Genomic DNA, 57671 nt, shown 5'->3' on the forward strand with positions numbered 1-57671 from the left:
GATCTCTCCAGCCGTTCTCCCAAAATAGAACGAGCAATCTCGCAACTTTGATTGCCGCATCCCAATCATGATTGAACCAGTCGTCTATTTTTGGATTCATTTCTTGATCTATGCCCATAAAGTAATTGATGATTTTATCAATGGTCTGTTTGACTTTATGATCCTGCACAGAGTATCCACCTTTTAAATACTGGATAAGCCATTTTTTATATGACTGGACAAATTCCTCGAGCTCCGGATATACATTCTCCGGATTCTCAATATAAAGGTCATCCCCGTCCAGGACTAAAGGTGAACCCAAAAAGGCAAGGTCATCACAAATTTGTTTTGGGTGCAATTGAATCACCTTTTTTTCGAATTCCAAAAACGAATTTATTGCTGGAACGACTAACTTTTCGTATGTCAAAGCCTAAATCATGAAGATAATATTCAAAGCTGATAACACTGAATCTGTACATATCCTCATTTTCCTTACACCATTCTTTATATTCGTTATATAAATCAACAAATTTTTCAGTGTCATTATAGAATGATTTTTCATAATTAGAGTTAATGAAAACTTGAACACTTCTTATATCTTGTGTATTGCGTTTTCTACTCTTATTCTCATATTCTGCTATGATCTTCTTTAGTTTTTTTATTTCTGTTAACTTTGATCTCACGACTTCATTATTCAAATTTCTCACCTCTTTTTATTACGGGTTAATAAAAGGGTTAATAACGAAAATCACCTTCATCCTTACAGCCCCAAGGGATAGAGCAAAATGGGTTAATGAGGTTAACGGTCTGGACAATAAAGCTCTATAAGTAATATATATATATTTATTTTTATTTATTTTTTCAGTAGATGGAACAGACAGAATAATTAACCCTCATTAACCCTTAAAAAAGTTTGACAAAGTATTAACTTTAGAAAACCTTGATATAAAAGGGTTTATAGTCTTTTTCTATTAATCTGTGTTCCCTTTTTTTCATCATTTTTTGACTTTGCTTCATTAACCCTTTTTTGATTTTCGTTAACCCCTGAATCGAAATTTAAATAACCTTGAAATTTATTTAATCCAATACCATAGAAAAAAACTTTATTTTTTGCCCCATTTTCTTTTTTGAATCCTCTAATTTCAATTTGCCGATAGAATGCACGGTTTTTTAATTCTATTTCATCGTTTTCAAAGCACCAGTTTTTATAATCCTTATACAGTTCCTTTGCCTCGATTTTTGCAGATGGATGTTGAACACATCTTTCCTGCATGAACGGACCGAGAATGTCCATATCCTCCCGATAGCCTTCTGTTGCCTTCTTGATTGCTTCCGGTTCTCCCAGGCCTTCCTTCTGCCACTTCAAACAGCCCTCAACAGCCCAGCGAAGGATCCCAGGCATTTCCGCAGCCAGTTTCTGCGGCAGTTTCTTGTCTACTTTTTCTTTTGGGATCGTGACAGTAAACGGAATCAACCGGATCCGGCGCCAAATACCCTCATCGCTGCCTTTAACGATCGGTTTATGGTTTGTGGTAAAGAAGACTTTAAATTCCGGTGTAAACTCAAAATATTCCTGTCGCAGGAAACGAGCAGACATCTTTTCGCCGCCGGTGATCTGCTTCACCAACGATTCAGACAGCTGCTGCCCCTCTTCACTCTCGACGGCCGACACAAACCGGGCGCCGTCCAGCCGGGCAATATCATTGTTTATGGCGCTGTCATTTTTCTTCTTTATGAAGGTGTCGCTGTTGGTCTGACGGCCATAGTCCCCAAACAAGTGCTGAACGGTATTGATAAAAGTTGATTTACCATTACGACCGTTCCCAAATAGAAAGAACATGACTTGTTCCGTGGTATCCCCGGTCAGTGAATAGCCAATTGCCTTTTGCATGAAATCAATAATTTCATAGTTTGGCGTGCCCTGGTCATCTATAAAAATACTTTCCAAGAAAGTTTTCCAGTTCGGGCAGTCGGCATCAGTTTGATAAGCGATAGGAGATATTTTCGTGAAAAGCAGATCCCGATCATGCGGCAGAAGTTCTCCTGTTTTTAGATCGATCACACCGTTATCGCAATTAAAAAGATATTTGTGGGAATCCAGTTCCTGCTTCCTCACTGAAACCATTGGCCGGACATCTAAAATTGTGTTCATCCGTATGTTGCGGCGCTCGCATTTTTTCGCCCAATCGTTCAGCTGCTTTTTTCGGAATTTGTCTTCTGTGGCCTTGGCCTCGCCGTATAATGCCCGTAATGTTTTCGCGGTGATGGCTTCAATTTTTCGTTTGCTGTCTTCTTCCCATCGCTTGCCGTTCCAGATCAGCCAGTCGAGCTCGTTACAGTATCGAATATTTTTCCCGTGGTAGTAGACAATTCGTTCCGCGTTGCCGAGCTCCGTCAAATGAAACACCGGCGGGGTGTCAATGATCTCTTCGGTATCCTCAACCTTTGAATTTTCCGGATGGGAAATGTACACTTCATACGGCTGTTCTTGCTGCTCTTCCATCAAATCAGAAATTGTTGTATGGGTAGAATAAACGGCCGCAGCAATGGTCATTTCTCCATATGTAGCGCCGTCGGATGAATGCTGCCGATCCCATTTCTCCCGGTACAAACCCGATTCACGAAACATTGAATCCATTTTTGCGGGATCCTTATCCGTCCAGAATGCCAGGTGATTACATAAAGCCATATCTGTGGCCGAGTGATCATCATTTATCAGATGACCGTTAAACAAATCCTGAATGCTCTTCCCGTTCTTGCTGTTGAACATCCTTTCCCATATCTCCTTATTGGAGAGATTGCTCATATCACGGGATGCAGCAGCGGGCGGGCTGGATGGTTGCTGTTCTTCTTTTTTGTCCTTCAAGTATTTTTCGAACAGCTCTTTGAGCTCGTCCGTTCGTTCTTCGACGGGCCCGATCCCGAGACTATTGCCGGTAAAGGTGAAATAACGGCCGTGGCGGTATACTTCCAGCCCAAGTTCAGGATTTTTCCTACCTGTGCCCGGCCCCCGCAATGGGATCTTACCTTTTGTGATAATGTGGACGCCCTTGCCGCTGGGTGAATATTCGGTGTAGCTGCCAATCGCCTGAACAATTTTCTCAGCGAACGGGGACAAGACACCATCCTCCACACAATGATCTATGTCTATGCCGATGAACGGATCATCTTTTGAAAACATGAAGCCGATCCCGTCATAATCTCGATCGTTATAAAATTTCAAAACGGTCGGGAACGTCGACCAGGTTCTTTTATTACTGGATTGAGCCATGCTGCCATCAATCTGGTAGGGCACTTTTGTTTTCTTACCGTCACGTTCTTCGGAACGCCATAAAATCCACTGAGGGGCGTTTTTTAGCTCTTGCGGTATATTCTTAAATTCGTACATGTGATAACTCCCCTTTAAAAACGAGGGAGCTATACACTCCCTCAAATGTGTTTTTTATGATCAAAACGGTACATCATCGTCACTGATATTAATTGGTTCGGTTTCCGGTGCTGGCGCTTCTGACGGCTTAAACGCTTTTACTTCCGGATATTTCTTGCCGTTATGCTCTCTTTCCCCGACAAGCAGGCGAACCGGTTTATTCAGAAACGCCTTGGCCCATTCGATATGATCCTTAAATTGCATTCCGTTTGGAAAACCCGCGGCCTTTGATGCTTGGTGAAATCTCCACATTGCATTTTCCGTAACGGTGAAATTGTCGTATAGAATTTTCTGGCCCTGGCATGGCTGTTCAACATCAGAACGAATTTCATAATCTACGACAAGGCGCTCATTTCCGGATGCAGCCGTTTTGGCTTCAAAGTTGATAACTGTCGCTTCGTATTCTCCTGGTTTAATCGGTTCAAAAGCTTCACCTTTGCTGTGGTCTACTGTAAACATTATTTTTCCTCCTTAGTCTTTAAAGCTTGTAATCTATCAAGTGCGGCAGATGCCAACTTAATAGTCCATTGATCAAGTTTTTTATTTGCTTTGATCTGAAATTCTTCAATCATCTGGGCGGCTGTTTCGTTGCCGGCGACGATTGTTTTAATTTCATCAATCAATCGAATCCGTTCGGCTTCTTCCTCTGCTTTCACGTCAATACCGAGCTCAAGCCATTGGTAAAGCTTGCGGCCGACTTCTGGATTGAGTTTAAAAGAAGAGCCTTCAAACATGCGGGTATTATCTTTGGAAGTTTCCGCCAAATGATCAATACCAATATTGAAATTGAGCATGAATTCATACTCCATTTCGTCTTTTTGCACAGGCTTGGTCCCGACCTTACGCGGCGCCATTTTCCCCTCACTGTTCGGCTCAACAACGTACTCAGTTTTGGTCCGAAGCGTCGCCAGAATGTGGACGTCATTTTGCGTTAACGTTTTTATTAATTTCGTAGTTTCGGGCGCAAGTTTACCCCAGTTTTGAAATGAGTTACCCTGCATTTCCCCATGTTTTTCAACGATGCCGCCTTCCCCCGCCCAATTGTGGGAAAGCGAGTCAATAATGACAACTTCGGCACCAGCAGCCTTAATTGCTTCAAGAGCCATTTGATACCGTTCTGTTGTGTAAGGCGGGATAAAATCGATGTGCTTAAAGCTTCCGATCCTTACATCATCAAATTGCAAGTTTGCATATAGTTTGGCTCGGCGGTGTTCAGTATCAACGACGCCTATCTTTGACCAAATTTCCTCGTCGCTTGCCTCCGGGTATGCTTCCCGCATCATTCCGTAAGCAACTAGCAGGGCGCCGGCAGTCTTTCCGGATCCACTCGGCCCGATAAAGCCGACAATTGCCTTTTCTTTTTCACGCTGTGCGTTTGTAACTTGAAACATCTATCACACCTCCACTTTGAAGCTTGTGGAGGCAGGTTCTATTTCTACCCCCGGAACAGCTTGTCCATTTTCATCAACGACAACCTTTTTGCCGTCCACCTCTTTGATGGACAGAGATTTTTTAAAGTCGCCCCATTTGACATCTTCTTTGATAAATTCAGTGAGTTCAGCTTCTTTGACATGCTTGAGAAGCTGGTCCTTATCGGCTGGTTTAGGTTGCTCTTTAATTGCGCGGCTTTTTGACTTGCCGTAAGGTGTGGAAAGTGTTTTTGCTTTCGGATCCTGCTCGAGCTGCTTTGAGTGATAAACGCTGACTAGGTTTTCAAAGAACTCCAGATTGTCCGCGACAGGTTTTAGCTCCTGGGTTTCCCATTCATCGATGCGCTGCCTTTCCGTTGCCGCCAGGGCCTTGATTTCTTTTTCCTGTGTCTTTAAAGCAGCTATTTTCCGAAACGCCCAATTTAGACTATTCATGTCCGTGATCTCAAACTGTGGACGGCTCTCCTGCTGCAGGCTATTATTTGAAATTTCGTTTAATTCGAATGCCTGTAAAGGATTCATATATATGGCCCTCCTGTTATTGATTTTGTAATAGACTCCATTTAAAATGATGTTGTGAGTTTTGTTTTTAGTCGCCTTTGCCGAGGCGGCTTTTTTGTTCATAAGCTGACGGATAAAATGCAACAACTTGAAGTTTACTGCTAATTTCAGTTACGTACCAAAAGCAATTATCATAGAAACGCTGATCAATTCTTGTGTTCAATTTTTCAGTTGCATCCTGCACTTTTTGAAGAGCTGCCTCTTCATTTTTACAGTGATAGTCAATGCCAATTCGCCCACCATTTTTTAATGCACTTTCAACAAGTTGCAATACTGAGTCAATCTGTTTTTGATCCATTTTCACCCTCTCTTTCTGCATCATTTTCGTCCTTCAAATATTCCAAAGGATAACCGTAACGGTTAATCTCAGTGATCATTGGGTGCTCGATATTCATTGATACACTCTCCTCACAGTTGAAACATTAATCCCTCTGCTTGCGAGATTGGACACTATTTCACGGAGCTGGACGACTTGTTCTGGATGTTCCATCCGTTGAAGGTCCTTGCAATTTGAAATGATTGTCGCCGAAATTTCTACACATCCTTCAAAATCATGTTCCTCGATCGCGGCAGGCAATTCCGAAATAAGATCTCGCGTTGAAATGAACAGCCTTTCCGCTTTTTCGCGATCAGCTTTTAGAAAATGATTTAGGTTCATGCTTGAATATCCTCCATTTCTTTAATTGTTTGGCTATCTCCCTGACTAAGTAGAGTTACATACTGAAAGCAATACTGTTTGATTTTTTTATCAGCAAACATAGCCGCCTTAACTTTTCCTTTAGCAAGTAGCTTGCTTTTGAATTGAGCGAAAAAACAGGCAAGCTCAAGAGCTTTCAAAGCTGTCATGCTTATCACCTCCTTTCAAGCACCTTTTGTTTTTAAGGTTTCTTTTTCCATTGCCTTTTCTTGTTGCTCCTTGGCTAGGATTCTTGGAATGCTTGTACGCATAAAAAATTCAGCCATTCTTCTTTTTGTTGATTCTGATAAAGGTTTCATCTAACCGACCCCTGCTGTTCTTTTGTCTTGTATTTCCGTCATTTTCAACAAATTTAAATCAAGATCAATACAAATAGCTAATGATGTAAGAGTTGAAGCGCCGGGAATATATCTCCCATTTTCAATGTCCGAAATATAACTTCTTGATAAGCCCGTTTGTTCAGCCAATTCAAGCTGTGTTAATTTCTTCTTGCATCTTTGGTTTTTAATCAAAGCCCCTAAAAGTTTTCGATCAAACATTTACTCACCTCCTTTGTTGATAATTAGATTGTATTGTATTCACGTCATTTTGTAAAAATCCAAATTCCTTTAAAACTAAGCATTTTGAAGGAATTTCAAGAAAGATACTTGTATTAACGTCATTTCACTCAATTTTACTCCATATTACTTGTATTTCCGTCATTAAACAACTTGTATCCCCGTCATTTCCAGTCTATAATTTATATATAAACGTCGGTATAACCGACACAGGAAGGAGGCTTTTACTTTGTCAGTAGGCCAAAGATTAAAGTATTGGAGAAAACAAAAAGGATATACACAAGCCCAATTAGCTGAAAAAGCAAACATGTCAAGGTCATATGTTGCAGACGTTGAACGTGATAGATATAACCCAAGTGTTGAAACCCTAAGCTCAATTGCTAAGGCTTTAAACATCCCTGTATCAAATCTTTTAGAAGATAATCAACGCCTTGTTTCTGAATCTCCAGAAGAATATCGAACATCGGAGAAAGATGAGAAAGACATTGCAAAACGGATGGAGCAAATAAAGAAAGATTTAAAAAATGCAGAGGGACTAAGTTTTTCAGGCGAGCCGATGTCCGATGAAGCTATTGAATCCCTTTTAGAGGCTATGGAATATGCCGTCCGACAAACCCAACGAATTAACAAAAAATACATCCCTAAAAAACATAGAAATAGTGACGATGACTAAACATAGAAACCTTTTTAGGGGGGCAATCACTGTGTGGATTAAAAGAAAAGTAAATGAACTTGTATGTAAGTATGGCTCAAATAACCCTTACGAACTTGCAGAGATGCTAAAAATACAGGTTATTCATCGAAATTTACATAAAGAGATAATGGGTTTTTATTTTTATGATCGTAGAAACAAATACATTTTTCTTAACTCAAATATGAACGAAATTCAAATGAATTTTGTTTGCGCGCACGAGGTAGGCCATGGGGTATTACATCCTAAAGCAAATACACCCTTTATGCGTGAAAAAACGCTTTTTTCGACTAATAAAATTGAAGCAGAGGCAAATATCTTCGCAGTCGAATTACTTATACCAGACAATTCACTCCATGAATATCGGAACATGAATTACTCTATATACGATATAGCTCGTATTCATGGAGTGCCTCCCGAGCTATGCAGTTTGAAAAAACTGTCCAATAAAGGGGGTGTTGAAAATGTGATCATGAAAAGAAAAATTTTTTAAGCTCGAAACCGAACGTATGTTTCTGGAGAGGTGGTTTTTATGACTGTAGGAATCTATATTAGGGTAAGCACAGAAGAACAAGCAAGAGAAGGATTTTCTATTTCAGCTCAACGAGAAAAACTGAAGGCATACTGCATATCACAAGATTGGCAAGACTATAAGTTTTATGTAGACGAGGGGAAATCAGCCAAAGACACGAATCGGCCTTACTTGAAATTAATGTTAGATCATATCCAACAAGGTTTAATTAATGTTGTTCTTGTTTATCGCCTTGATAGATTGACTCGCTCTGTAAAAGACCTTTATAAACTCCTTGATCTTTTTGATAAGAATAATTGTATCTTTAGATCAGCTACAGAAGTTTATGACACTGGCTCGGCGACCGGTCGTTTGTTTATAACACTTGTTGCTGCAATGGCCCAATGGGAACGTGAAAACCTGGGCGAGAGGGTTACGATGGGTCAAGTGGAAAAAGCTAGACAAGGACAGTATAGCGCCCCAGCTCCTTTTGGATTTAAAAAACAGGATGAAACATTAGTAAAGGACAAAAAACAAGGCTATATCCTAATGGATATGATTGACAAAGTTAAAAAAGGATGGTCCATAAGACAAATAGCTAAATATCTTGATCAATCATATTTGCCTATAAGAGGTTACAAGTGGCACATCGCAACAATATTATCTATTTTACACAACCCCGCTTTATATGGTGCTTTACGTTGGAAAGATGAGCTTAATGAAACAAGCCATGAAGGGTATTTGACAAAAGAAGAATTTGAGGAACTTCAAAATATATTATATTCTCGGCAAAATTTTAGAAAAAGACAGATAGAGTCTGCTCATATTTTTCAAATGAAATTAGTATGCCCTCAATGCGGAAACCGGCTTGGATGTGAGCGAAGTGTCTATTTCCGTAAAAAAGATCAGAAAAATGTAGAGTCGCTCCATTATCGCTGTCAATCATGCGCTTTAAATGAAAGACCAAGCATTTCAGTAAGTGAGAAAAAACTTGAGAAAGCACTACTTCTTTTTATGAAAAATGTGAAGTTTGATCTGGAGCCAGTAGTTAAAGAAGAAAAAAATGAAACAACAGAAATTCAAAACGCTATAGTTAAAATTGAAAGGCAGAGAGAAAAATTCCAAAAGGCTTGGGCGTCAGACTTGATGACGGATGAAGAATTTACTGCAAGGATGTCCGAAACTAGAAAGGCCCATGAAAATTTCACAAAAAGACTCTCTGAAATTCAACGAGCAACCCCTTTACCTATCGATATCAAAAAGGCTAAAAAATTGGTAAATGAATTTAAAATTAACTGGGCTTATCTGAATACTGAAGAAAAAAGGGAATTTGTTCAATCCTTTATTGAAAAGATTGAATTCACGAAAAAAGATCAAAATCCCCACATTCTTAATGTCTCTTTTTATTAGGGTTTATATCAACTATACACAGACGAAGTGTTCCTGCTGAAGGAAGCGCATGTCTTCCATTAAAAAATTGGCGGCGTCTTCCGGAAAGCGGATCACATGCCGCTCTTCATAAACCAATTTGTGTATGCGCCGGCCAAGCTCAAGCGCCGCCAAAATGTGAACGGCTTTTGCACGACCGATCCCGGAAATGCTGGAAAGCTCTTCAACGGACGCTTCTTTTAATAAACGCAGACCGTCAAACGTCTGAAGCAGCCGGTTTGAAAGCTGCAGGACCGATTCTTTTTTTGTCCCCGTCCTGAGCAGGATCGCCAGCAGTTCGTTGTTTGCCAAGCTTTCGGCCCCTATTGAAAGGAGCCGTTCCCGCGGCCTTTCATCCTCCGGAAAATCCCTTAGTTTCAATGACAGTTCGTTTATGATAAACCCTCCCTGTGACTCCCCTTCTCGTTCGGTTCATCAAAAGGAATGAAACCCGAATGTTTTCAGCATTCGCATCGTTTTTAAAATCGGCAGGCCCACAACTGAATAATAGTCACCCTTGATCTCCTTGACAAAGAGCGCGCCTTTTCCCTGAATCCCGTAAGAACCCGCTTTGTCAAACGGTTCCCTTGTTGCGATATAAGCGCTGATCTCCTTTTCTTCAAGGGGCCAAAAAACAACCTCTGTTTCTTCAAAAAATGTTTCACATCTGCTGTTTGACTTGATGCAGACACCTGTCAGCACTGAATGGGTTTGTCCGGAAAGCATGTTAAGCATCCTTTCCGCGTCGTCTGAGTCCTTGGGCTTGCCCAAACAAACACCGTCAAAACACACAATCGTGTCTGCGCCAAGCACAACAGCATCGGGATGCTGTTCGGATACTGTACGCACTTTTTGTTCCGCCAACCATTTGACGTTTTCTGCAGGCGAAAAGTTTCGACTTAATTTTTCTTCTGCATTGCTTACAACAATGTCGTACGGAATTTGAAGAAGATCGAGGAGTTCCTTTCTGCGGGGTGATTGTGAAGCTAAAATCAGCTGTCGTGTCATAGAAGCCATCCTTTCATGGGTTTTTGCATCAGAAAAAAAGATACCTGCCTGTTTTATCCTACCAAAAGAACGCGAGAGCCACAATTTCAGAAAAATAACTTTTTGATGACAAAAAGCGGCAAAAATAAAAAAACCAGCCGCACAGGCTGGTTTTTCACATTGTTTACTTGATTTGGCCCAAGAGCAGCTGCTGGCTTTTCCAGCCGTTCGCTGCCGTCGGATTCTCCAGCAGGTCTGCGGCTTGAAGGATGGCCTCTTTTGTCTTTTCCGCGTCTTCTTTGGGTTGTATACCGTCTATTTTCGCTTTTAGGTCAGCGACATTTTTGGATGTAACCTCAGCACCGAGAATCGCTTTGGCGGACAGCTCAGCCGCTTCTTCAAAAACCGGGGCTAGCCCTGAAGCCAATGAAACCGGAAGCTCCTTGCCGCCCCATGCTTCAAAGTCATGATCGATTAATATTTGGCCCAGTTCAGTTGTCATCTGCTTTTCCCCGGTTATGCCGGCGATGACGTAAAACCCGTCTTCTTTCGACAGGGAAACGGCGGCATAGCCTTTGTCTGTTAATTGGGAAGTCAGCGTTTCCGCCCCTTCTTTAGAAGAAAACTTGCCCGCCTGGACAGCAAAGCTGTTAAACTCTTCTCCCGCAGCTTTTTCTCCTCCGTTCTGCTGACTGTCATCGCCCGCTTTAACCGTCTGGCTGTCTTCCGCATCTGACCCAAGGCTGCCTGATGCCGGCACATCTTCTTTGTTGGCCGCAAGATTCAAGGCGAACACCCCGAGGCCTGTCCCGAGCAAAACGGCAAATATAATCGTGACTGCGAAGCGCTTGACGGGATATGCAAGTGACTTTTTTGTTTTTGGATGGCTTTTTTTGTTTTCGTTTTTCTTTTTATAAGGTGTAACCACTTTCGGATCGTCTTTCAACACGTTTTCTTCTTCATCGGGAGGAACCCATGTAAATTCGTCTTGCCCGGTCTTCCCGTCTTCTTTTGAAGCCGATATTTCCTGTTCCGCCTTGCGTTTTTCCTCCCAATTCGAAAAGGTTAGTTTTTTTTGCTCAAGATTTTTTGAACATTCTTTTTCATTTCCGTAGATTGTCTCTTCTTTGCCGTTGATCATCACTTTAAGGGGATCTGCTTTATGCGGTTGTCCGGTCGAATGTTTTTTGCTTTTCCGTTTTTTCATATCCTTCCCTCGCTTTCTTTCTATGTTTATCATGATCTTTAAGGCGGAACCCCCGCCATTTTCTAGGACGTGTCAGAGAGGGAAGCCAAAAGGAAGGAGGAGGTCTCCTGAAGGCTGTCCCTCTTATTGTCCACACTTTACCACAGCCCGAAAAAAAAAGAACAAGACTTTTGTCGTCTCGTTCAAAAAGGTTTCGTCAATTTTCTCATATGTGCAACAGTTCAATATATGAATCAATCAACGGTTCTCCATAGAAGCAGACAATCACTGTTCCGATTAAAATGGCAGGTGCAAAAGGTATCGGCTCGCTTCCTTTGACCTTTCCGGCGATCATTCCGGCGAAGCCCAGCAATGTTCCTGCCGCTGCGGAGATAAAAAAAACGGGAAAAATCAGCCTTGCGCCAAGGACAAAGCCAATAACGGCGAACAATTTCACATCTCCCCCGCCGATCCCATCCTTCGCGAACAGCTTGACAATAAGCGGCAACAGGAGACCGGCGGCCGCTCCTGGCAAGCCGGAATACCAGGGCTCAAGCGGAACCAGCATTCTGCCAATGACGAAAAAAGGCAGAAAAAAACAAAGGATGGCATCTGGAATCACCATATACGCGATATCTGAAACCAACACGATCAAAAGCAAGGAAAAAAGGGCGAGCATGAGCAGCAGCTCTCCCGGGCTTTTAAAACGGAGCCCCGCCAAGACAAACAGCAATGCAGTCAACAGTTCAACAGCGGGATAAAGGATGGAAACAGGGCTTTTACAGCCCTTGCATTTTCCGCGCAGAAACAGGTATGACAAAACCGGAATAAGCTCAAGGGAGGTCAGTTTGCGGCGGCAGACAGGACATGAGGAGCGGGGGAAGATCAGCGATATTTTGCCGGGGATGCGGCGGCCGGCTACATTAAAAAAAGAGCCGAGCACTAAGCCTGATAAAAAAAGATAAGCCAAAAACATCAGCATCAGCCTCACAAGTTATTTACCCGGCAAAAAGACCGGGAGCTGTTATTTTAGCAGACAAGGTGAGGTATCGCTTTTCCTAAAACAATAAAATGCGTCCTCAGCCATAGGCTAAAAACGCATTTTATGTTCATTTAATAAAGACCTGACCTCGGAAATAAAATAAAGCGAACCTGTGATGACAACGACCGCTTTTTCATCGGCCGTTTTTTCATGTATAAAATCCAAAACAGAGCCGATTGATTCATCATATGTTTTATGCCCGGCACGGCTTTGTTCAAACAGCTTTTGAGCAGATTCCGCTCTCGGGAAGTCGAAGGACGCAAAATGAATGGATGAAGCAAACGCCTCTATGATGCGGATCATGTCTTGATAAGGCTTGTCCTTTAAGGCGCTGAAGCAAACGTGTATGTTCCGCTCTCCAAAGCGGCCAAGAACCGTTTCACTCAGCCGGCTTACCCCTTCTTTGTTATGTGCCCCGTCTATAAATGTAAGCGGCTTGTCCAGCACTTTTTCAAACCGGCCGGCCCATGCGGCTTTTTTGATTCCGCTATAGAGCGCCTGCCGGCTGATGTTCGCCTGTTGTACAGCTGTCAGCCATTCAGCTGCAAGAATCGCCAAGGCTGCGTTTTGCCGCTGATGGGTGCCGATCAGGCCTGTTTCCACTTGTTCGTAGCGCTTTTGAGGTGTGATCAGCGAAAACAGTTCGCCATCCGGCAATGAACGTTCATCATATCGTTCACAATGCTCATGAAGGGATAGATAAAGAGCTTCCTTTACCATTGCTCTCCGCTTTATGACCTCGGCCGCTTCAGGCTGGTGAACGGCCGTCAAAACAGGAACACCGTGTTTAATGATGCCCGCTTTTTCTCGGGCGATTTCTTCAAGCGTTTCTCCTAAAATCGCCGTATGGTCATGACCGATTGAGGTAATGACTGTCACTAACGGCTCAACGACATTCGTCGAATCCAGGCGGCCCCCTAGACCGGCTTCAAAAATGACAAAATCGGTCTTCCTGTACTTTGCAAAATATAAAAATGCACAGGCAGTAATGATTTCAAATTCGGTCGCCGCCCCCAAATCGGTTTTTTCAAGCTCAAGAACGAGGGGATATACTTCATTAAACAGCGCTGTCCATTCTTCGTCTGAGATCGGGATGCCGTCCACACTGATCCGTTCATTAAAGGTGATGATGTACGGAGAAGTGAATGTGCCCGCCGAATATCCGGCTTCATTTAACACCGAGCGGATGTAAGCGACGGTCGAGCCTTTTCCGTTTGTGCCGGCGACATGAATGGCCTTGAGCTTTTTCTCGGGATGATCGAGCTCATTGAGAAGCCATTCCATCCGTTGCAATCCCGGTTTCACGCCAAATTTGAGCCGTCCGTTAATCCAGCTGAGTGCTTCAGAAAATGTTTTGAACATGCGTATTCCCTCCCTTCAATGATGAAGGTGTTTTCCAGCCGCCCTTGGGGCCCGGAAAACACCTTCTCTTTTTCCTTTTTAGTTTTTCAATTCAGCGATCCGCTTTTCGACAGCTTCCCGTTTCGCCGTATAATCGGCTTCTTTTGCCCGTTCTTCTTCAATGACGTGTTCAGGCGCTTTTTTCATAAAGCCGTCATTGTTTAATTTTTTCTGAACCCGTTCCACTTCTTTGGTCAGTTTATCAAACTCTTTTTGAAGGCGGCTGATTTCTTCGTCAATGTTGATCAGACCCTCGAGCGGCAAAATCAGCTCGGCACCTGAAACGACGGCGGTCATCGCTTTATCAATCGTTTTGATATCCGTTCCGATTTGAAGCAGGCTCGGGTTTGTGAAACGTTCCACGTACGAGCGGTTTTCATCGAGACGGGCGGCGATTTCCGGTGTGCTCGTTTTAATATACAGCTCGATTTGCTTGCTGAGCGGTGTATTCACTTCACTGCGGATGTTCCGAACGGCGCGGATCACTTCGACAAGAAGCTTCATATCCGCTTCAGCTTCAGTGTCGGTATATTCTTTGACGACTTCAGGCCACTTGGCGACTGTGATCGATTCCCCTTCATGAGGAAGATGCTGCCAAATCTCTTCCGTCAGAAACGGCATAAACGGATGCAGGAGGCGCATCGTTTGATCGAGTACATACGCCAATACGGAGCGCGTCGTCTTTTTCGCCGCTTCATCATCGCCATAAAGCGGAAGTTTGGCCATTTCAATGTACCAATCACAGAAATCGTCCCAAATAAAGTTGTACAGGTGGCGGCCGACTTCACCGAACTCATATTTATCGGCGAGATGCGTCACCGTTTCAATCGTTTCATTTAGTCTTGTTAAAATCCACTTGTCGGCAACCGATTTGTCCCCGGTCAAGTCGAGTTCTTCATATGTCATGCCGTCCATGTTCATCAGCGCAAACCTTGACGCATTCCAAATTTTATTCGCAAAGTTCCATGTTGATTCAACTTTTTCAAAGCTGAAGCGCAAATCCTGCCCCGGTGAGCTTCCTGTCGCAAGGAAGTAACGCAGGGAATCCGCTCCGTACTTATCGATCACATCCATCGGATCAACGCCGTTTCCGAGCGATTTGCTCATTTTCCGGCCCTGGTCATCGCGGATAAGCCCGTGGATCAAGACGTCTTTAAACGGCCGTTCCCCGGTGAACTCGACCCCTTGAAAAATCATTCTGGATACCCAGAAGAAAATAATGTCATAGCCGGTTACAAGGACGTTTGTCGGATAGTAGCGTTTGAAATCTTCAGCGTCGATATCAGGCCAGCCCATTGTTGAAAACGGCCACAGCGCCGAACTGAACCAGGTGTCAAGAACATCGTTGTCCTGCTCCCAGTTTTCGGCATCCTCCGGCGCTTTAACACCGACATAGATTTCGCCCGTTTCTTTATGGTACCAGGCCGGAATCCGATGTCCCCACCACAGCTGGCGGGAGATGCACCAGTCACGGATATTTTCCATCCAGTGAAGATACGTTTTTTCAAAACGGTCAGGGACGAAGTTGACTTTTCCTTCGCTTTTTTGCAATTCGATGGCTGCATCGGCAAGCGGCTGCATTTGCACGAACCACTGCGTTGACAAGTACGGCTCAACGACTGCTCCGCTTCGTTCGCTGTGGCCGACCGAATGTGTATGCTCTTCAATTTTGAACAGCACACCCTCTTTCTGAAGATCTTTGACGATCTGTTTGCGGCATTCAAAACGGTCCATACCTTTATACTGAAGGGCGTTGTCATTCATCGTTCCGTCTTCATTCATGACGAGAATCCGCTCGAGGTTGTGGCGGTTTCCAATTTCAAAATCGTTCGGATCATGGGCGGGTGTGATTTTAACAGCCCCTGAACCAAATTCCATATCGACGTAGTCATCTCCGACAATCGGAATTTCTCTTCCGGTGATCGGCAGGATGACCGTTTTGCCGATTAAATGTTTGTACCGTTCATCTTCCGGGTGAACGGCGACCGCCGTGTCTCCGAGCATTGTTTCCGGACGGGTTGTGGCGATCTCGATGGCGCCTGAACCGTCTTTCAGCGGGTAGCGCATATGGTAAAACGCACCCTGAACATCTTTATAAATGACTTCGATATCAGACAGAGCCGTTTTTGTTGCAGGGTCCCAGTTGATGATATATTCTCCGCGGTAAATCAGGCCTTTTTCATAGAGCTTGACAAAGACTTCGCGAACCGCTTTTGACAGCCCTTCATCAAGGGTAAACCGCTCTCTTGAATAGTCGAGGCCAAGGCCGAGTTTTGCCCATTGGCTGCGAATGAAATCGGCGTATTCCTCTTTCCAATTCCATGTTTCTTCAAGAAATTTTTCGCGGCCCAGATCATAGCGCGATATGCCTTCTTCACGGAGCTTCGCTTCAACCTTTGCCTGTGTCGCGATTCCGGCATGATCCATACCCGGCAGCCAGAGCACGTCATATCCTTGCATCCGTTTCATTCTTGTTACAATATCCTGAAGCGTCGAATCCCAGGCATGGCCCAAGTGCAGCTTTCCCGTGACATTCGGCGGCGGGATGACGACGGTGTACGGCTCTTTTTCCGGATCATTTTCGGCTTCAAAAAACTTGCCGTTCACCCAATATTCATATCTGTCTTTTTCAATTGAGGCCGGATCATATTTTGTCGGCATCGTCAGTTCTTGTTTATCCATATTCAAACCTCCAGCAGTATAAACGGCTGATCAATAAAAAAGAGTCCTCTTTATCCTATCAAAAGGACGAAGAGAACTCTCTCGCGGTACCACCTTTTTTCATGAATGCAAATACGCATTCATGCACTTAAATGGGATAACGGGACTTTCCCGAATTTCTCTACTTTTTATGTTCGAGAAATTGCGCTCCTGGGCGACCTTCCAAAAAAGACTGGCTGGGAGCCTTTCAGCGAACCGACATCCCTCTCTGTAAGCGTCTGTTTTTGTACTCTTCCCATTCAAAGCGGGTGGATCATTGATTTTTCAGCACGTACTTTTTCTTGTTCTTATATTACTAAATCTTTTTTCATTTCGTCAATCATCTTTTCCGCTTTTATCTTGTTCTATACCAGATTGGGCCATGCACACAGGCTTTTTTTTCTCATATGATGCTGTAACGACAAGGAGAGGAGGCAAAATATGCGAAAAAAATTCAACACATATTCACTCCAGCCCTGGCTGAAACAAATCAAGCTTGTCGCAGTCCAGGTCGCCCTCCCGATTACGATCTTTCACGGCATTCGAACCATCATCTTCCCAACAACGTTTGATGTTCTCCTTTTAGGCATTCTGATACTCCTTGCCTGCGCCTTTCACCTTGACTGGATTTAAGTAAAAAAAGTCCGCATCATGATGATGGGGACTCTGTTTCTTCCTGCAGTTTTCGGTTTTCTTCTGTTTTATGAATGTTCATCACAAGCGGTTCTGCATTTTTCATCTGCCAATACGCCTTCAAGAGTTTCGTGCAAGCTTCTTTTTCCTCCAGCTTCTTCTCTGTCTGATAGCGGCTGAGTGTCTTAAACATCGCCCCCGGATATGCCATATAACTTAAGAATAAACTCACTTCCTCCTCGCGCAGAGGATAAACACCGTGGTACGTATAATACCAGTTCACACATTCCGTACATGATGCAGGATTGGACTTGAACATTCTTGTGAAAAATAAGATCAGATCATTCGCAGGCGGGGCATATCCCGCTTTCTCAAAGTTTGTAAAATAGCCCGTTCCCATATCGTTGTACAGAAAATGATGGACCGACAATTGCCCGTGGTTCAAGACGATTCTGGAAGACTCTTTTTCTTTGATCGCTTCATGCCATTCATCAAGGCGGTCTAGCGCAAAATCAACGGCGGAAATCGTCTCTCTGTAATACATGGCCGCCTGAAGCTGAAAAGGGGACATATACCATTCTTTCTCAGCCCGGCTGACAATCTCTTCGTATTTTTGTTTCTCTATCTCCCATTTTCGTTTTGTCCGATCATAGTGGCCGACGATATCTTCCCGCCTCATCCTGAGTTCTTTTTCCGTTTTCTGATGGATGAGGGCAATTTCCTGAAACAGATGTTCATGCTTTTGATCCCGCTCTTCCCCTCTTTCCAGCGTGAGCCAGGGCATTAAATAGCAAACTTCTTGACCCGCTCCGGTTAAAAATTCCCCTCCGCGGTTTCGGTAGACAGGAACAAACTGTCTGTAGCCTTTTTCCTCCAGCAGTATCATCTGTTCAGTGAAGCGGTTATTCCTTGTAGGCTCCAGCTTCTTTAACGCGAATACACCGTGGGCGGTGTAAACCTTCCATACTTTCGGGCTGACAGGTTCGATATATTCGGCGGCTAGACCGTATTCATTTAAGAGAGCCTGGATGTCTTCCATTTTCGCTCACCACATTTTTGCTCATACGTTAGGCATGGCTGTTATGATAATCAGGAATATAAAGGATCTGTCCTTCTTTTAACTCTTCGTCAAGGGAAAGGGAATTCATCCGTATGAGCTGCTGAACATTAATGTCGTAACGTTCGCACAGAAGATCGATGGTATCATTTTGCTGAACGATGCACATCCTCATTCGCGAAAACTCCTCCTCTCCCTCTTTTGTAAACAGCTTTGTCAAATAAAGCGCATTGTCATTTTCTTTGGCGGATGCTTCGTGTATATCGGCTTCATCTCTCGCTTCCTCTTCAGGTTCTGTCTGCTCGTGAAACGAGTATTCCGGAATCTCAATCGAGTGGGCGGCTTCCTCCTCTTCAGAGGATTCCTGCGTCACTTCAATGTCAAAAGAATCCGGCTCTCTTTCTTCATCTTCGTCCTCCAAAAGAGGCGGGTCGCCGAAAAACGGAGTTTCATTTGATTCTTCATGGTTTTGATAAGTTCTGTAAACCGGTTCCTCTTCTTTTTGTTCTTCACTTTCTTCTCTTTCAAGTTCAGGTTCAGCCTCTTCAGCGCTTTTGGCAGATTCCTTTTGGGCCTCTGCATCTTCTAGGCTGTCAGCCGGCTCTTTTTGTCCTTCCCATTCACGCTTCGCCCTTTCCGCCGCCGACAGTGACGCAGTGAAAAACGGTTTTGCTTCATGTTCGTCATCGCTAAGAAACGACTGATAAATCGGCACGTTTTCATCATCCGTCTCTTCGTTCCGCTGATTCACGGCCTGCTCATCGTACGGGGTGTCAAGATGAAGCGGGATTTCATTCAGTTCCTCTTCCTCCCCTTGGTCCCTGTAAACGGGCTCAAACGACTCTTCAGCTTGTTGTGCATCTTCAAAAACCGGCACATCCGCTTCCTCAGTCTCGTCGGCGTCCCCCGCCACGTCCAGCAGTCCTTCAATCGCCAAGTCCGCCTGTATCGTCAGCATACGGGCATCTGTCAATTGATAATCGAAAGCGTCGATAAAAACAAACACGTCATTTAAGTGGCTGACTTTGTTTTTGGGGATGGTGATATCCACAGGGAAACAATGCGTCAGCTCCGCGCTGCTATCCCCTTTTAGCTTCACATCTTCCACAAATCGGCTTGTCGCAGGCAGCTCAGCATACTCCCGGGTTTGATCTATGTTGTATTCGCCTGTCAGCTCTAATGACCCGCGTATGGATACATAATCATTCACTTCCTGAACGGAAATATCCGGATCCAATGAAATTGATAATAATTCCGATACTTCCTGTCCCTTTTGAAAACAGATCGACTCTTCTACAGAAAATTGCAAACGATTGTTTTGCGGCAAACTGATATCCTCCCTTCACCTAATTTTTAAAATTAGATGTCAGTAAAGATGTATGAAAAGAACCGGGAGAATATGAACAGAAAACATGGGGGCGCACAAAAAAAGCCGCCGGACATGCCGGCAGCCTCTCTGCTTTTATTTGGATCGGCCGATTCTCGCGAATACCCTTTCAGCGGCCGAAATCGTCTGTTCAATATCTTCATCAGAATGCGCGGTTGACAGAAACAATCCTTCAAACTGTGACGGCGGCAGGAACACGCCCTCATCAGCCATGCCTTTATAATACTCGGCAAACAGATCAAGATCAGACTGTTTGGCCGTCTCATAATTGATGACAGGTTCGTTCGTAAAGAAGAAGCCGATCATCGATCCCGCACGGTTGAATGTATGAGGAATGCCGTGTTTTTCAGCGGCTTCAGAGATGCCTTTTTCCAATCGGTCGGCTTTGCGGGAGAACTCCTTGTAGGAATCAGGCGTCAGCTGCTTCAATGTTTCGAGCCCCGCCGTCATCGCCAGCGGATTGCCTGACAAGGTACCGGCTTGATAAATCGGTCCGCTCGGAGCGATTTTCTCCATGATCTCGGCTTTTCCTCCGTAAGCGCCGACAGGAAGACCGCCGCCGATCACTTTTCCGAGGCATGTCAAATCAGGCGTCACACCGAAGTATCCTTGTGCGCAGTTGTAATCCACTCTAAAGCCTGTCATGACTTCATCGAAGATCAACAGTGCGCCATGCGTTTCCGTCAGCTCGCGAAGCCCTTCAAGGAATCCTGTCAGCGGCGGAACAACTCCCATATTTCCGGCTACAGGCTCTACGATGACGCCGGCTATGTCATCTCCGTATTCCTGAAAGACAAGCTTCATGCTGTCGAGATCATTGTAGGGAACAGTAATCGTATTTTTGGCGATGCTCTCGGGAACCCCGGGGCTGTCCGGGAGACCCAGTGTGGCGACCCCTGAGCCTGCTTTAATCAGCAGCGAATCGCCGTGTCCATGGTAGCAGCCTTCAAATTTCACAATTTTATTCCGGCCTGTATATCCTCTCGCAAGCCTTAAGGCGCTCATCGTCGCTTCGGTACCCGAGCTCACCATGCGCACGACCTCTATGGAAGGAACGCGCTCGATGACAAGCTCGGCAAGCTCTGTTTCAACCTTTGTCGGCGCGCCGAAGCTCGTCCCATTCAGAGCGGTCTTTTGTATGCCGCTGACGACTTTCTCATTGCTGTGCCCTAAAATAAGCGGACCCCATGATAAGACGTAATCGATATATTCGTTTCCGTCAATATCATATATTTTTGAGCCTTTTCCCCGCTCCATAAAAATCGGGTCCATATTTACTGATTTAAAGGCGCGAACCGGACTGTTCACTCCGCCCGGCATGACTCGTTTCGCCTCTTTGAAAGCCGCATTAGACTTTTCATAGCTGCGCATCCTCTAAAACCCCCAGTTCATAATCTTATTCTGCCAGCCATTTGGCCGCATCTTTTGCGAAGTACGTAATGATGAGATCCGCGCCGGCCCGTTTCATGCTTGTCAGCATTTCCAGAACAAGCGCTTTTTCGTCAATCCAGCCGTTTTGGGCAGCCGCTTTAACCATGGCGTATTCCCCGCTGACATTGTATCCGACGACAGGCAGATTGAATTCATTTTTCACCTCGCGGACAATATCGAGATAGGAAAGCGTCGGTTTGACGATCAGGAAGTCGGCGCCTTCTTCCACGTCAGACTGCGCCTCCCTAAGGGCTTCACGGCGGTTGGCATAATCCATCTGATATGTCTTCCGGTCTCCAAACTGCGGACTGCTGCCGGCCGCATCGCGAAACGGTCCGTAAAAAGCGCTCGCATATTTAACAGCGTACGACATAATCGGCACATTTGTAAATCCTTCCTGATCAAGCGCTTCCCTGATCGCGGCAACAAATCCGTCCATCATATTTGACGGAGCGATAATGTCCGCGCCAGCGCGAGCTTGGCTGACCGCTGTTTTCGCCAGAAGGACGAGCGATTCGTCATTTAAAATTTCCCCGTTTTCAACAAGGCCGCAGTGGCCGTGGTCCGTATATTCGCAAAGACATGTGTCAGCGATGACGACCAGCTCAGGAAAGTCTTCTTTAATTTTTGAAATCGCTTTTTGGACAATGCCGTGGTCATGATATGCTCCACTTCCGACATCATCTTTGTGCACAGGCACACCGAAAACAATCACCGATTGAATGCCGAGACGAACGACTTCCTCCATCTCTTCTTTGAGGTTGTCTAAAGACAGCTGATATACTCCCGGCATGGACGGCACTTCGTGTTTCGCGTTCTGTTCCTCCGTCACAAAAATCGGGTAGATGAAGTCTGCGGCCCCCAATTCGGTTTCTCTTACTAATTTTCGCATGCCTGCCGTCGTCCGCAGACGGCGGTGTCTGTGAAATGATGCTTCCATTTGTCATTCTCCTTTTCTTGAAATGCTGCACATCGCTTCCAGCATTCCGTCAATTGTGTATACTTCAGACATCAAGGAAGGGATTCCGTATTCCGCAAGCGCCTTCTTCGTCAAAGGGCCGATGCTGATAAACACGGTATGGCCCCGTTCGGCCCAATCCTTGCTTTCCTCTTTCAGAATGCTCATAAATGTATGTACCGTCGAGGAACTCGTAAACGTCACAAAATCAAATGCTTCGCGTTTTGCCACGCCTTTCAGATCACGAATTCCCCGCCGGTCAGGGACGGTTTCGTACAGCGTCCATTCCGAAACGTCAATCCCGAGGGGAGAAAGGGTTTTTTTGATCACATCGCGGGAGAGATTGCCTTTTATCACCGCGACTTTTTCACCCCGGTTCAGCTGTTGTTTTAAAGCTTCCGCCAGCTGTTCAGCCACATAAAGATCCGGTATGAGGTCGATGTCAAGGCGCCTGTCCCGCAAATACCGGGCGGTCTTTTCGCCGACGGCGGCCACTTTTACCCGCGGTGCCTCCGGCAGGTTGATTCCGTGATCTTCCAAGTATGAAAAAAAGAATTTGGCCCCGTTTACGCTTGTAAAGACCAGCCAGTCAGCGGCTTCAAGGCCCGCTTGAAAGAGAGACGCCTGCTCTCTTGGCAGGGCGGGGCGGAATGAAATCAATGAAGTTAAAACCGCTTCTCCCCCCAATTCCTCCACTTTTTTTGCAAAAGAGCGGGCCTGCGTTTTATTGCGGGTGATGAGCACCTTTTTCCCTTTTAAAGGAAGATGATCATCCTTCATGTTCATCAAGCTCCTGTTTGACGCGGTCAATTAACGCCTTTGCGCCTTTTTTAGACATGGCCAGCGCACATTCCCGGCCGACAGCCTCAGGATCCGTTCCCCTCGCTTTTTCTCTGTAGACCGTTTTGCCGTCGGGAGAGGCGACAAGTCCGGTCAGTTCGATGACATCTTCTTCATCCATCATCGCAAAGCCTGCAATCGGAACCTGACATCCGCCTTCCATCGCATGAAGGAAGCTGCGCTCAGCCATAACGGTCCGTTCGGTATAGCGGTCATTCAGCTTGGAAAACAGAGACAGCAGCTCCTTGTCGGACGCTCTGCATTCAATCGCCAAAGCGCCTTGTCCAACGGCGGGGAGACAGCTTTCCGGATCAAGAAATTCGCTAACGACATCGTCCTGCCACCCCATCCTTGACAGGCCTGCCGCCGCCAAAACAATCGCGTCGTAATCTTCCGTTTCCAGCTTTTTCAGCCTTGTATCGATATTACCCCTGATCCACTTGATCTCAAGGTCCGGGCGGATTTGCAAGAGCTGCGCGCTTCTCCGCAGGCTGCTCGTTCCTACCGCCGCTCCTTGTTTTAGATCCGCGAGCTTTTGATGTCCTTTGGAAATCAGCGCATCCCGGACATCTTCCCGCTTCGGAACACAGCCGATCATGAGCCCTTCAGGAAGTGCGGACGGCATGTCCTTCATGCTGTGAACCGCCATGTCGATTTCCCCAGCGAGCATCGCCTGCTCGATTTCTTTGACGAAAAGCCCTTTCCCGCCAACCTTTGACAAGGTGACATCCAATATACGATCGCCTTTGGTCACCATTTCCTTTATGTCAAACGTCATTTCGGGATTGAATTCCTTCAGTTTGCTGATCACCCATTTTGTCTGGGTCATCGCCAATTTGCTTCTTCTTGAGCCTACGATGATGTTTCTCATGTTTTTTCCTCCCACTTCACTACGGCCAGCCCGTTTTCAACTAAACCAATGAAATTGCGAAAAACTGCCGAGCAAAAAGAAATTGATCAAGAGAACAAGAAAAGACGCGGTATTCCACATCGCCGCAATCCGTCCCTGCAGCTCTTTGACAATCCTGATAAATAAATAGTATCCATATAAAAAAAGCAGCACGATTGAACCGAGCACCTTCGGATCCGTCCAGTAGAGCGTTTCAAGTGACACATAGGACCATATTATCCCCAGTATCAGGCTCAAAAGCAGCATCGGAACCCCGATAATGTTGAGAATGTATGCCATATGATCAAGCTTTGACAAGTCTTCAATTCTGAGGAGCCATTTCCCCCATTTTTTCCGTTTCAACAAACGGTACTGGAACAGGTAAAGCACCGAAAAGACGAAAGACAGAGAAAACGCTCCGTACGAGAGTATCGCCATTGTAATATGGATGATCAAAAGCTCTGATACAAGCCTCCCTGAAAGCTCCGCCGATTGCTGAGCAGTCGGTGTAAACGTATGAATCGCCACCATTGAAAATCCGATCACATTTGTAAAAAAGACAAGAAAATCCACCTTCAAAAGCTTTGTCAGCACAAGCGACAACGTGACAAGCACCCACGCGTAGAAATACAGACCCTGGACATTGTTCAAAACAGGAAATGCATCCGTATACCGCATGAAATAAAAAAGGTAGAACGTCTGAAGAATCCAGACAATAGAAAGCAACCAGAAGGCCATTTTCCCTGCCTTCCGGTTGTGTTGTAGAAAATCTATAAAATAAAAGAGAACACTGAGCGTATAAAACACGATTGTCACTTCATTAAGCCTTGCCAGCAATGTGTCCGTCATAACCGTCACTCACTCGCGATGGAAGTGATCCCCTGCAGCCTTTTAAAAACAGCAGCAGGCTGACGCTCATCTTGTTCCTGTGCAGCCGGAAAAGCCGCTTCTTCGATATCAAAGATTTGCATAAACAAAGCGAGCTTTTCTTCGGCAGCCGGTTCTGACGCCAATTCCTTCACCTTTAAAATCGGATCGCGCAAAAGCTGATTGATAATGCTTTTCGTATGCTTGTTTAAAAGCTTTTTCTCCCTCGTGCTCAAATGAGGAAGTTTTCGTTCGATGCTCTGCATCGTTTCCGACTGGATCGTCAAAGCTTTTTCCCTCAGAGCCGAGATAACCGGAACGACGCCGAGCGTATTCAGCCACTCCTTGAAGGCGACGATTTCAGACTCGATGATCAGCTCCACTTCCTCAGCAACAGCCTGACGCTCCTTCAAGTTTTCCTCTACGATGCCTTCGAGATCGTCGATGTCATACAAAAAGACGCCTTCCGCTTCGCTCAGTGCCGGGTCAAGATCACGCGGAACGGCAATATCCACCATAAAAAGCGGACAACCTTTGCGAAGCTTGTTGACTTGTTCGATCATGTCCTTTGTCACGACATACCCGTTTGCCCCAGTTGAGCTGATGAGTATATCGGCTTCCATTAAAGCGCACTGCAGCTCATTCAAGCTTTTCGCTTCACCTGAAAAACGGCCGGCAAGCTCTTTTGCCTTTGAAAAGGTTCGATTGATGACCGTAACCTGTCCGATTCCTTGGCCGTGAAGGTTTTGCACCGCAAGCTCCCCCATTTTGCCGGCGCCGAGAATAAGCACATGCTTATCGGAAAGATCACCGAAGATTTTTTTGGCGAGCTCAACAGCGGCATAGCTGACAGATACGGCATTGGAAGCGATATCTGTTTCAGAATGGCAGCGTTTGGCGACGGTGACGGCCTGCTTAAACAAATAATTGAAAACGGTGCCAATCGTTTTCTCTTCCTGAGCCAGCTTGAAACTTGAACGAACTTGGCCCAAAATCTGCGTTTCGCCGATAACCATCGAATCCAAACCGCAGGCTACCCTGAACAGGTGTTCAACGGCCCCGTCGTTTTCATAAAACTTTAAGTAAGGGGAAACTTCTTCTTTCGCCAGTCCAAACCAGTTCGCCAAAAACATTTTCATATAGTAACGTCCGGTGTGCAGCTGATCTACGACTGCATACAGCTCTGTCCGGTTGCATGTCGACACGATAATGTTTTCCAGTATGCTTTTTTCTTCTTTTAACTGCGACATGGCCTGCCCCAGCTCACTCGGCTGAAAGGTCAGCTTTTCGCGTATATCAACAGGGGCTGATTTGTAATCCAATCCCACGACAAGTATATGCATATTCCTGCTTGCACCCCCAACATCTATCTAAATTAGAATCATTATAATATAGAATTTATTATTCAAAACGATTATAACATATATTCACTATTTTCTCTTCACAAAATGTGAACAGATTTTAAAAAATTGATGTGATATAGTAGAAATTGCTTTCCTAGTTCTATTTACAACATCAAGAAGGTGATAACGTTGAAAAAGAAATCTGTTTTGCTTCCATTGCTGCTGCTCGCCGTATCCATTTACGCCTTTTTGCGAACGGGACAGATCAACCTGTTTGAAGGACAAGCTGAATGGTCTGTCCTGTCGGGATTGATCGGTCTGGCCTTTTTATATCAGGGCCAAAAAGAAGCCGATTCCGCCCACTTCTTTGCCGGCCTGCTGGTGACCGCCATCAGCGTTTATTTTACCTTTAAACAGGAGCTGTTTGGACATGCGGATGATTTTGCGGTGATCGTGCTGATTGTCGGAGCGGCCCTTCTCGTTAAATCAATGCGGACGAAGGAATACCAATATGAGAGTCTCTTGATGATCGCCGTCGCTTTATACCTCTATTTCTTTCAGCAGATTATCAGCTGGCTCCGTTCGCTGAAAATCGAGACGGCGTATGTGGAAACGTATTGGCCGGCCGCTTTCATACTCATCGGCCTCTTCTTATTATTCTTGAAAAGAAAGTAATTTATTCCAAAAAAGCACTTGCTCTGACGGCAAGTGCTTTTTTTCAGCTGTTGATCATGTGTTCAATGGCAGACCACGCTTCCTGTTTGCCCTTTTTCGTTTCCGAAGAAAACAAAATCAGCTGGTCTCCCTGTTCAATATTCAAGGTCTGTCTGACGACTTTGGCATGCTTTTCCCATTTTCCTTTCGGGATTTTATCCGCTTTTGTCGCGATCACGATCACAGGGATTCCGTAATGCTTTAAAAAGTCGTACATCATGACATCATCTTGAGAAGGAGCGTGCCTGAGGTCGACGATTTGGACGACCGCTTTCAGCTCTTCGCGTGATGTCAAATACGTCTCGATCATCCGGCCCCATGCTTCACGCTCTGTTTTTGACACTTTTGCAAATCCATAGCCCGGGACATCGACAAAATGGAGGACGTCATTAATAATATAAAAGTTCAATGTCTGTGTTTTTCCGGGCTTAGAAGACGTCCTCGCTAAGTTTTTCCGGTTGATCATCGTATTGATGAATGACGATTTTCCGACATTCGACCTTCCGGCAAGGGCGATTTCCGGCAGCCCCCCTTCAGGGTACTGCTCGGGTTTCACCGCACTGATGACGATTTCTGATTTTGTTACTTTCATTTCTCTTCTCCTACTAATGCATGCTTGAGGACTTCATCCAGATGGGCGACGGGTATGAATGTCAAGCCTTCCCGCACGCTTTTTGGAATATCCTCTATGTCTTTTTCGTTATCTTTCGGCATAATAATCGTTGTCAGGCCGGCACGATGCGCCGCCAGCGTCTTTTCCTTGAGACCTCCGATCGGCAGCACCCGGCCTCTCAGCGTGATTTCCCCTGTCATACCGACGCTGCGGGAAACCGGACGATCCGTCAGCGCGGATACGAGAGCGGTCGCCATCGTGATGCCTGCGGATGGGCCGTCTTTTGGAACTGCGCCCTCCGGCACGTGAATGTGGATGTCTTGTTTTTCATGAAAATCCGGGCTGATGTTTAATTCTTCCGCTTTTGAACGTACATAGCTGAAGGCAGCCTGTGCGGATTCTCTCATGACATCGCCGAGCTTTCCGGTTAAGATCAGCTTGCCTTTCCCAGGGGACAGCGACACTTCGATTGACAGCGTATCTCCGCCGACCGCCGTGTACGCAAGGCCCGTGACAACGCCGATTTGATCATCGAGCTCAGCCTGTCCGTATCTGAACATCCGTTTTCCAAGGTAGTCTTCAAGGTTGTTTTCCGTGACCGTGATCCTTTTTCTTTCGCCTGAGACGATCAGCTTTGCCGCTTTTCTGCATATCGATGCGATCTGGCGTTCAAGACTCCGCACACCGGCTTCCCTCGTATAATAGCGAATAACATCACGGACAGCGTTGTCGCGGATTTGCAGATTGGTTTTCTTCAATCCGTGCTCCTTCAGCTGTTTTGGAAGCAGATGGTCCTTTACAATTTCAACCTTCTCGACCTCCGTATAGCCCGCAATCGTGATAATCTCCATCCTGTCCCTCAGCGGGCCGGGGATCGTCGCTAAATTGTTCGCCGTTGCGATAAACAATACTTTTGATAAGTCAAATGTTTCTTCAATATAATGATCGCTGAATGTATGGTTTTGCTCAGGATCGAGCACTTCCAGCATCGCTGACGCCGGATCTCCCCTGAAGTCAGAAGCCATTTTGTCGATCTCGTCCAAAAGAAATACAGGGTTGTTCTTGCCGGCTTTTTTCATTCCTTGAATGATCCGGCCCGGCATCGCACCCACATATGTGCGGCGGTGACCGCGGATCTCCGATTCATCTCTGACGCCGCCCAGCGAAATGCGGACGAATTTTCGGCCGAGCGATTTGGCGATCGATTTGGCCAGCGACGTTTTCCCGACTCCCGGCGGTCCGGCCAAGCACAAAATCGGCCCTTTCAAAGAACGGGTCAACTTTTGCACGGCTAAATATTCGAGAACCCGTTCCTTCACTTTTTCAAGGCCGTGATGCTCTTCATCGAGTATTTTGCCGGCCAGTTTAATATCGAGCCTGTCTTCTGTCGCCTCATTCCACGGGAGGGAAACGAGCCATTCGATATAATTGCGGATCACCGAGCTTTCAGCGGAGCTTGACGGGATTTTTTCGTACCGGTTCAGCTCTTTAAATGCCGTCTCCTTTACATTGTCGGGCATCCCGGCCTGCTCGATTTTTTCAGTCAGCTTTTGGACTTCGCCGGTTTTTCCTTCCTTGTCGCCGAGCTCTTTTTGTATGGCTTTCATCTGCTCGCGCAGGTAGTACTCCTTTTGCGTTCTTTCCATTGAACGCTTCACACGCTGCCCGATTTTCTTCTCAATCTCAAGGACTTCTTTTTCATTGTGAATCAGGTCGATCACTTTATTTAATCTGGCTTTCACATCGATGGTTTCCAGCACTTCCTGCTTGTCTTTTAACTTAAGCGGAAGATGGGAGGCGACGATATCCGCCATTCGTCCGGGCTCTTCGATATCTGTCACTGCCGCAAATGTTTCAGCCGATATTTTTTTAGAAATCTTTATGTATTGATCGAAGTGGTCAAGCAGCGTACGCATAAGCGCTTCGTCTTCCACGTCTTTTTCGGTTTCTTCTTCGATTCGCTCGATTTTTACAGATGTATAGTCATCCATTTCATGATACTCGAGGATGCGGGCGCGCTGAATGCCTTCAACGAGCACGCGGATCGTTCCGTTCGGCAGCTTGAGCATCTGCTTGATTTTCGTATAGGTTCCGAACGTAAAGATCTCTTCTTCACTCGGTTCGTCTATGGATATGTCCCGTTGTGTGGCCAAAAAGATCATATGATCATTCATCATAGACTGTTCAAGCGCCTCAACCGACTTTTCACGCCCTACATCAAGGTGCAGAACCATCGTCGGATAGACAAGTAAACCTCTTAAAGGGAGGAGCGGGATGTTTCGTTTCGTTTCATCTGCCATTTTGACTGACACCTCCGTAGCTTTAGTATGAACCATTATAATATACTTTTTTTATCCCTGTACAATTGTAAGCCCGAAATAAAAGGGTCTACTGTAGTATACCCTTTCTTTCACTTCTGAAAAAGGAAAAGATGACCTTTGGAAAGAAAACTTGCCGCTTCCGAAAGGCTTTTGAAAACGCCTCTGACGCCGTTAAAAAAATCCCCATCTGATGATGAGGATTATACGGATTCTTTTTTGATTTGAGCTCCTTCCGGCATTTCCGTCGGCGGGTCCACTAAAGCGAGATCAAGGACTTCCTGCAAGGTTTTGACCGGTATGATATGAACGCCTTCAATCCGATTTAAGATCGACTGCACATTCTCATGCGGAATGATGACGGTTTTAGCGCCCGCATGTTTGGCGGCTTTTATTTTCGGAATCACACCGCCGATCGGCTTTACCCGGCCGTGCAGGCTGATTTCGCCCGTCATGGCAATCGTATGGTCAATCGGGATTTTATGGATGGCTGAAAAAATGCCGACCGCCATCGCAATCCCAGCCGACGGCCCGTCCACCGGAATTCCGCCCGGAAAATTGATGTGAATGTCATAGTCGGAAGCTTTCACTCCCATTGTTTTAAGGACGGTCATGACATTTTCAACAGACCCTTTCGCCATGCTTTTGCGGCGGATCGATTTTGACTGATTGCCGATATTCTCTTCCTCGGCTATGCCCGTAATATTAATCGTCCCTTTATCAGCCGCCGGATTGACGGTCACTTCAATTTCCAGAAGCGAGCCGCTGTTTGGACCGTGGACGGCAAGACCGTTGACAATACCGACTTGTGGTTTTTGAGCGATTTTTTGTTCGTATTTTGGTGTCAGCTGGCTTGAATGGATCACCCATTCGATATCCTCAAGGGTCACATCGCTGCGTTCTTCCGTTAAAGCCATTCCGGCGGCGATCTGCATCATATTGACGACTTCACGGCCATTACGTGCATAGCGCGTCAACAGGTCCAGCCCCTCATTTGCGACTTGTTTTTGGATTTTTTCAGCTGCTTTTTTTGCGACTGTTTTCAATTCGTGTTTTTCCAGGTCCCGGAAAAACACTTCCAAGCAACGCGAACGAATCGCGGGCGGGATTTCCTCAGGCATTCTCGTTGTTGCACCGATCAGCCTGAAATCAGCGGGCAGTCCGTTTTGAAAGATGTCGTGAATATGTTTTGGAATTTGCGTGTTTTCTTCACTGTAATAAGCACTTTCCAAAAATACTTTTCGATCCTCAAGGACCTTCAGCATTTTATTCATTTGAATCGGGTGAAGCTCGCCGATTTCATCGATAAATAAAACACCGCCATGGGCGTGTGTGACGGCGCCCTGCTTCGGCTGCGGAATACCCGCCTGTCCCATCGCCCCGGCTCCCTGGTAAATCGGATCATGGACCGAGCCGATTAACGGATCGGCAATCCCCCGTTCGTCAAAACGGGCCGTTGTCGCATCAAGCTCGACAAAGACGGAATGTTCCTGAAAAGGGGAGCGCTTATTTTTTTTCGCTTCCTCCAACACAAGCCGAGCGGCAGCCGTCTTTCCCACTCCGGGAGGGCCGTAGATGATCACATGCTGCGGATTCGGCCCGCAAAGCGCGGCTTTCAGCGCTTTAATCCCGTCCTCCTGGCCGACAATATCTTTAAAGGTTGCAGGCCTTACCTTTTCTGACAAAGGTTCTGACAAATGGATCGATCTCATTTTCCGGAGCTGTTCCATCTCTTTTTTGGACTCTCTGTCTATTGTAACCTTTTGCGTTCTTTGGTTTTTAAGCAAATTCCAAAAATATAAACCGATGATGATTCCGAAAAATAGTTGTACAAAAAGTGCAATGCTCGTCCAGCTCAACTGATGGTCCCTCCTGAAATGGTTTCGTATCTTAAGTATGTCAGTTAGTATTTCCTGAACAGGGAGGGAATAAACGTAAGGACGGGATAATTTTGCAAAAGAAAAAACCCCCTGAAATCAAGGGGTTTCATCTTAAGCAGATGTCTTTTTATCTTTGTTGACGACAGTGCCGTCTTTCATAATCAGACGCGGCGGTTCGCCGTCAGTGACGGTTTTGCCTGTAATCACGCATTTTTCGATGTCTTCGCGTGACGGCAGGTCAAACATCACATCGAGCATGATTCCTTCGATAATGGAACGAAGTCCGCGCGCACCTGTTTTGCGTTCGATTGCTTTTTTGGCGATCTCCGTGAGAGCTTCATCTTCAAACACAAGCTCCACATTATCCAATTCAAGCATTTTCGAATATTGCTTCACGAGTGCGTTTTTCGGTTTTGTCAAAATATCGACCAACGCTTTTTCATCCAGCGGCTCAAGGCTGGCGATGATCGGCAGACGTCCGATGAATTCCGGAATCAGACCGAAGCGAAGCAGGTCTTCAGGAAGCACTTTTGAGAGCAGCGCTTCTCTTTCAAGATTGTCATGCTTGTTATCAGAACCGAAACCGATCACCTTTTGTCCGAGGCGGCGCTTGATGATTTGCTCAATACCGTCAAAGGCCCCTCCGCAAATGAACAGGATGTTGGTTGTGTCAATTTGAATAAACTCTTGATGAGGGTGCTTTCTTCCACCTTGAGGCGGAACGCTTGCAACCGTACCTTCAAGAATTTTAAGCAGCGCCTGCTGAACACCTTCACCCGACACATCGCGTGTGATGGAAGGGTTCTCGGATTTTCTCGCTACTTTATCAATTTCATCGATGTAAATAATGCCTTTTTCGGCTTTTTCAACATCGTAGTCAGCAGCCTGGATGAGCTTCAGCAAAATGTTTTCCACGTCTTCACCGACATAGCCTGCTTCTGTAAGAGATGTGGCATCCGCAATGGCAAACGGCACATTTAAGATGCGGGCCAGCGTTTGCGCAAGAAGCGTTTTCCCGCTTCCGGTCGGACCGATCATGGAAATATTGCTCTTGGACAGCTCGACATCGTCGACTTTGCTGTTGGAGTTGATCCTTTTGTAGTGATTGTAGACGGCCACGGCAAGGGATTTTTTCGCCTGATCCTGGCCGATGACATATTCATCAAGAATTTCGCGGATTTCCTTCGGCTTCGGAACGTCTTTAAACTCCACTTCTTCTTCTGAACCGAGTTCCTCTTCTACAATTTCAGTGCAAAGTTCGATGCACTCATCACATATATACACGCCTGGTCCGGCGACAAGCTTGCGTACCTGATCTTGAGTTTTACCGCAAAACGAGCATTTCAATTGTCCTTTTTCCTCGTTGAATTTAAACATTCTTTCACCCCTTATATCCTTGTCATTCCGTTTCTTCGCCTGAAAGAAACATACGCTGTAACATTCGTTCCATTATGTATTGCATTTTACCACACTTTCCGAAAAGGCGATAACGTTGTGTTTGCCTATCCGGCATATTCAATATGTATGTTCATCCGCTTGACATTATCCTTTCCCAAAGAAAAGCTGATAAGTCAAAATTGTATAAAACAAGGCACGAAACATTCGCGCCCTGTTTTATTATTATGATTATGAAACATATTAACGGTTTTCTACAAGAAAATCAATCGCTTTGCGAACTTTCAAATCCTCTTTCATTCCATCTGTAGAACCGATTGCTTGTTTGATATTTTCAACAGGCATATTGTAAGCTTCAGCCATTTTTGAAAGCTCTTCTTCGACTTCTTCATCCGTCACTTCAAGATTTTCAGCTTTGGCGATGGCTTCCAGCGTCAAGTTTGATTTTACGCGCTTTTCGGCATCTTCTTTCATTTGCTCTTTCAGCGCGTTTTCATCTTGGCCTGAGAATTGGAAGTAAAGCTCAAGATTCATGCCCTGCATTTGCAGACGCTGTTCGAATTCTTTCATCATGCGGTCAAGCTCTGTGTCGATCATCGCTTGAGGAATATCGGCTTCGGCATTTTCAGCAGCTTTTGTTACAAGCTCTTCGCGAAGTTTAGCTTCCGCTTCGTTTTCCTTTGCTTCTTCAAGACGTTTTTTCGTCTTTTCAGTCAGCTCGGCAAGCGTTTCGACTTCTTCGTCGACATCTTTCGCGAAATCGTCATCAAGCTCTGGAAGCTCTTTCGTTTTGATTTCATGGATTTTCACTTTGAATACAGCAGGTTTGCCCGCTAATTCTTCAGCGTGGTATTCCTCAGGGAATGTCACTTCAACGTCTTTTTCAGCACCTGCTTCAAGGCCTACAAGCTGGTCTTCAAAGCCCGGAATGAATGAGCCTGAGCCGACTTCAAGGGAATAGTTCTCCGCTTTTCCGCCTTCGAATGCTTCACCGTCAACGAATCCTTCGAAATCAAGAACAACGGTGTCTCCCTCTTCCACTTTTCCGTCTTCTTTCACGACCAGTTCAGCCTGGCGCTCTTGAAGGGATTTGAGTTCGTTTTGAACGTCTTCATCCGTTACGGCCGTATCGTCTTTTTCAACGCCAAGCCCTTTGTATTCGCCGAGCTTCACTTCAGGCTTAACCGTTACCTTCGCAGTGAAGATCAGGCTTTCGCCTTTTTCGATTTTTTCGACATCGATTTCCGGACGATCTACAGGCTCAATGCCCGCTTCTTCGATCGCTTTTGGATATTCGACAGGAAGCAGGATGTCCAATGCGTCCTGATAAAGAGCTTCAACACCGAAGCGCTGTTCGAACAAACCGCGCGGCACTTTCCCTTTACGGAATCCAGGAATGGATACTTGCTTCACAACTTTTTTAAATGCATCATCAAGGGCTTTATTAAAGGTATCGGCATCTACCTCAACCGTTAAAACGCCTTCGTTTCCTTCTTGTTTTTCCCATTTTACTGACATTTGTTTCCCTCCAAAATCTATTCAGGTTGTGTCGGTTTTCCATTTTAAAACAAGCAAACGGCTACGTCCATCAAAAGCTTCGCTCTAATGTCAGCCATCATTATGTATACAAAGATAAATAATGAATCTTTAGCGGCAAACGGATCAGCTCCGTTTTTCACAAATGCAACCACTATATTATAACACAATGCCTGCTGCTTTCAACAATTACAAATAAGAAATTTCTTCTATATCTTTGATCATCGCGCAGGCTTCTTCCAGCTGACTGTCATTGAATTCATAAAGCATATGAAGCTCCGCTTTATCGATGTCGATGCCATGCATTTCATATCCGACTTTATGAAGCGCGGCAGCCCAAAGTTCGCGGTTTGCGTATTTCGGCTGAAACGGATACAGCACATAAATATGCCTGCGCCACAGCTCTTCCACCGCCTGGTAAAGCGAGGGATTTTCATTCCCGAGCGTGTCGTCCAGCACATTCAGTACAGCTTTGAGAATCGTCATGTCTTCCGGTTTTACCGTTTCCTTCGGGTTGATTGTCATCGATTCGCCAAACTTTGCGACAAGCGTCGGTTTTTCATGGTCTGATTCTGCGAGCAGCTGCAAAATCATCGTTTTCACGACGGGATGCCCGTTCGGGTTTTGCAGAATCGTTTTCAATAAGCCGATGTAGTTCGTCAGATTGCGGTCTTTGAGCCCGTGAATCAGCTTTAACTGCTCGCCGGTGTCGGACAAAATCGTCTCCTGGTCGAGTTCTTTTGTCTCCGGCAGGTCTTCCATGACATCCTCCTGGCCGGGATCTTCCGTCATCTTGCGGCTGAAATCGAGCAATTTATAAAACTGTTCGGCGCTTTCCGGCGGCAGCTTGTTTTCTTCGAGAACAGCTTCGATCGTCTCTTTTACTTTTTCATACTGCCTGAGCTGGATTAAAATCGTCAGGTAGACCTGTAAAACCGTAAAATAGTGTCCGTGGCCTTCCTTCAGCATTTTTTCACAGATGTTCTTCGCTTCCTCAAGTTCGCCTATCTCCAAAAGGCAGATGGCCATTCCGAGATAAATGTCCGACTCCTCATCATCGTAGTGCTTCGCTTCTGAAAACAGCCGCAGCGCCTCGTGATAATCTTTTTCTTTAAGCGCGGACATCCCTTTATGCACCAAACGCTCCTTTACGTTGGGGAACGGGATGACTTTTGAGTTTTTCTTGTCATGCTTCATGCTTAAGTTCCTTTCAGGCACTTATTTTTTACAAGTGTATCAACCCGGCCCGCTAAAAACAAGAAAGAACCGATGACAATGTGTTTTGCCCCTTTAGCAAAAAAAGCCTCCGAAAAGGATCGGACAGCTTTTTTATGCTTGAAGCCAGGAGCTTCTTTGCTTCTCAAATTGTTCGATTTCTTCTTCGAGGAGCAATGTTAATGAAATTTCATCATGCCCGTTCAGCAGCATCTCCCGCCAATGCGGATCGACTTCAAAGGTGATCTGCTTTCCTCTGTGATCTGTAATCGTCTGTTTTTCAAGATCGACGGTCATGTTCAAAGACTGGTTTTCGTACTGTTCGGCAAGCCCTTTCCACGTCTCATAAGGAAGGCGGATCGGCAGCATTCCGTTTTTAAAACAGTTTTGATGAAAAATATCGGCGAATGACGGCGCGATGATGATTTTAAATCCATAGTCACCAAGCGCCCATGGCGCATGCTCCCGTGATGAACCGCAGCCGAAGTTTTCACCGGCGATGAGAATCGATGCTCCCTTATATTCGGGCTGATTGAGTTCAAATTCAGGGTTTGGCTCACCGCTTTCCAGGTATCTCCAATCAAAGAATGCAAAGCGGCCGTACCCGGTTCTTTCAATCCGTTTTAAAAATTGCTTCGGAATGATCTGGTCTGTATCTACATTAATTCTGTTTAATACCGCCGCTATTCCGATATGCGTCTTTAAAGGCTCCACTTTCGTTTCACTCCTTTACACAGCTGTTGTCTCTTGATAATGTTTTCTGACATCTACAAAGCGGCCGTGGATTGCGGCCATCGCCGCCATTGCCGGACTGACGAGATGGGTTCTCGCTCCTTTGCCCTGTCTTCCTTCAAAATTGCGGTTGGAAGTGGAAGCGCAGCGCTCACCCTCAGGTACAACATCGTTGTTCATGCTCAAGCACATGCTGCATCCGGATTCTCTCCATTCAAAGCCCGCTTCGATAAAAATCTCGTGAAGGCCTTCTTGTTCCGCCTCGATTTTGACGCTTTGCGAACCCGGAACGACGATCGCTCTCACGCCTTCTGCGACTTTCTGTCCTTTGATCATTTCGGCCGCCTGGCGGAGATCTGTCATGCGCGAGTTCGTGCATGAGCCGATAAAGACGTGTTCAATTGTAATGTCTTCAATTTTTTTATGAGGTTCAAGACCCATATATTCATAGGCGCGCAGCGCTTCTTTTTGATCGTCTTCCTGTGCGAATGCCTCAGGTCCCGGAATCGCTGCATCAACCGGGAGGACCATCCCCGGATTGATTCCCCATGTCACCATCGGTGAAATGTCATTTCCGTCCATTACAATTGAGCGGTCGTATTGAGCGCCGGGATCGGTTCTCAAACTTTTCCATTCTGCGACAGCCTTTTCAAATTCCTCGCCTTTTGGTGCGTATTTTTTCGATTTTACATATTCAAAAGTCGTTTCATCAGGTGCGATCAGCCCTGCCCTTGCCCCCGCTTCGATCGACATGTTGCAGACGGTCATCCGTTCGTCCATCGACATGTTTCGGAATACTTCGCCGGTATATTCAATCACATAGCCCGCGCCGAATTTGACTCCGTATTTTCCGATGATGGCAAGAATGACGTCCTTGGCGGTCACACCTTTTTGCAGCTTGCCGTCCACGCGGATTTCCAGCGTTTTAGGTTTTTTCTGCCAGAGTGTCTGTGTTGACAGAACATGTTCAACCTCGCTCGTTCCGATCCCGAATGCGAGTGCACCGAATGCCCCGTGTGTCGATGTATGACTGTCTCCGCAGACGATCGTTTTGCCAGGCAGTGTTAATCCAAGCTCCGGACCGATGACATGAACGATCCCCTGATCAACGCTTGACAGGTCGGCTAAGCGGATCCCGAACTCTTCGCAGTTCCGTTCAAGTGCGCTGACCTGCCGCTTTGCGACTTCATCTTTAATCTCAAACCGGTTCACAGTCGGAATGTTGTGGTCCATCGTAGCGAACGTATTTTCGGGCCTTCTGACTTTTCTATTTTTCTGTCGTAAGCCTTCAAAGGCCTGAGGCGAAGTGACCTCGTGTATCAAATGCAGGTCGATATATAAAAGGTCAGGCTTTCCTTCTCCTTTTTTAATGACGTGCTGATCCCAAATTTTTTCGATGATCGTTCGAGGCATCATCTTGTTTCCTCCCTCTACCAATATCCATTTTCCTTAAACGTAAGCGGTCATGATGTTTGAAATGGCATTGTCATCCGCCAATGCGGCTTTTACTTCCTCCGTGATCGACGTTGTCGTGCAATGCTCAGACCCTCTTGCGAGATCCTTCGTTCTTTTTCCTGAGCGGAGCACCTGATCGACCGCGTGTTCAACGGCTGTTGCTTCCGCTTCAAGACCGAATGACGTCCGGAGCATCATCGCAGCAGACAAAATCGCAGCAAGCGGATTGGCGATGTTTTGCCCCGCGATGTCAGGAGCTGAACCGTGCACAGGCTCATATAAATGAAGACCAGAACTTGACAGACTCGCTGACGGAAGCATGCCGAGCGATCCGGTCAGCATGGAAGCTTCATCACTTAAAATATCGCCGAACATGTTCTCTGTGACAACGATGTCAAATTGTCCGGGATTGTAGATGAGCTGCATTGCGGCATTGTCGACAAGCATATGCTCAAGCTTGACATCCGGAAAGCCTTGGGCGACTTCTTCCGCTGTTTTCCGCCAAAGTTTGCTGGATTCAAGGACGTTTGCTTTATCGACAGATGTGACTTTCCCTTTGCGCCCTTTGGCCATTCGAAAAGCTTCCCTGACAACCCTTTCGATTTCTGATTTTTGATACAGCAGCGTGTCGACGGCTTCCCGTTCACCGTCCTGATTCTCATACTGCATGCTCGGCTTTCCGAAATATAAGCCGCCCGTCAGTTCGCGAACGATGACAAAATCAACGCCTTCAATATGTTCGCTTTTTAAAGGGGATGCTTCAGCCAAGCTCTCGAACACCTTAACAGGCCGCAGATTGGCGAATAGGTCGAGCTGTTTGCGAATCCCAAGCAGCCCTTTTTCAGGTCTCAGTTCAGAAGGATTTTGATCCCATTTCGGCCCGCCAACCGCGCCGAGCAAAATGGCGTCCGCAGCTTTGCAGACAGCGACAGTTTCTTCAGGTAGCGGCACACCCGCCTCATCAATTGCCGCGCCGCCGATCAGACCGTATTCAAATTCGAACTCATGCTGATAATGTTCAGCAACGCTTTTCAGCACATCAACAGCCGCTTCCAATACTTCGGGACCAATTCCGTCACCTGGCAAAAGTGCGATTCGTTTTTTCAAATTAAACAAACTCCTTCCTTCTTAACTGTCATGATCCTACAGCTGCTTGTTTTGCCAAACCTATCGCATTCGATTGGAATACAAGATAACGGTTGACCGCGTTCAAATACGCTTTTGCAGAAGCTTCAAGGACATCCTGGGCGACTCCGCGTCCGCCTGATTCTTTTCCGTCAATGATCACCCTGACATAAACCTGTGCGAAGGCATCCTGCCCTTTGCGGTTGGATTGAATCCGGTAGTCGAGAAGCTGGACTTCTTTGTTCATGCAGCGTTTCAGCGTGTTGTAAACCGCTTCAACGCTTCCCGCTCCCGTCGCTGCTTCCTGAATGATCCGGTCGGTTTCCTGTTCCTTCAGAGAAACAGTAGCCGTCGGAACTTGCGAGGTCCCGTAGTGCACCTGAAGAGAAATAAAATCATAGCCGATTTTGCGGTCTGTCGCTTTTTCTTCGAGAATAAGGGAAATCAGATCTTCATCTGTAAATTCTTTTTTCTTCCCGGTCAGCTCTTTAAAGATTTTGAAGAACTTATTCACTTCCTCTTCCCCAAACTGGAAGCCCAAGGTTTGCAGCTTATCTTTAAAGGCGTGGCGCCCTGAATGTTTTCCGAGCACCAGCGCATCCGTTTTGACGCCGACAAGCTCTGGAGAAATGATTTCATATGTGGTTTTTTCTTTTAAGAAGCCGTCCTGGTGAATACCTGATTCATGGGCGAAAGCATTGTCGCCGACGACCGCTTTATTGCGGGGTACGGCCATTCCGGTCAGCTTGCTCACTAAATCACTTGTCCGTTTAATTTCATTCAATTGAATCGTTGATTCCGCCTGATAGAAATCTTTGCGGATATGCAATGCGACAGCGATTTCTTCAAGAGCCGCGTTCCCGGCCCTTTCGCCGATGCCGTTAATGACCGATTCCACCTGGTCCGCGCCGTTTTCAATCGCAGCCAAAGAGTTGGCGACAGCCATGCCCAAATCATCGTGGCAATGGGCTGAAAGCTGAACTTTGTCGGCGTTTGCGGCATTTTCTTTAATATAGCGGAAGATGTTTCCGTATTCGGCAGGAGTTAAATATCCCACTGTATCCGGAAGATTGATGACATCTGCACCGGCGGCGATCACTTCACTGACGATCTCGGCTAAAAACGGCAGGTCGGTCCGACATGCATCTTCGGCAGACCACTGGACGACCGGGAATCGCTCCTTCGCGTATTTCACCATTGCGACCGCCTGCTCAAGAACCTGTTCACGCGTTTTTTTCAGCTTGTATTTTAAATGGATGTCGGAAGTGGCGATAAACAAATGCAGCCTTGGCTCGGCTCCGTCTTTCAGCGCTTCCCACGCCGAATCGATATCGCCTTTCACAGAGCGTGCAAGCCCTGTGACAGAGCAGTTTTTAATCGTCCCGGCGATTTCTTTGACAGCGTTGAAATCCCCGGGGGATGAAGCGGGAAAGCCCGCTTCCATAATGTTAACCCCGAGTTTTTCGAGCTGCTGGGCAATCGCCAGCTTCTCCTGCGTATTTAAATTAACGCCCGGCGACTGTTCACCGTCACGGAGTGTTGTGTCAAAAAAATTAATTTTTCGCACCGGCTACCACCGCTTCCTTCTTCTTGCCCTGTTTGACAAACGGCATCATTTCGCGAAGCTTTCTGCCGACCACTTCAATTTCATGCTCGTTTTCGCTTGCATTAATCGCGTTGAAGCGAGGACGGTTGACTTGGTTTTCCACGATCCATTCTTTCGCGAACGTTCCGTTTTGGATGTCTTTCAATACTTCTTTCATCGACGCTTTGACGTTTTCATCAACAACGCGCGGTCCTGATACGAAGTCTCCCCATTGAGCCGTGTCGGAAATGGAGTATCTCATGCCGGCCAAGCCTTCTTCATACATCAGGTCGACGATCAGCTTCAGCTCATGCAGACACTCGAAGTATGCGAGCTCAGGCTGGTATCCCGCTTCTGTCAGCGTTTCAAAGCCGGCTTTGACAAGGGAAGTCAGTCCGCCGCACAGAACCGCCTGTTCTCCGAAAAGATCTGTTTCTGTTTCTTCTTTAAATGTCGTTTCCAGAACGCCGGCTCTCGCACCGCCGATCGCTTTTGCATAGGCCAGTGCTTTATCTTTCGCTTCACCTGTGACATCCTGATAGATCGCAAACAGTGCAGGAACGCCGGCACCCTGTTCAAATGTTCTTCTGACAAGATGTCCCGGTCCTTTAGGAGCGACAAGGAATACGTCTACATCCGCCGGTGGAACGATCTGATGGAAATGAACGTTGAAGCCGTGTGCGAAAACAAGTGAATTGCCAGCTTGGAGTTCGTCTTTAATTTCAGCTTCATATACCTTTTGCTGCTGTTCATCAGGAAGCAGCACCATGATGATGTCCGCCTGTGCCGCAGCTTCTCTGACCGTGTATACTTGATGGCCGTCTTCTTCTGCTTTTGTAAAGGATTTTCCTTTTCTGACGCCGACAATAACTTCCACTCCGCTTTCTTTCAAATTCAATGCGTGAGCATGGCCTTGTGAACCGTATCCGATAACCGCCACTTTTTTGCCTGCCAATACGTTTTCTTTGATATCACCGTTATAATAAACTTTTACCATTTCAATCTCTCCCTTTTATGTTTTATACAATAGATATTGTTTTAATAGAGGCCGGCTTTTGCTGTGTTCCCCTTGCAAATGCCGTGGTGCCTGTTCTGGCGACCTCTTTAATCCCGTATGGTTTCAACAATTCGATTAAGGCTTCAATTTTGCTTGATTCGCCTGTCACCTGAACGACGACGCTGTCTTTTGCGACATCGACGACAGAGGCTCGAAACGGCTCGATCACACCGTTTATTTCCGCCCTGCTGGAAGGAGGCGAAACGACTCTGATTAACGCCAGTTCCCTTTGGACGATTGATTGATTCGTAATATCTGTGACTTTCAACACATCAATTTGCTTATTTAATTGTTTTGTCAGCTGCTCCGTTTCTTTTTCATCTGCCACATGGACGACAAATGTGATCCTGGAGATGCCCTGTGTTTCAGTGTGGCCCACCGTAATGCTTTCAATGTTGTAATGCCGTTTTGTAAACAAACCCGTGATTCTGTTTAAGACGCCGGTCTGATTCAAAACCGTCAGCGTGATGATTCTTTTCAAGGTTTCACCCCCACCATTTCATGCAGCCCTTTTCCTGGCGCAACCATTGGAAAAACTTTTTCCGCCTGTGCTACCTGAACATCGATGACCATCGGCTCTTTCGATGTCAAAGCGGCTTCGAGCTTTTCTTCCGCTTCTTCATCAGATGTAATCCGCACACCTTTGATGCCGTAAGCTTCAGACAGTTTGATGAAGTCCGGCTGTGACGTGAATTTTGAGTGCGAATAGCGTTCATCATAAAAGATTTCCTGCCATTGCCGGACCATTCCGAGACAGCGGTTGTTCAGGACAACGACTTTAATCGGAAGATTCAGATCATGGATGACGGCGAGCTCCTGAAGCGTCATTTGAAATCCTCCGTCACCGAGAATGGAGACAACCGTTGCATCTTGATCAGCGAGCTGAGCGCCGATGGCCGCTGGAAGTCCAAATCCCATGGTTCCGAGCCCTCCTGAAGTGACCCATCTGTCAGCTTTTTGGAACGGATAAAATTGTGCGGCCCACATTTGATGCTGCCCTACATCCGTTGTCACAATCGCTTCACCTTTTGTAAAGCGGTGAATGTATTCGATCAGCTTCTGAGGTTTAAAGCCTTCTTCCTCATTCTCTTCATACCAGAGCGGATATTCGTTTTTCCAGTCCGCAAGCTGCTGTTTCCATTCATCAGAAGCGCTCGGCTTGCCGTTTTGCTTGATCAGCTCTCTGAGCACAAGCTTGCTGTCTCCGACGACAGGGATATGTGTCTCAACGTTTTTACCGATTTCAGCCGGATCAATGTCAATGTGGGCGACTTTTGCAAACTTGGCGAAATGCTTCAAATTCCCTGTCACCCTGTCGTCAAACCGGGCGCCGATGCTGATCAGCAGGTCGCATTCGTACAGCGCCATGTTGGCGGCATATGTGCCGTGCATCCCCGCCATTCCGAGAAAGAGCGGGTGATCGGCCGGGAAGCCTCCCAGACCCAAAAGCGTATGGGCGACCGGAATCTGCTGCTGTTCGACATAATTTTTTAATTCTTCTGACGCTTTTCCGTGCAAAACACCCGCACCCGCCAGAATGACCGGTTTTTTCGCTCCGCTGACCGCTTCAACAAGCTTTCTGATCTGCAAGTAATTCGGTTCTTTCGTCGGCTGATAGCCCGGAAGATGAATGTCATGGTCATAGCTGAATTCACCTTCGACGACAGCGATATCTTTCGGAATGTCGATTAAAACGGGACCCGGTCTCCCGGTTGTCGCAATGTGAAACGCTTCTTTGATGATCCTCGGCAGGTCTTCGGCATTCCGCACCTGATAGCTGTGCTTTGTAATCGGCATCGTAATTCCGATCACATCCGCTTCCTGAAAGGCATCAGAGCCGATGACCGATGTCGCCACCTGCCCCGTAAACACAACCAATGGCAATGAATCGATCATCGCGTCGGCAAGACCTGTCACAAGGTTGGTCGCGCCTGGGCCTGACGTGGCGACGACGACGCCGGGTTTTCCGGAAATTCTCGCATATCCTTCAGCTGCGTGAATGGCGCCCTGTTCATGGCGCGTCAGCACATGAAACATGCCTGACCCGTACAGCTTGTCGTAAATCGGCAGAACCGCCCCGCCCGGATAACCGTAGATTACTTCAACATTTTCCTGTTTTAAAGCCTCAATCAGCATTGACGCCCCTGCCATTGTTTGTGTACATTGGGCATTTTCTGCATCCAACTGTACATTCGTCCCCATTTTTCTTCCTCCTTATCAAGTGATGATCATCACTGTTCGTTCACAATTGTTTTGTCATTTTGCAATGTATGCTGTAAAGCATTCGTTTCCAAACTGCTTTTACAGCTAAAAAAGCCTTCCCGCCCACAATTGACGCTGCTCACCTCGCAGGCCAAAGGGGCGAAAAGGCTTTTCTTTCCGCGGTACCACCCTTGTTCACGGCTTTTTACAGCCGCCTTATGGATAATCGCTTATCCGGTTTAATAACGAGTGAACCTTCATGTGTTCACCCGGCCGGCCCTACTAAATCGAGAAAATCGTTCAGGCTGACGCTCAGAGGGGAGTTCACGGCGGATGCCATCACCGGTTCCCAGCACTCCCGGCTCTCTGCAGATGGCGTTTCCACTGCTACTTATCCTCTTCTACGCTTATCCTATTCAGCTGACACTTAAACTTTGATCTTTGATGTTTACTTTTTCCCCTTCGCGCACGACGCGCTCGCGGAACTTTTCAAGCATCCGGTTTGTATGCACTCCCGGCTTGCCGTCTCCAATCTGTCTGCCGTCCACCTTGACAACCGCGATCACTTCGGCGGCGGTTCCGGTTAAGAACACTTCGTCCGCCGTATAAACATCATGGCGGGTAAACGGCTCTTCTTTCACTTCATAGCCAAGCTCTTCGGCAATTTCTATGATGGCATTGCGCGTAATCCCTTCCAGCGCTCCGATATAGCCCGGCGGTGTTAACAGTTTTCCGTTTTTATAAATGAATACATTATCCGCGGAACCTTCGGCCACATAGCCTTGGTCATTGAGCATGAGCGCTTCGCTGACACCCGCCATCTGCGCCTCGATTCGGACAAGAATATTATTTAAATAGTTTAGGGATTTCACTTTCGGGCTTAAGACATCGGGCCGGTTTCTTCTCGTCGGAACCGTGATGATATCAATCCCAGTTTCATATAAATGTTTCGGGAATATTGCCAATGGTTCGACAATAATAATGACACTCGGTTTTGAGCAATTGTTCGGATCGAGTCCGAGATCGCCCGCCCCTCTTGATACAACCAGGCGAATGTAAGCATCTTTAAGCCCGTTTTTTTCAACCGTTTTGAGAACGTGCTGTGTTAGTTCTTCCTGCTGAAAAGGGATTTCCAGCAAAATCGATTTTGCCGAATCATAGAGCCGGTCCATATGTTCCTTCATTCTGAAGATGTTTCCGTCGTATACCCTGATCCCTTCAAACACACCGTCCCCGTATAAAAATCCGTGATCATAGACCGATATTTTAGCGTCTTCTTTTTTAACGAGTTTGTCGTTTAGGAAGATCCACTGGTCTTTCTGGTCCCCCATGCCCTCTTGCACACCTTTCTGTTGTAAATGAACGCTTTAAACGAGTAAAAAATGATGATGCGGGAACCCGATTTCCCGCCGTCTTCCTCGGGAAAGATGAAATGTTTTCAATTGATTTGTTCTTTTGTTTGAACTCATATTACGCCCCTTTACAGGCAGTGTCAACCGTATTTTTTAAAATTATTAGACAATTTAGATTAATCAATCTGCTTGTATACGCTTACATTATTGATATAAAAGGAAACGTAAAAATAAAAAACAATTTTAACTTTTTTCTTTAATCTATACACAATACACAATTCGAACAACGTTTCCTACGATTTTGTTATATTTTATGACACAAAAAATAAACACCGACCTGTTTAATCGGTGAGATTTTTTATCAATCAAGAAGTACAAACTCCATTTTTGTAAATTGTCATAAAATGTTAGAGAAATCAATATAAACGGGGGAATATGATGACAACCTTCATTTCATACAATCCGTATATTCGGATTCCAAGCTGGGATACCCGCCAGTATCCATATCCCGGGTATTTTGGATTTTCCCAGACATACGTGTATAACCCTTCCATGCATGCGGGCCAAACTGTGTTCTATCCGTTCGGCAACGTGTTGACCGGACCCATCCTCGGGGATTTCGGAATTGGTCATACCGGCGTTCCATTCATGGGAGCACACGGATTCACCGGATCGTTCGGCGGTTACAGAATGTAAGGAGGGGAGCAGCAGGCTTCCCCTCTTTAAACAACACCTTGAGCGATCATCGCATCTGCTACTTTGATAAACCCCGCGATATTGCAGCCGTCGATCAGATTCCCGGCTCTGCCATATGCAGAAGCGCACTTTTTACTGCTTCGGTAAATGTCCGTCATGATGGCGTGCAGTCTGGCATCCGTTTCTTCTGCCGTCCAGCGCAATCGCGCGCTGTTTTGCGCCATCTCCAGCGCAGAAACGGCAACACCGCCGGCATTTGCCGCTTTGGCGGGAGCGAATAAAATGCCCGCATCTAAAAACCGCCGGACAGCATCTTGATCACAAGGCATGTTCGCCCCTTCACCGATGGCTTTAACACCATTCATGATCAATGTTTCAGCTGCTTGTTCATCAATCTCATTTTGCGTTGCACAAGGAAGCGCGATATCGCACGGAACGGACCAGACACCTGAGCACCCCGGAACATAGCGTGCTTCAGGATGAGCTTTTACATATTCGCTGAGTCTTTTGTTCTCGCTTTCTTTAAGCCGTTTGACCGTATCGAGATGGATGCCGTTTTGATCATATACATACCCGTCAGAATCGCTGCAGGCTACAACTTTGGCGCCGAATGCAGCCGCTTTTTCCATGGCATAGATCGCCACATTCCCAGATCCCGAGACGACGGCGGTGCTGCCTTTAAAGCTCATCCCTTGGTCTTTCAGCATGTCTTCTACGAAATAGACAAGCCCGTAGCCTGTCGCTTCTTTACGTATCAAACTTCCCCCGTACTCAAGGCTTTTTCCTGTCAATACACCGGCATCATAACGGCTGCGGATTTTTTTATACTGTCCGAACATCCAGCCCACTTCTCTCGCCCCGACGCCAATATCCCCAGCCGGGATGTCCGTGTCAGGGCCGATATATTTGTACAGTTCATTCATGAAGCTTTGTGTAAAGCTCATGATCTCTCGGTCTGACTTGCCCTTCGGATCAAAATCTGCCCCGCCTTTACCACCGCCGATCGGAAGTCCTGTCAGCGAATTTTTAAAAATCTGCTCAAAGCCTAAAAATTTGATGATGCTGGCGTTTACCGACGGGTGAAATCGGATCCCTCCTTTGTACGGACCGATGGCACTATTGAATTGAACACGGAATCCGCGGTTCACCCGGACAATACCCTGGTCATCCACCCACGGAACCCTGAATACAATCATTCGCTCCGGCTCTGCGATCCGTTCCAAAATACGCTGCTCTATATACTTCGGATGCCTCGCGAGCACAGGGACGAGCGAATCAAATATTTCTTTTACCGCTTGAAGAAATTCGCTTTCATGACCATTTCGCTGTCGGACGGTTTCATAGGCTCTTGTCACATAATCTTTTGCCGCTTGCACATTGGTTTGTTCAGCTTTTTCAAGTACATGCACCTTTCTTCAGCCCCTTTTCTCAATCAATGTCTATCGTACATTGGAAGATTTTCTATCATGGTAAATTTTACATCTGAGAAAGGCGTTTCTTCAATCTGGAAAACAGATGAAACCGTTGCTTTTATGAGATGTTTACCAGAAAGCGAAAATAAGCGGGTACTAAGCCTTGGCGGCACTCACCTTCAATCAGGGGCGGAACGGACTATAACCGTGAAAATGCCGGCCGCATGTTTCATTTTTTCTGCAGTCTGTATGGTTGTTTTCTCCGGTCTGACGCCATTTTTCGTTGATTGACAGATGAATATGCATCCCGGTTTTACCCCGCAAAAAAATGATGATTTCAGCATATAAAATAAAACACATAGCTCCCCGTATTTCAGGGCAACACTATGATTAAAAACGGGGTGTTGTGATGGATAAGAAATACGAAGATTTGTCAAATGTTGAGACGCAGCGAGAATTCCTTGCAGCCGAGGAATTTCCCGAAGGGGCCTATGGAGCCGCGGCGGGCAAAAACGAGCCTGTTGAAAACAAAGAAACGCCATGGCGGGAAGGTCAGCAATATTACAGCAATTTCACATATGAATTCAGAAATCTGCACCAAGGGCTGCCAAGGCAGTATCCGGGTGCACACCCAACTCATGACGAAGATGATCAAAACGAGGAATAATAATCAAAAAGAGCCGTTCTGCACGGCTCTTTTTCAATATTATTGAAGCGGTTGTTGGAAATTTTGATTTTGGTTTTGCTGCTGCTGGTTTTGCTGACCTTGTTGGCCTTGCTGTCCCTGCTGTCCTTGTTGCCCTTGCTGGTTAAAGGACTGCTGCGCCTGTTGCAGCGCTTGGCTCATTTGGTTCATCGCCTGATTTGTCTGGATGCCTTGGAGGGCTTGATTTAGCTGTTGGACAGCCTGCTGAATGCTTTGTTGAATCTGCTGATCTGTTTGCTGCATTTGCTGCTGAGATTGAGAGCTGAATTGCTGGATTTGCTGCTTTAATTGATTGATTCCCTGACTTAATTGAGAGCTCTGCTGGCCGCTTTGACCTTGCTGCTGTGAACCCATTTGAGAAACGGTTTGTTCCAGCTGGGCAAGCTGCTGCTGAATGTTCCCGAATTCTTGGGCGAATTCGGCATCCGTGATATTGGCCCCAAGCAGCTGTTCATGCTTTTGTTTTTGTTGTTGTTGTTTTTGCTTTTGCTGCTGCTGATTTTGCTGTTGTTTAGTCATACAACATCCTCCTTAAAGTTGATCACATCCTTTATCTTTGTCAATCTTGCCGAAAAAATGAAAGGGAATTTTTAGGATGTTGTTTTTTTGCAAAACAAAAGCCTCAAACTCTTGTATATCAAGGTTTGAGGCTTTCTTATGATGACGTCCCAGGAGAGATTCGAACTCCCGACCGACGGCTTAGAAGGCCGTTGCTCTATCCAGCTGAGCTACTGGGACATATTGAACTATCAGCGACAAGATTTATTATATTCGCATTGTACCAGAAAGTCAACAACTTTTTAGAATTTTTTTCATCACGAGGAAGAAAAAAATTCTTCCTCATGATGGCGTCTGAAGTTGGACATGGTTTGCCAAGCTTTCAATTTCCCGTCCGTTTGTATCGTAAAAACGGACGGACACATCGTCTTTGTCAATGCTTAGTATAGCATAAGTTTTGTCTTTCCGCACCCGCGGAAGGCGGATGCTGCCGGGGTTGATCAAGAGTTTGCCGTCCATCAGCTCACTTCCCGCGATATGGGAATGACCGAAGCAGATGATATCGGCGCCGAGCTCGGCGGCTCTATAGTAAACGTTTAACAGCGACTCTTTAATGCCATACAAGTGTCCGTGTGTGAAAAAGAGCTTGTGTGAGCCGATCGGGACGACGATTTCATCTTTAAAATCCCCGTAGAAATCGCAGTTCCCTTTTACCGTCAAGTAAGAGGCAAGGGCCGGGTGGGAAGAATCCAGCTCGGAATCTCCGCAGTGAATGCTGAGATCCACATCATTCTCATGCCGTTCTGCGATCGTTTGCAGCTCATTTTCAAGGCCGTGGCTGTCGCTGACAATCAACACCTTCATTCCGGCTCCCCCTCATCCAATAAAGCGGTCAGCTTTTTCAGCGCATCCGCCCTGTGGCTGATTTTATTTTTTTCTTCGCTTGAAAGCTCGGCCATCGTTTGATCTTTATCCTTGACGAGAAAAATCGGATCGTAGCCAAAGCCGTTGGTGCCGCGGGGCTCTTCGGTAATGTATCCTTCCACTGAGCCTTCAACCGTTTTCGTTTCCTCTCCGGGAACACATAGGGCAAGCGCACACCTGAACCTTGCCGAACGGTCTTCCTTTTCCACTCCTTCAAGCTCATTCAAAACCTTTTTTAAATTGGCGAGGTCGTTTTTCTCTTCACCGGCATAACGCGCGGAATAAACGCCCGGACTCCCGCCGAGAAAATCGACTGAAAGACCTGAATCATCCGCAATGATCATTTTGCCGGTCTCTTTAGAGATGGTTTCCGCTTTAATGATGGCGTTTTCTTCAAATGTTTGTCCGGTCTCTTCGATTTCGTCCGTATAGCCGATATCCAATAATGATTTGACATCGTAGCCTCTCGGTTCGAGCATCTCTTTGAATTCCCTGACTTTCCCTTCGTTTTTTGTGGCAATGATGACTTCCTTCATTCATATCAAGCCTTTCTCAAGTTATTGTTGAATGGACGCCGCAATATCTCCGAGCACTTCTTTTTGTTTGTCGATGAGTTCTTTGATTCCTTTTTCGGCAAGCTCCAAAAGCCCGTCCAGTTCGTTTCTGGAAAACGTCGCTTCCTCCCCTGTTCCCTGCAGTTCGACAAAGCGGCCGTCGCCTGTCATGACGACATTCATATCGACCTCTGCACTTGAATCTTCCTGATAGTTCAAATCCAGAATGAGTCCGTGTTCCTGATCAATTCCTACAGATGTGGCGGCCAGAAAATCCGTGATCGGCATCTCTTTGATTGAGCCGTCTTCTACAAGCCGTCCGACGGCCAAGGCCATCGCCGTAAAGGCTCCGGTGATCGATGCCGTCCTTGTGCCGCCGTCCGCCTGAATGACATCACAGTCGATCCAGATGGTCCGCTCACCCAGCTTCTCCAAATCAATGACTGCACGCAGGGCTCGTCCGATCAGCCTTTGGATCTCCATCGTCCGGCCGGACACTTTTCCTTTTGACGATTCCCTGATCGTCCTTTGATTCGTCGCACGGGGCAGCATGCTGTATTCCGCCGTCACCCAGCCTTTTCCTTCCCCTCTTAAAAAGGGCGGGACGCGGTCTTCTACAGAAGCGTTGCATATGACCTTTGTATCGCCGACTGTGATCAGGACCGATCCTTCGGGATGCGTGATAAAGTCAAGCTCCATCGACATGGGTCTCAGTTCATTGTTCTCTCTTCCATCGTATCTCATGTTTTACCTCCGATTATATGTACATAAACATTCCCAATCATTCCGCTTTACACACATGTATTTGAAAAGCTGAATAAAGAAAGAGGCAGCTTTATACGCTCACCTCTTTTTATATAGTATATCAAAAACCTGCGGTTAAAAACTACCTGTGTTCACCCGGCTCGGCCTTGTGACAGGCTTGGAAAGCTTTTCGCCTTTTTCATTCACAAGCTCGGCTTTGCCATTTACCGTGACGGAAACGCTCTTAATATCCGGAAGTTCGGTCAATGTCAAAACGATGCTGTTTAAAACCTCGTCTGAAATCACTTTCTTTTCGCCGTCTGCACTGCCGTAAATGGCTTCATTAAAGTCGAGGGTGACATGACCGTCTTCAATTTTCGGCTTGCTTTCAAGTTTTACGTTTCCTTGGAAATCCGACAGCAGCCCGCTTTTGAGGCTTGGGCCCTCCGTCAATTCTTTAATCGCCGCCGTCACCGGATCGCTTTCTGTGCCTGATGTGCGCTTTGTCACCGGTACATAATACTCACCTTCATCCGACTCCGCCAAATAATAAACGGTCACAGGTTCTGTCGCCGTTATATCGGTCACTCCGGCTGTCTCGATGTTAATACCGTCTTTACGGCTGAGCTCTTCTGAAAGCGGTGTGCCGTTGACAGGCATTTCTTTTAAATCATGGCCGTTCATGCGGATTTTCACTTTATCAATCGAGTTGAACTGGGTCAGTGTCCATGTGATCGCCTGAACGATTTTTTGTTCATCTTCGGCCTTATAGTTTTTAAATTCATTCGAGAAATCGGCGATCGCTGTCCCGTCTTCTTTAATATCGACATTGACGGCTGTGTCCGCCGGAAGCACGGCTCTGAATCCATTCGGCAGTATGTTTGAGACCGGGCCTCCTTCAACAAGGTATTCGAGCGATTGTTTGGCCGTTCCCTCCTTTTTTGGAAGCGGCAGCGTCTGGGCTGTCACATAACCGTTTTTATCTATCAGATAAAGCTCTCTCATGACTGTATCACTATTTTCTGCAGCTTTATGATCACCGGTCGTTTTGTCTTCTTTGTCCTCTTTCTTGTCTTCCATCTTATCCGTTTGGTCTTGATTCTTCTCCTCTTTTACATATGTGATATCCTGCGGCGGATCTATTTCCTCTGAGGCCTGATCTGACTGAAATAATCCGCACCCGGAAAGAAGCAGCGCGGAAGCTGTGACTGTGACCGCGATTCCTTTCATTCCTTTTTTCAGCATACTTTTCCCTCCTAAGGCAGTTTGTACTATTATGTATACGAGCCCATTTGTGAATTAGACCGTTTTTTAAAAATTCGTTTTCATGTATGAAAGCTTGCTTTAAAAAAGAAAAACCTCTTCTTTTTCAGAACAGGTCTGCTTTAGGGAGAAGATGCAAAAAAGCTGCCGTTTGCGGCAGCTTTATTTCAGTATGCTTGTTTCATTAAGCGAGATACTTTCAACATTTTTCACTTCATATCCAAACCAATCGTTGGCGATTTTTTTAAAGCGGTCGCGTTCTCCGGTTGTTAAAAATTGATGTTCTGGCGGCAGCGGGTTTTGGTTTAACAGTCCGTTGTAGGACAAAATCGTGCTGACCTCTCTCGCCGTCTCATCCCCGGACGAAATGATGCTGACCCGCTCCCCCATATAGCGCTGAATCGGCTCTTTTAAAATCGGATAATGCGTACATCCGAGAATCAGCGTATCAATGGAGGAATCCCGGAGCGGATAAAGGGAAGATTTCACAATCTCATCGGCCGTTTCATCCAAAAATTGACCGCTTTCCACAAACGGTACGAACATGGGACAGGCCAAATTTTCCACCGTCAGATCGCTGTTCAATGAAAGCAGCGCTTCTTCGTATGCTCCGCTTTTGATCGTATTTTCCGTTCCGATGACACCGATCCGCTGATTTTCCGTCACTTTAATGGCGGTTCTGGCGCCCGGCTGCACCACACCGATGACGGGAATCGCGACCTCCCGGCTGATTTCCTCCAAAGCAATCGCCGTTGCTGTATTGCAGGCGATGACGAGCATTTTAATGTGGTGGCGGGATAACAAGTAGTTTGTCATTTCCCATGTATATGACAGGACTTCTTTTCTGTCCCGCGGTCCGTATGGACATCTCTTTGTATCTCCGAGATAAATGATGTTTTCTTTTGGCAGCTGTCTCATGATTTCTTTCGCAACGGTCAAACCGCCAACTCCCGAATCAATGACTCCTATCGGTTGATCCAACAAAATCGCCTCATTTTCTGTTCATTTCCTGCTGAAGTTTGATTAATAATTTTTCGAAATCGGCTGTCTCCTCTTCCGAAAACGCTTCTAACATGTTTTCAAGATAATCCTGTCTTTTTTGAATAACCTCCTGGATGATCCGTTCTCCTTCCGATAAAAGACGAATCCGGACAACACGCCTGTCTGACGGGTCTTTCACCCGTTCAACAAGGTTGTTTTTCTCCATTCGGTCAATTAAATCTGTCGTGGTGCTGCACGCCAGATACATTTTTTGGGATAATTCGCCGATCGTCATGTCCCCGTATTCATACAGCCACTGCAGACCGACAAACTGGGGAGGTGTAATCGTATATTGGGTAAGAATTTCTCTTCCTTTTTGCTTAATGATGCCCGCGATATGGCGGAGAGATTTCTCAATATCTGCAATGTGATTCAAAGAAGCTTTTGAATTCATGTCCTCTACCTCGCTCAACTCGTTGTTTTGTTTGCAAAACACTCGAGTCTATTTTCCTTCTTTTCTACAGAAATTGCAAGGCTTCAACATGAATATACAACTTGCGCGGGCAAAACAAATAACCGGTTCCCTTCTTATTCAAGAAGGAATACCGGCTCAATTTAGAGCTCTAGCTCACCCATTCGAAGAAGTTCAACAACAGCTTGCGAACGGCCTTTCACACCCAATTTTTGCATTGCATTGGATATGTGATTACGAACAGTCTTTTCACTTATAAAGAGCTCGCTTGCGATTTCCTTTGTTGTCTTGTCTTGAACGAGCAATTCGAACACTTCTCTTTCTCTTTTTGTTAGCAGCGGCTTTGATTGAAACTCTTTCTCCTTCAAGTATTGTAACCCTCCTTGCTAAGGTGAGAGCTGATCTGAAACGAATGGGTTTCGATATAGTCGTGATATCATATGAAGCAAACGCAAGGTCGGTGACGTTTCTGAAGGAGAAAAGGGGCCGCTTCTGCACCTATTTTTTTGGCGAAAACGATTGGCAGGCGTACAGGGTCACCCGCCTCTGGCTCCACTGGAAGTGTTTAAGGTAAGCATTTCATGATCCAGGCGATCAGCCGCCATCTTTTTGTAATATATGCATGTGATTTCTTTTTTTTGAACAGCCCCGATGATTTGTGCGGCAGCCTTTTCAGGAGAAGCCGCCCAGAACAGCTTTTCTCCCTTAGCAAGTTTTGTTTGCCACAAAGCCGGGCTGAATATCGGTCACATATATGTCAGCGTATCCGCGCTTGTTCATTTTTTGTCTAAGGCCTTGCAAATAATTTGAGACGAACGCTTTTGAGGCGCTGTAGATAACGGCTGATCCATTGCCTCTCAAAGCGGCAACAGATGAGATGCCGATCAAATGGCCGCTTCTGTTTTCCGTGAAATGATCCACAAACACGTTTGCACAGGAAATAAAGCCGGACACATTGACATCAATCGTTTCTCTTTCCTTTTGCGGGTCCATCTCGCTTTCCAAATAGCCGACACCTGAACAGATGAAAACCGCATCCACCCTTCCCATCTCAAAAATCAGATCGTTTAACTGCATCTTCGCACGTTCACCGTCAGCCACGTCTATCTTTTTGATATACGAATGACCCGGCAGTGCATCCCGCAATTTGACAAGCCGCTCTTTCCGTCTTGCGGCAAGTCCTAATATTACGCCTTCCGCTGACAGCCTTTCCGCCAGCGCTTTGCCGATTCCGGAGCTGGCGCCGATGATGACCGCTTTTTTCATCTCGTTCTCCTTACAGATTATTTCTCAGGAAATGAGTTAATGCCCAAGCCATTTCACTTTTTGTTCATCTGTCCAGTTTTCTGGCTTCCCTGTATCTTTTGCAATCTGCACCATGACAGCCTTTCCGGTGAAACACGGCTCACCGGCGTCATTAATCGCCAAGTAGTGAAGCGTAAGCGAGGCATTGCCGACAGCTGCCGTTTTGACGCCGATCTTTAAATTCTCGTGCAGCATCACCTGCCGAAAATAATCGCATTGCTGGCTGGCGACAACGGGAATCGTCCGGCTCTCTCCAAGACGATCCATTGTCTGAAGGTGTTTAAAATAAGAAATGCGTGCTTCTTCAAAATAAATAAACGGTGTCACATTGTTCATATGACCGAACATATCCGTTTCCGAAAAGCGGACGGACACTTCATCAAAAAAAGAAAATGACCGGCACCATTTCTCAAACGGTTCCTCAATATATTCCGGCAGCTTCAATGTTTTCCATCCCCTTTTCATCATGAAAACACCTCTTCAAACTGAAGAGGTGCGTTTTCCAATTATTCTGTGTTGTCGCTTCCAAAGAAGTTTTTAAACGCCTGCACGGTTGTATCCCTGTTTAAAGCAGCGATTGATGTCGTAAGCGGAATTCCTTTCGGACATGACTGCACACAGTTTTGCGAATTTCCGCATTCCGCCAGTCCGCCGTCTCCCATAATCGCTTCAAGCCGCTCAGACTTGTTCATCGCTCCTGTCGGATGAGTGTTGAATAAGCGTACCTGTGAAAGCGGAGCAGGTCCGATAAAGTTCGTTTTGTCATTGACGTTTGGACAAGCTTCAAGGCAAACGCCGCATGTCATGCATTTTGACAGTTCATAAGCCCACTGCCGTTTCTTTTCAGGCATTCTCGGTCCAGGACCCAAATCGTATGTGCCATCGATCGGAATCCATGCTTTAACCTTCTTCAACGAATCGAACATCCGGCTCCGGTCGACCTGAAGGTCGCGGACAACGGGGAATGTTTTCATCGGTTCGAGACGAATCGGCTGTTCAAGCTTATCGACCAGCGCAGTACACGATTGTCTCGGCTTTCCGTTAATGACCATGGAGCAAGCGCCGCATACTTCTTCAAGGCAGTTCATATCCCATGCAATCGGCGTTGTTTTTTCCCCTTTTGCATTAACCGGATTCCTTCTGATTTCCATTAAAGCGGAAATGACGTTCATGTTCGGACGGTAAGCAAGTTCAAATTCTTCCTGATAAGAGTCGGAATCTGCCGTATCCTGACGAGTGATGATAAACTTGATTGTCTTATTTTCACTCATGATTTCGCCACCTTTTTCTTCGAGTAATCCCGTTTGCGCGGCGCGATTAATGAAACATCGACATCCTCATAATGGAATTTTGGAGCTTCAGTATCGCCTGCATGTTTCGCCATTGTCGTTTTCAGCCATTCTTCATCATTTCGTTCAGGGAAATCCGGTTTGTAATGGGCTCCGCGGCTTTCGTTCCTGTTGTATGCACCGAGCGTGATCACCCTTGCCAGCTGCAGCATGTTTTTCAGCTGACGGGTAAAGACAGCGCCTTGGTTGCTCCATTTTGCCGTGTCATTAATATCGATGTTCTGATAGCGCTCCATCAGCTCCTGGATTTTTTCATCCGTCTGCAGAAGCTTGTCATTGTGGCGCACAACCGTCACATTGTCGGTCATCCACTCGCCAAGCTCTCTGTGAAGGACGTAGGCATTTTCTTTGCCGTCCATCTTCATGATGTCCGCCCATTTTTCTTCCTCTTGTTTGACATAGGCATCGTAAATAGAGGAAGATAAATCCTCGGCGGATGCTTCCAGCCCTTGTACGTATTTCACCGCATTTGGACCAGCCACCATGCCGCCGTAGATGGCGGACAAGAGCGAGTTCGCCCCGAGGCGGTTTCCTCCGTGCATGGAATAATCGCACTCTCCCGCGGCAAACAGCCCTGGAATGTTCGTCATTTGATCATAGTCAACCCATAAGCCGCCCATTGAGTAATGGACCGCAGGGAAAATTTTCATCGGCAGCTTGCGCGGGTCGTCGCCCATAAATTTCTCATAGATTTCGATAATGCCGCCAAGCTTAATGTCAAGCTCTTTCGGATCTTTATGGGAAAGATCAAGGTAAACCATGTTTTCGCCGTTGATTCCGAGTTTCTGTCTGACGCAGACATCGAAAATTTCGCGTGTCGCGATATCGCGCGGGACGAGGTTTCCGTATGCCGGATATTTTTCCTCAAGGAAATACCAAGGTTTACCGTCTTTGTATGTCCAGACTCGTCCTCCTTCACCGCGCGCCGATTCGCTCATCAGCCTGAGCTTGTCGTCCCCCGGAATCGCCGTCGGGTGAATCTGGATGAATTCTCCGTTCGCGTAATACGCTCCCTGCTGATAGACGACCGAAGCCGCTGATCCCGTATTGATCATGGAGTTCGTCGATTTTCCGAAAATGATGCCCGGTCCGCCGGATGCCATGATGACGGCGTCCGAACGGAAAGAATCGATTTCCATTGTCGTTAAATTCTGAGCGACAATCCCTCGGCACTTGCCGTCATCGTCAAGCACCGCTCCAAGGAACTCCCAGCCTTCATATTTTGAAACAAGCCCTGCGACTTCATAGCGGCGAACCTGTTCATCAAGCGCATACAAAAGCTGCTGTCCTGTCGTTGCACCAGCATACGCCGTTCTGTGGTGCTGCGTTCCTCCGAAACGCCGGAAATCGAGCAGCCCTTCCGGCGTTCTGTTGAACATGACGCCCATGCGGTCGAGCAGATGGATGATCGAAGGCGCGGCTTCACACATTGCTTTGACCGGCGGCTGGTTGGCCAAAAAGTCGCCGCCGTATACCGTATCGTCAAAATGCTCCCACGGAGAGTCGCCTTCACCTTTCGTATTGACCGCACCGTTGATTCCGCCCTGCGCACATACAGAATGTGAGCGCTTTACCGGAACGATGGA

The 57671-nt window shown here is 46.4% G+C and carries 57 protein-coding genes, 1 tRNA gene, 2 pseudogenes and 2 other annotated features (1 of these 62 running past the window's edge); of the genes and pseudogenes, 7 read left to right on the forward strand and 53 right to left on the reverse strand.

Annotated features, from left to right (window positions below):
• From ACINLD_RS16355 to ACINLD_RS16405, 11 genes are all read right to left on the reverse strand, one after another.
• A partial coding sequence (locus ACINLD_RS16355) for a hypothetical protein (protein ID WP_410207087.1) occupies positions 1 to 337 on the reverse strand: 337 nt, incomplete at its 3' end.
• Positions 315 to 677: a hypothetical protein gene (locus ACINLD_RS16360; RefSeq protein ID WP_020450339.1), complete on the reverse strand. Its 363-nt coding sequence runs from the start codon at positions 675 to 677 to the stop codon at positions 315 to 317. The genes ACINLD_RS16355 and ACINLD_RS16360, both read right to left, overlap by 23 nt.
• Positions 678 to 934: 257 nt before the next feature.
• Positions 935 to 3367, reverse strand: coding sequence for a phage/plasmid primase, P4 family (locus tag ACINLD_RS16365; RefSeq protein WP_059231712.1), 2433 nt, complete (start codon positions 3365 to 3367; stop codon positions 935 to 937).
• A gap of 60 nt (positions 3368 to 3427) precedes the next feature.
• Positions 3428 to 3865 (reverse strand): DUF669 domain-containing protein, encoded by a 438-nt coding sequence (locus ACINLD_RS16370; RefSeq protein ID WP_003185383.1) that lies wholly within the window; start codon positions 3863 to 3865, stop codon positions 3428 to 3430.
• The gene (locus tag ACINLD_RS16375; RefSeq protein WP_059231716.1) at positions 3865 to 4797 is read right to left on the reverse strand and encodes an AAA family ATPase; all 933 of its coding nucleotides are present in this window, start codon (positions 4795 to 4797) and stop codon (positions 3865 to 3867) included. The genes ACINLD_RS16370 and ACINLD_RS16375 overlap by 1 nt, the downstream gene beginning before the upstream one ends.
• Before the next feature lie 3 nt (positions 4798 to 4800).
• A complete protein-coding gene (locus ACINLD_RS16380; protein ID WP_059231718.1) occupies positions 4801 to 5358 on the reverse strand; it encodes a host-nuclease inhibitor Gam family protein in 558 nt (185 codons plus the stop codon).
• A 67-nt stretch (positions 5359 to 5425) separates the two neighbouring features.
• Positions 5426 to 5695, reverse strand: a complete 270-nt coding sequence (locus ACINLD_RS16385; protein ID WP_059231719.1) for a hypothetical protein — start codon at positions 5693 to 5695, stop codon at positions 5426 to 5428.
• Between the two features lie 93 nt (positions 5696 to 5788).
• The gene (locus ACINLD_RS16390) at positions 5789 to 6055 is read right to left on the reverse strand and encodes a YqaH family protein (protein WP_009329271.1); all 267 of its coding nucleotides are present in this window, start codon (positions 6053 to 6055) and stop codon (positions 5789 to 5791) included.
• Positions 6052 to 6243: a hypothetical protein gene (locus tag ACINLD_RS16395; protein WP_009329273.1), complete on the reverse strand. Its 192-nt coding sequence runs from the start codon at positions 6241 to 6243 to the stop codon at positions 6052 to 6054. Before ACINLD_RS16395 ends, ACINLD_RS16390 begins: the two co-directional genes overlap by 4 nt.
• A 15-nt stretch (positions 6244 to 6258) precedes the next feature.
• Positions 6259 to 6393 carry a hypothetical protein gene (locus tag ACINLD_RS16400; protein WP_255220630.1) on the reverse strand — a complete coding sequence of 45 codons (135 nt, stop codon included), beginning with the start codon at positions 6391 to 6393 and terminating at the stop codon, positions 6259 to 6261.
• Entirely contained in the window at positions 6394 to 6633 is a 240-nt protein-coding gene (locus tag ACINLD_RS16405) for a helix-turn-helix domain-containing protein (protein ID WP_009329275.1), read from the reverse strand. It abuts the gene before it with no gap.
• Between the two features lie 247 nt (positions 6634 to 6880).
• Here ACINLD_RS16405 and ACINLD_RS16410 point away from each other — a divergent pair, with 247 nt between their 5' ends.
• Genes ACINLD_RS16410 through ACINLD_RS16420 form a run of 3 tightly spaced genes read left to right on the forward strand, consistent with a single transcriptional unit; the run spans position 6881 to position 9263 of the window.
• Positions 6881 to 7324, forward strand: a complete 444-nt coding sequence (locus tag ACINLD_RS16410) for a helix-turn-helix domain-containing protein (protein ID WP_009329277.1) — start codon at positions 6881 to 6883, stop codon at positions 7322 to 7324.
• A 31-nt stretch (positions 7325 to 7355) separates the two neighbouring features.
• The gene (locus ACINLD_RS16415) at positions 7356 to 7835 is read left to right on the forward strand and encodes an ImmA/IrrE family metallo-endopeptidase (RefSeq protein WP_009329279.1); all 480 of its coding nucleotides are present in this window, start codon (positions 7356 to 7358) and stop codon (positions 7833 to 7835) included.
• 39 nt (positions 7836 to 7874) lie between these two features.
• Positions 7875 to 9263: a recombinase family protein gene (locus ACINLD_RS16420; RefSeq protein ID WP_035338239.1), complete on the forward strand. Its 1389-nt coding sequence runs from the start codon at positions 7875 to 7877 to the stop codon at positions 9261 to 9263.
• 15 nt (positions 9264 to 9278) lie between these two features.
• Here ACINLD_RS16420 and ACINLD_RS16425 read toward each other — a convergent pair.
• The 6 genes and pseudogenes from ACINLD_RS16425 to ACINLD_RS16450 form a co-directional block, all read right to left on the reverse strand.
• A pseudogene (locus ACINLD_RS16425) lies at positions 9279 to 9662 on the reverse strand (UPF0758 domain-containing protein); the annotation flags it as partial.
• Positions 9663 to 9716: 54 nt separating this feature from the next.
• Positions 9717 to 10289 carry a Maf family protein gene (locus ACINLD_RS16430; RefSeq protein WP_410207088.1) on the reverse strand — a complete coding sequence of 191 codons (573 nt, stop codon included), beginning with the start codon at positions 10287 to 10289 and terminating at the stop codon, positions 9717 to 9719.
• 163 nt (positions 10290 to 10452) lie between these two features.
• Positions 10453 to 11475, reverse strand: a complete 1023-nt coding sequence (locus ACINLD_RS16435; RefSeq protein ID WP_026588125.1) for an SPOR domain-containing protein — start codon at positions 11473 to 11475, stop codon at positions 10453 to 10455.
• A 205-nt stretch (positions 11476 to 11680) separates the two neighbouring features.
• Entirely contained in the window at positions 11681 to 12430 is a 750-nt protein-coding gene (locus ACINLD_RS16440) for a prepilin peptidase (protein WP_077736312.1), read from the reverse strand.
• 114 nt (positions 12431 to 12544) lie between these two features.
• On the reverse strand, positions 12545 to 13858 hold the full coding sequence (locus ACINLD_RS16445; protein ID WP_026588127.1) for a bifunctional folylpolyglutamate synthase/dihydrofolate synthase: 1314 nt from the start codon (positions 13856 to 13858) through the stop codon (positions 12545 to 12547).
• 78 nt (positions 13859 to 13936) lie between these two features.
• Positions 13937 to 16579 (reverse strand): valine--tRNA ligase, encoded by a 2643-nt coding sequence (locus ACINLD_RS16450; RefSeq protein ID WP_409444573.1) that lies wholly within the window; start codon positions 16577 to 16579, stop codon positions 13937 to 13939.
• 59 nt (positions 16580 to 16638) lie between these two features.
• Positions 16639 to 16870, reverse strand: a binding site (T-box leader).
• Positions 16871 to 17038: 168 nt separating this feature from the next.
• Between ACINLD_RS16450 and ACINLD_RS16455 the strand changes: the two genes are divergently transcribed.
• Positions 17039 to 17230, forward strand: coding sequence for a hypothetical protein (locus ACINLD_RS16455; protein ID WP_026588129.1), 192 nt, complete (start codon positions 17039 to 17041; stop codon positions 17228 to 17230).
• Positions 17231 to 17246: 16 nt separating this feature from the next.
• On the opposite strand, the gene ysxE is transcribed toward ACINLD_RS16455, so the two are convergent.
• From ysxE to hemA, 8 genes and pseudogenes are all read right to left on the reverse strand, one after another.
• Complete coding sequence (ysxE, locus tag ACINLD_RS16460; protein WP_077736310.1) at positions 17247 to 18269, reverse strand: spore coat protein YsxE; 1023 nt, start codon at positions 18267 to 18269, stop codon at positions 17247 to 17249.
• Between the two features lie 796 nt (positions 18270 to 19065).
• Positions 19066 to 19614, reverse strand: a pseudogene (locus ACINLD_RS16465) (peptigoglycan-binding protein LysM); the annotation flags it as partial.
• A gap of 135 nt (positions 19615 to 19749) precedes the next feature.
• The gene (hemL, locus tag ACINLD_RS16470) at positions 19750 to 21045 is read right to left on the reverse strand and encodes a glutamate-1-semialdehyde 2,1-aminomutase (RefSeq protein ID WP_077736309.1); all 1296 of its coding nucleotides are present in this window, start codon (positions 21043 to 21045) and stop codon (positions 19750 to 19752) included.
• A 25-nt stretch (positions 21046 to 21070) separates the two neighbouring features.
• Positions 21071 to 22045: a porphobilinogen synthase gene (hemB, locus tag ACINLD_RS16475; protein WP_409444571.1), complete on the reverse strand. Its 975-nt coding sequence runs from the start codon at positions 22043 to 22045 to the stop codon at positions 21071 to 21073.
• A gap of 3 nt (positions 22046 to 22048) precedes the next feature.
• On the reverse strand, positions 22049 to 22843 hold the full coding sequence (locus ACINLD_RS16480; protein WP_077736307.1) for a uroporphyrinogen-III synthase: 795 nt from the start codon (positions 22841 to 22843) through the stop codon (positions 22049 to 22051).
• Entirely contained in the window at positions 22833 to 23774 is a 942-nt protein-coding gene (gene hemC, locus ACINLD_RS16485) for a hydroxymethylbilane synthase (RefSeq protein ID WP_026588135.1), read from the reverse strand. The genes ACINLD_RS16480 and hemC overlap by 11 nt, the downstream gene beginning before the upstream one ends.
• 36 nt (positions 23775 to 23810) lie before the next feature.
• Positions 23811 to 24641: an inner membrane protein YpjD gene (locus tag ACINLD_RS16490; protein WP_077736306.1), complete on the reverse strand. Its 831-nt coding sequence runs from the start codon at positions 24639 to 24641 to the stop codon at positions 23811 to 23813.
• A gap of 5 nt (positions 24642 to 24646) precedes the next feature.
• A complete protein-coding gene (hemA, locus tag ACINLD_RS16495) occupies positions 24647 to 26002 on the reverse strand; it encodes a glutamyl-tRNA reductase (protein WP_026588137.1) in 1356 nt (451 codons plus the stop codon).
• A gap of 180 nt (positions 26003 to 26182) precedes the next feature.
• On the opposite strand from hemA, the gene ACINLD_RS16500 reads away from it, so the two are divergent.
• Entirely contained in the window at positions 26183 to 26677 is a 495-nt protein-coding gene (locus ACINLD_RS16500; protein WP_410207089.1) for a hypothetical protein, read from the forward strand.
• A 43-nt stretch (positions 26678 to 26720) separates the two neighbouring features.
• On the opposite strand, the gene yihA is transcribed toward ACINLD_RS16500, so the two are convergent.
• The 14 genes from yihA to ilvE form a co-directional block, all read right to left on the reverse strand.
• Complete coding sequence (gene yihA / locus ACINLD_RS16505; protein WP_026588139.1) at positions 26721 to 27308, reverse strand: ribosome biogenesis GTP-binding protein YihA/YsxC; 588 nt, start codon at positions 27306 to 27308, stop codon at positions 26721 to 26723.
• A complete protein-coding gene (lon, locus tag ACINLD_RS16510) occupies positions 27305 to 29629 on the reverse strand; it encodes an endopeptidase La (protein ID WP_026588140.1) in 2325 nt (774 codons plus the stop codon). The genes yihA and lon overlap by 4 nt, the downstream gene beginning before the upstream one ends.
• Before the next feature lie 221 nt (positions 29630 to 29850).
• Positions 29851 to 31506, reverse strand: a complete 1656-nt coding sequence (gene lonB / locus ACINLD_RS16515; RefSeq protein ID WP_026588141.1) for an ATP-dependent protease LonB — start codon at positions 31504 to 31506, stop codon at positions 29851 to 29853.
• A 132-nt stretch (positions 31507 to 31638) separates the two neighbouring features.
• The gene (gene clpX / locus ACINLD_RS16520) at positions 31639 to 32904 is read right to left on the reverse strand and encodes an ATP-dependent protease ATP-binding subunit ClpX (RefSeq protein WP_026588142.1); all 1266 of its coding nucleotides are present in this window, start codon (positions 32902 to 32904) and stop codon (positions 31639 to 31641) included.
• 261 nt (positions 32905 to 33165) lie between these two features.
• Complete coding sequence (gene tig / locus ACINLD_RS16525) at positions 33166 to 34440, reverse strand: trigger factor (protein WP_026588143.1); 1275 nt, start codon at positions 34438 to 34440, stop codon at positions 33166 to 33168.
• A gap of 207 nt (positions 34441 to 34647) precedes the next feature.
• Positions 34648 to 35655 carry a DNA damage checkpoint antagonist DdcA gene (ddcA, locus tag ACINLD_RS16530; protein ID WP_026588144.1) on the reverse strand — a complete coding sequence of 336 codons (1008 nt, stop codon included), beginning with the start codon at positions 35653 to 35655 and terminating at the stop codon, positions 34648 to 34650.
• A 132-nt stretch (positions 35656 to 35787) separates the two neighbouring features.
• A complete protein-coding gene (gene leuD / locus ACINLD_RS16535; RefSeq protein ID WP_026588145.1) occupies positions 35788 to 36387 on the reverse strand; it encodes a 3-isopropylmalate dehydratase small subunit in 600 nt (199 codons plus the stop codon).
• A gap of 15 nt (positions 36388 to 36402) precedes the next feature.
• Positions 36403 to 37821: a 3-isopropylmalate dehydratase large subunit gene (gene leuC, locus ACINLD_RS16540; RefSeq protein ID WP_026588146.1), complete on the reverse strand. Its 1419-nt coding sequence runs from the start codon at positions 37819 to 37821 to the stop codon at positions 36403 to 36405.
• A 33-nt stretch (positions 37822 to 37854) separates the two neighbouring features.
• Positions 37855 to 38967 (reverse strand): 3-isopropylmalate dehydrogenase, encoded by a 1113-nt coding sequence (gene leuB, locus ACINLD_RS16545; RefSeq protein WP_026588147.1) that lies wholly within the window; start codon positions 38965 to 38967, stop codon positions 37855 to 37857.
• Positions 38968 to 38995: 28 nt separating this feature from the next.
• Entirely contained in the window at positions 38996 to 40552 is a 1557-nt protein-coding gene (locus ACINLD_RS16550; protein WP_026588148.1) for a 2-isopropylmalate synthase, read from the reverse strand.
• Positions 40539 to 41567, reverse strand: coding sequence for a ketol-acid reductoisomerase (ilvC, locus tag ACINLD_RS16555; protein WP_077736305.1), 1029 nt, complete (start codon positions 41565 to 41567; stop codon positions 40539 to 40541). Before ilvC ends, ACINLD_RS16550 begins: the two co-directional genes overlap by 14 nt.
• Positions 41568 to 41589: 22 nt before the next feature.
• The gene (gene ilvN, locus ACINLD_RS16560; RefSeq protein WP_026588150.1) at positions 41590 to 42108 is read right to left on the reverse strand and encodes an acetolactate synthase small subunit; all 519 of its coding nucleotides are present in this window, start codon (positions 42106 to 42108) and stop codon (positions 41590 to 41592) included.
• Positions 42105 to 43829, reverse strand: a complete 1725-nt coding sequence (gene ilvB / locus ACINLD_RS16565) for an acetolactate synthase large subunit (RefSeq protein ID WP_026588151.1) — start codon at positions 43827 to 43829, stop codon at positions 42105 to 42107. Before ilvB ends, ilvN begins: the two co-directional genes overlap by 4 nt.
• Before the next feature lie 152 nt (positions 43830 to 43981).
• Positions 43982 to 44242, reverse strand: a binding site (T-box leader).
• Positions 44243 to 44245: 3 nt separating this feature from the next.
• Positions 44246 to 45160, reverse strand: a complete 915-nt coding sequence (gene ilvE / locus ACINLD_RS16570; protein ID WP_026588152.1) for a branched-chain-amino-acid transaminase — start codon at positions 45158 to 45160, stop codon at positions 44246 to 44248.
• 459 nt (positions 45161 to 45619) lie between these two features.
• Between ilvE and ACINLD_RS16575 the strand changes: the two genes are divergently transcribed.
• Positions 45620 to 45877, forward strand: coding sequence for a hypothetical protein (locus ACINLD_RS16575; RefSeq protein WP_236251148.1), 258 nt, complete (start codon positions 45620 to 45622; stop codon positions 45875 to 45877).
• Between the two features lie 26 nt (positions 45878 to 45903).
• On the opposite strand, the gene gdhA is transcribed toward ACINLD_RS16575, so the two are convergent.
• Positions 45904 to 47286, reverse strand: coding sequence for an NADP-specific glutamate dehydrogenase (gdhA, locus tag ACINLD_RS16580; protein WP_077736304.1), 1383 nt, complete (start codon positions 47284 to 47286; stop codon positions 45904 to 45906).
• 412 nt (positions 47287 to 47698) lie between these two features.
• Between gdhA and ACINLD_RS16585 the strand changes: the two genes are divergently transcribed.
• Positions 47699 to 47956 carry a hypothetical protein gene (locus ACINLD_RS16585; RefSeq protein WP_026588155.1) on the forward strand — a complete coding sequence of 86 codons (258 nt, stop codon included), beginning with the start codon at positions 47699 to 47701 and terminating at the stop codon, positions 47954 to 47956.
• Between the two features lie 39 nt (positions 47957 to 47995).
• Here the strand turns inward: ACINLD_RS16585 and ACINLD_RS16590 are convergent, their stop codons facing one another.
• The 13 genes from ACINLD_RS16590 to sdhA all read right to left on the reverse strand — a co-directional run.
• Positions 47996 to 48514 carry a hypothetical protein gene (locus ACINLD_RS16590; protein WP_026588156.1) on the reverse strand — a complete coding sequence of 173 codons (519 nt, stop codon included), beginning with the start codon at positions 48512 to 48514 and terminating at the stop codon, positions 47996 to 47998.
• Positions 48515 to 48659: 145 nt separating this feature from the next.
• Positions 48660 to 48733 (reverse strand) — tRNA-Arg (locus ACINLD_RS16595).
• A gap of 102 nt (positions 48734 to 48835) precedes the next feature.
• Entirely contained in the window at positions 48836 to 49357 is a 522-nt protein-coding gene (locus ACINLD_RS16600; RefSeq protein WP_077736232.1) for a YfcE family phosphodiesterase, read from the reverse strand.
• Positions 49354 to 49953, reverse strand: coding sequence for an XTP/dITP diphosphatase (locus ACINLD_RS16605; RefSeq protein WP_026588158.1), 600 nt, complete (start codon positions 49951 to 49953; stop codon positions 49354 to 49356). The genes ACINLD_RS16600 and ACINLD_RS16605 overlap by 4 nt, the downstream gene beginning before the upstream one ends.
• 21 nt (positions 49954 to 49974) lie before the next feature.
• Positions 49975 to 50715 (reverse strand): ribonuclease PH, encoded by a 741-nt coding sequence (rph, locus tag ACINLD_RS16610; RefSeq protein ID WP_077736231.1) that lies wholly within the window; start codon positions 50713 to 50715, stop codon positions 49975 to 49977.
• A 135-nt stretch (positions 50716 to 50850) separates the two neighbouring features.
• A complete protein-coding gene (locus ACINLD_RS16615; RefSeq protein ID WP_077736230.1) occupies positions 50851 to 51960 on the reverse strand; it encodes a GerMN domain-containing protein in 1110 nt (369 codons plus the stop codon).
• A 180-nt stretch (positions 51961 to 52140) separates the two neighbouring features.
• Positions 52141 to 52962: a glutamate racemase gene (racE, locus tag ACINLD_RS16620; RefSeq protein ID WP_142246095.1), complete on the reverse strand. Its 822-nt coding sequence runs from the start codon at positions 52960 to 52962 to the stop codon at positions 52141 to 52143.
• Between the two features lie 7 nt (positions 52963 to 52969).
• A complete protein-coding gene (locus tag ACINLD_RS16625) occupies positions 52970 to 53413 on the reverse strand; it encodes a MarR family winged helix-turn-helix transcriptional regulator (protein ID WP_026588162.1) in 444 nt (147 codons plus the stop codon).
• Between the two features lie 161 nt (positions 53414 to 53574).
• A complete protein-coding gene (gerE, locus tag ACINLD_RS16630; protein WP_003184172.1) occupies positions 53575 to 53799 on the reverse strand; it encodes a spore germination transcription factor GerE in 225 nt (74 codons plus the stop codon).
• Positions 53800 to 54136: 337 nt separating this feature from the next.
• On the reverse strand, positions 54137 to 54697 hold the full coding sequence (locus ACINLD_RS16635; RefSeq protein ID WP_410207090.1) for an SDR family NAD(P)-dependent oxidoreductase: 561 nt from the start codon (positions 54695 to 54697) through the stop codon (positions 54137 to 54139).
• 36 nt (positions 54698 to 54733) lie between these two features.
• Positions 54734 to 55180, reverse strand: coding sequence for an acyl-CoA thioesterase (locus tag ACINLD_RS16640; protein ID WP_026588164.1), 447 nt, complete (start codon positions 55178 to 55180; stop codon positions 54734 to 54736).
• A gap of 62 nt (positions 55181 to 55242) precedes the next feature.
• On the reverse strand, positions 55243 to 56007 hold the full coding sequence (gene sdhB, locus ACINLD_RS16645; protein WP_026588165.1) for a succinate dehydrogenase iron-sulfur subunit: 765 nt from the start codon (positions 56005 to 56007) through the stop codon (positions 55243 to 55245).
• Positions 56004 to 57671 carry the 3' portion of a succinate dehydrogenase flavoprotein subunit gene (gene sdhA / locus ACINLD_RS16650; protein WP_026588166.1) on the reverse strand. Its footprint extends 96 nt past the window's final position, so the window shows 1668 of its 1764 coding nt (coding positions 97–1764); the start codon falls outside the window, past its right edge; its stop codon occupies positions 56004 to 56006. The genes sdhB and sdhA overlap by 4 nt, the downstream gene beginning before the upstream one ends.

This window comes from Bacillus sp. z60-11 (genome assembly GCF_046464135.1).
GTDB lineage: Bacteria > Bacillota > Bacilli > Bacillales > Bacillaceae > Bacillus > Bacillus sonorensis_A.

Coding starts and splice junctions, on each gene's coding strand:
- ACINLD_RS16365 (WP_059231712.1), bottom strand. CDS start 3,367: ATGTACGAATTTAAGAATATACCGCAAGAGCTAAAAAACGCCCCTCAG.
- ACINLD_RS16370 (WP_003185383.1), bottom strand. CDS start 3,865: ATGTTTACAGTAGACCACAGCAAAGGTGAAGCTTTTGAACCGATTAAA.
- ACINLD_RS16375 (WP_059231716.1), bottom strand. CDS start 4,797: ATGTTTCAAGTTACAAACGCACAGCGTGAAAAAGAAAAGGCAATTGTC.
- ACINLD_RS16380 (WP_059231718.1), bottom strand. CDS start 5,358: ATGAATCCTTTACAGGCATTCGAATTAAACGAAATTTCAAATAATAGC.
- ACINLD_RS16385 (WP_059231719.1), bottom strand. CDS start 5,695: ATGGATCAAAAACAGATTGACTCAGTATTGCAACTTGTTGAAAGTGCA.
- ACINLD_RS16390 (WP_009329271.1), bottom strand. CDS start 6,055: ATGAACCTAAATCATTTTCTAAAAGCTGATCGCGAAAAAGCGGAAAGG.
- ACINLD_RS16395 (WP_009329273.1), bottom strand. CDS start 6,243: ATGACAGCTTTGAAAGCTCTTGAGCTTGCCTGTTTTTTCGCTCAATTC.
- ACINLD_RS16400 (WP_255220630.1), bottom strand. CDS start 6,393: ATGAAACCTTTATCAGAATCAACAAAAAGAAGAATGGCTGAATTTTTT.
- ACINLD_RS16405 (WP_009329275.1), bottom strand. CDS start 6,633: ATGTTTGATCGAAAACTTTTAGGGGCTTTGATTAAAAACCAAAGATGC.
- ACINLD_RS16420 (WP_035338239.1), top strand. CDS start 7,875: ATGACTGTAGGAATCTATATTAGGGTAAGCACAGAAGAACAAGCAAGA.
- ACINLD_RS16430 (WP_410207088.1), bottom strand. CDS start 10,289: ATGACACGACAGCTGATTTTAGCTTCACAATCACCCCGCAGAAAGGAA.
- ACINLD_RS16435 (WP_026588125.1), bottom strand. CDS start 11,475: ATGAAAAAACGGAAAAGCAAAAAACATTCGACCGGACAACCGCATAAA.
- ACINLD_RS16440 (WP_077736312.1), bottom strand. CDS start 12,430: ATGTTTTTGGCTTATCTTTTTTTATCAGGCTTAGTGCTCGGCTCTTTT.
- ACINLD_RS16445 (WP_026588127.1), bottom strand. CDS start 13,858: ATGTTCAAAACATTTTCTGAAGCACTCAGCTGGATTAACGGACGGCTC.
- ACINLD_RS16450 (WP_409444573.1), bottom strand. CDS start 16,579: ATGGATAAACAAGAACTGACGATGCCGACAAAATATGATCCGGCCTCA.
- ACINLD_RS16455 (WP_026588129.1), top strand. CDS start 17,039: ATGCGAAAAAAATTCAACACATATTCACTCCAGCCCTGGCTGAAACAA.
- ysxE (WP_077736310.1), bottom strand. CDS start 18,269: ATGGAAGACATCCAGGCTCTCTTAAATGAATACGGTCTAGCCGCCGAA.
- hemL (WP_077736309.1), bottom strand. CDS start 21,045: ATGCGCAGCTATGAAAAGTCTAATGCGGCTTTCAAAGAGGCGAAACGA.
- hemB (WP_409444571.1), bottom strand. CDS start 22,045: ATGGAAGCATCATTTCACAGACACCGCCGTCTGCGGACGACGGCAGGC.
- ACINLD_RS16480 (WP_077736307.1), bottom strand. CDS start 22,843: ATGAAGGATGATCATCTTCCTTTAAAAGGGAAAAAGGTGCTCATCACC.
- hemC (WP_026588135.1), bottom strand. CDS start 23,774: ATGAGAAACATCATCGTAGGCTCAAGAAGAAGCAAATTGGCGATGACC.
- ACINLD_RS16490 (WP_077736306.1), bottom strand. CDS start 24,641: ATGACGGACACATTGCTGGCAAGGCTTAATGAAGTGACAATCGTGTTT.
- hemA (WP_026588137.1), bottom strand. CDS start 26,002: ATGCATATACTTGTCGTGGGATTGGATTACAAATCAGCCCCTGTTGAT.
- yihA (WP_026588139.1), bottom strand. CDS start 27,308: ATGAAAGTAACAAAATCAGAAATCGTCATCAGTGCGGTGAAACCCGAG.
- lon (WP_026588140.1), bottom strand. CDS start 29,629: ATGGCAGATGAAACGAAACGAAACATCCCGCTCCTCCCTTTAAGAGGT.
- clpX (WP_026588142.1), bottom strand. CDS start 32,904: ATGTTTAAATTCAACGAGGAAAAAGGACAATTGAAATGCTCGTTTTGC.
- tig (WP_026588143.1), bottom strand. CDS start 34,440: ATGTCAGTAAAATGGGAAAAACAAGAAGGAAACGAAGGCGTTTTAACG.
- ddcA (WP_026588144.1), bottom strand. CDS start 35,655: ATGAAGCATGACAAGAAAAACTCAAAAGTCATCCCGTTCCCCAACGTA.
- leuC (WP_026588146.1), bottom strand. CDS start 37,821: ATGATGCCTCGAACGATCATCGAAAAAATTTGGGATCAGCACGTCATT.
- ilvC (WP_077736305.1), bottom strand. CDS start 41,567: ATGGTAAAAGTTTATTATAACGGTGATATCAAAGAAAACGTATTGGCA.
- ilvB (WP_026588151.1), bottom strand. CDS start 43,829: ATGGGGACGAATGTACAGTTGGATGCAGAAAATGCCCAATGTACACAA.
- ilvE (WP_026588152.1), bottom strand. CDS start 45,160: ATGGGGGACCAGAAAGACCAGTGGATCTTCCTAAACGACAAACTCGTT.
- ACINLD_RS16575 (WP_236251148.1), top strand. CDS start 45,620: ATGACAACCTTCATTTCATACAATCCGTATATTCGGATTCCAAGCTGG.
- ACINLD_RS16585 (WP_026588155.1), top strand. CDS start 47,699: ATGGATAAGAAATACGAAGATTTGTCAAATGTTGAGACGCAGCGAGAA.
- ACINLD_RS16590 (WP_026588156.1), bottom strand. CDS start 48,514: ATGACTAAACAACAGCAAAATCAGCAGCAGCAAAAGCAAAAACAACAA.
- ACINLD_RS16600 (WP_077736232.1), bottom strand. CDS start 49,357: ATGAAGGTGTTGATTGTCAGCGACAGCCACGGCCTTGAAAATGAGCTG.
- ACINLD_RS16605 (WP_026588158.1), bottom strand. CDS start 49,953: ATGAAGGAAGTCATCATTGCCACAAAAAACGAAGGGAAAGTCAGGGAA.
- rph (WP_077736231.1), bottom strand. CDS start 50,715: ATGAGATACGATGGAAGAGAGAACAATGAACTGAGACCCATGTCGATG.
- ACINLD_RS16615 (WP_077736230.1), bottom strand. CDS start 51,960: ATGCTGAAAAAAGGAATGAAAGGAATCGCGGTCACAGTCACAGCTTCC.
- ACINLD_RS16625 (WP_026588162.1), bottom strand. CDS start 53,413: ATGAATTCAAAAGCTTCTTTGAATCACATTGCAGATATTGAGAAATCT.
- ACINLD_RS16635 (WP_410207090.1), bottom strand. CDS start 54,697: ATGAAAAAAGCGGTCATCATCGGCGCCAGCTCCGGAATCGGCAAAGCG.
- sdhB (WP_026588165.1), bottom strand. CDS start 56,007: ATGAGTGAAAATAAGACAATCAAGTTTATCATCACTCGTCAGGATACG.